General features: G+C 46.0%; 43 protein-coding genes and 1 riboswitch (2 of these 44 running past the window's edge). Of the genes, 36 read left to right on the top strand and 7 right to left on the bottom strand.

The annotated features are described in order from the left end of the window. The 21 genes from BS614_RS29460 to BS614_RS29360 all read left to right on the top strand — a co-directional run. A protein-coding gene (locus tag BS614_RS29460) for a glycoside hydrolase family 2 protein (RefSeq protein ID WP_074096483.1) crosses the window boundary here: on the top strand, positions 1-689 show its end. Its footprint begins 2,221 nt before the window's first position; 689 of the gene's 2,910 nt are visible here — the last part of the coding sequence; its start codon lies beyond the left edge, outside the window; its stop codon occupies positions 687-689. A 278-nt stretch (positions 690-967) separates the two neighbouring features. Next, on the top strand, positions 968-1,951 hold the full coding sequence (locus tag BS614_RS29455) for an ABC transporter permease (protein ID WP_074096482.1): 984 nt from the start codon (positions 968-970) through the stop codon (positions 1,949-1,951). Between the two features lie 15 nt (positions 1,952-1,966). Further along, positions 1,967-2,869, top strand: coding sequence for a carbohydrate ABC transporter permease (locus BS614_RS29450; RefSeq protein WP_036606894.1), 903 nt, complete (start codon positions 1,967-1,969; stop codon positions 2,867-2,869). Between the two features lie 186 nt (positions 2,870-3,055). Next, positions 3,056-4,744: an ABC transporter substrate-binding protein gene (locus tag BS614_RS29445; protein WP_074096481.1), complete on the top strand. Its 1,689-nt coding sequence runs from the start codon at positions 3,056-3,058 to the stop codon at positions 4,742-4,744. A 374-nt stretch (positions 4,745-5,118) separates the two neighbouring features. Beyond that, entirely contained in the window at positions 5,119-6,816 is a 1,698-nt protein-coding gene (locus BS614_RS29440; RefSeq protein ID WP_074096480.1) for an ABC transporter substrate-binding protein, read from the top strand. Between the two features lie 321 nt (positions 6,817-7,137). After that, complete coding sequence (locus BS614_RS29435) at positions 7,138-8,835, top strand: ABC transporter substrate-binding protein (protein WP_017692217.1); 1,698 nt, start codon at positions 7,138-7,140, stop codon at positions 8,833-8,835. 189 nt (positions 8,836-9,024) lie between these two features. Beyond that, the gene (locus BS614_RS29430; RefSeq protein WP_074096479.1) at positions 9,025-11,406 is read left to right on the top strand and encodes a glycoside hydrolase family 95 protein; all 2,382 of its coding nucleotides are present in this window, start codon (positions 9,025-9,027) and stop codon (positions 11,404-11,406) included. Positions 11,407-11,422: 16 nt separating this feature from the next. Further along, on the top strand, positions 11,423-12,784 hold the full coding sequence (locus BS614_RS29425; RefSeq protein WP_074096478.1) for a GH1 family beta-glucosidase: 1,362 nt from the start codon (positions 11,423-11,425) through the stop codon (positions 12,782-12,784). Positions 12,785-13,145: 361 nt separating this feature from the next. Next, positions 13,146-13,409: a hypothetical protein gene (locus tag BS614_RS29420; RefSeq protein ID WP_036606904.1), complete on the top strand. Its 264-nt coding sequence runs from the start codon at positions 13,146-13,148 to the stop codon at positions 13,407-13,409. A gap of 318 nt (positions 13,410-13,727) precedes the next feature. Continuing rightward, on the top strand, positions 13,728-14,702 hold the full coding sequence (gene cyoA, locus BS614_RS29415) for a ubiquinol oxidase subunit II (protein WP_074096477.1): 975 nt from the start codon (positions 13,728-13,730) through the stop codon (positions 14,700-14,702). Positions 14,703-14,723: 21 nt separating this feature from the next. Beyond that, complete coding sequence (locus BS614_RS29410) at positions 14,724-16,694, top strand: cbb3-type cytochrome c oxidase subunit I (RefSeq protein ID WP_036668060.1); 1,971 nt, start codon at positions 14,724-14,726, stop codon at positions 16,692-16,694. Beyond that, a complete protein-coding gene (gene cyoC, locus BS614_RS29405) occupies positions 16,695-17,315 on the top strand; it encodes a cytochrome o ubiquinol oxidase subunit III (protein ID WP_017692223.1) in 621 nt (206 codons plus the stop codon). Then, positions 17,316-17,645: a cytochrome o ubiquinol oxidase subunit IV gene (cyoD, locus tag BS614_RS29400; protein WP_074096476.1), complete on the top strand. Its 330-nt coding sequence runs from the start codon at positions 17,316-17,318 to the stop codon at positions 17,643-17,645. 226 nt (positions 17,646-17,871) lie between these two features. Next, positions 17,872-18,855 carry a zinc-dependent alcohol dehydrogenase family protein gene (locus BS614_RS29395; RefSeq protein ID WP_074096475.1) on the top strand — a complete coding sequence of 328 codons (984 nt, stop codon included), beginning with the start codon at positions 17,872-17,874 and terminating at the stop codon, positions 18,853-18,855. Positions 18,856-19,015: 160 nt separating this feature from the next. After that, complete coding sequence (gene kduI / locus BS614_RS29390; protein ID WP_036606918.1) at positions 19,016-19,855, top strand: 5-dehydro-4-deoxy-D-glucuronate isomerase; 840 nt, start codon at positions 19,016-19,018, stop codon at positions 19,853-19,855. Positions 19,856-19,942: 87 nt separating this feature from the next. Further along, positions 19,943-20,701, top strand: coding sequence for a DeoR/GlpR family DNA-binding transcription regulator (locus tag BS614_RS29385; protein ID WP_074097048.1), 759 nt, complete (start codon positions 19,943-19,945; stop codon positions 20,699-20,701). 77 nt (positions 20,702-20,778) lie between these two features. Then, a complete protein-coding gene (gene kduD, locus BS614_RS29380; protein ID WP_074096474.1) occupies positions 20,779-21,531 on the top strand; it encodes a 2-dehydro-3-deoxy-D-gluconate 5-dehydrogenase KduD in 753 nt (250 codons plus the stop codon). 37 nt (positions 21,532-21,568) lie between these two features. After that, entirely contained in the window at positions 21,569-22,414 is an 846-nt protein-coding gene (locus BS614_RS29375) for a sugar phosphate isomerase/epimerase family protein (protein WP_074096473.1), read from the top strand. Between the two features lie 238 nt (positions 22,415-22,652). Next, positions 22,653-23,960 carry a homocysteine synthase gene (locus tag BS614_RS29370; RefSeq protein WP_036606925.1) on the top strand — a complete coding sequence of 436 codons (1,308 nt, stop codon included), beginning with the start codon at positions 22,653-22,655 and terminating at the stop codon, positions 23,958-23,960. 421 nt (positions 23,961-24,381) lie between these two features. Continuing rightward, a complete protein-coding gene (locus tag BS614_RS29365; RefSeq protein ID WP_074096472.1) occupies positions 24,382-26,397 on the top strand; it encodes a heavy metal translocating P-type ATPase in 2,016 nt (671 codons plus the stop codon). Between the two features lie 131 nt (positions 26,398-26,528). Next, positions 26,529-27,338 (top strand): alpha/beta fold hydrolase, encoded by an 810-nt coding sequence (locus BS614_RS29360; protein WP_074096471.1) that lies wholly within the window; start codon positions 26,529-26,531, stop codon positions 27,336-27,338. A gap of 123 nt (positions 27,339-27,461) precedes the next feature. On the opposite strand, the gene BS614_RS29355 is transcribed toward BS614_RS29360, so the two are convergent. Beyond that, entirely contained in the window at positions 27,462-28,193 is a 732-nt protein-coding gene (locus BS614_RS29355) for a ZIP family metal transporter (protein WP_036606933.1), read from the bottom strand. A gap of 256 nt (positions 28,194-28,449) precedes the next feature. Here BS614_RS29355 and trxB point away from each other — a divergent pair, with 256 nt between their 5' ends. Further along, a complete protein-coding gene (trxB, locus tag BS614_RS29350) occupies positions 28,450-29,391 on the top strand; it encodes a thioredoxin-disulfide reductase (RefSeq protein ID WP_036606934.1) in 942 nt (313 codons plus the stop codon). A gap of 62 nt (positions 29,392-29,453) precedes the next feature. Then, the gene (locus BS614_RS29345) at positions 29,454-29,684 is read left to right on the top strand and encodes a glutaredoxin family protein (RefSeq protein ID WP_036668031.1); all 231 of its coding nucleotides are present in this window, start codon (positions 29,454-29,456) and stop codon (positions 29,682-29,684) included. 136 nt (positions 29,685-29,820) lie between these two features. On the opposite strand, the gene BS614_RS29340 is transcribed toward BS614_RS29345, so the two are convergent. Both BS614_RS29340 and BS614_RS29335 read right to left on the bottom strand, forming a co-directional pair. Continuing rightward, positions 29,821-30,018 carry a hypothetical protein gene (locus BS614_RS29340; protein WP_017692236.1) on the bottom strand — a complete coding sequence of 66 codons (198 nt, stop codon included), beginning with the start codon at positions 30,016-30,018 and terminating at the stop codon, positions 29,821-29,823. A gap of 147 nt (positions 30,019-30,165) precedes the next feature. After that, positions 30,166-31,332, bottom strand: a complete 1,167-nt coding sequence (locus BS614_RS29335) for an ROK family transcriptional regulator (protein WP_074096470.1) — start codon at positions 31,330-31,332, stop codon at positions 30,166-30,168. A gap of 198 nt (positions 31,333-31,530) precedes the next feature. Between BS614_RS29335 and xylA the strand changes: the two genes are divergently transcribed. The 11 genes from xylA (at position 31,531) to BS614_RS29280 (ending at position 50,595) form a co-directional block, all read left to right on the top strand. Further along, complete coding sequence (xylA, locus tag BS614_RS29330; RefSeq protein WP_074096469.1) at positions 31,531-32,847, top strand: xylose isomerase; 1,317 nt, start codon at positions 31,531-31,533, stop codon at positions 32,845-32,847. Between the two features lie 724 nt (positions 32,848-33,571). Then, the gene (gene xylB, locus BS614_RS29325; RefSeq protein ID WP_074096468.1) at positions 33,572-35,065 is read left to right on the top strand and encodes a xylulokinase; all 1,494 of its coding nucleotides are present in this window, start codon (positions 33,572-33,574) and stop codon (positions 35,063-35,065) included. Between the two features lie 221 nt (positions 35,066-35,286). Continuing rightward, on the top strand, positions 35,287-36,003 hold the full coding sequence (locus BS614_RS29320) for a glycosyltransferase family 2 protein (protein ID WP_244898231.1): 717 nt from the start codon (positions 35,287-35,289) through the stop codon (positions 36,001-36,003). A 1,081-nt stretch (positions 36,004-37,084) separates the two neighbouring features. Next, entirely contained in the window at positions 37,085-38,155 is a 1,071-nt protein-coding gene (locus BS614_RS32685; RefSeq protein WP_210437009.1) for a glycosyltransferase, read from the top strand. Positions 38,156-38,338: 183 nt separating this feature from the next. Beyond that, positions 38,339-38,737 (top strand): RrF2 family transcriptional regulator, encoded by a 399-nt coding sequence (locus tag BS614_RS29310; protein WP_074096467.1) that lies wholly within the window; start codon positions 38,339-38,341, stop codon positions 38,735-38,737. 116 nt (positions 38,738-38,853) lie between these two features. Further along, a complete protein-coding gene (locus BS614_RS29305; protein WP_074096466.1) occupies positions 38,854-40,005 on the top strand; it encodes an MFS transporter in 1,152 nt (383 codons plus the stop codon). 151 nt (positions 40,006-40,156) lie between these two features. Next, positions 40,157-40,783, top strand: coding sequence for a bifunctional 4-hydroxy-2-oxoglutarate aldolase/2-dehydro-3-deoxy-phosphogluconate aldolase (locus tag BS614_RS29300; protein WP_074096465.1), 627 nt, complete (start codon positions 40,157-40,159; stop codon positions 40,781-40,783). Positions 40,784-40,952: 169 nt separating this feature from the next. Further along, the gene (locus BS614_RS29295) at positions 40,953-41,879 is read left to right on the top strand and encodes an alpha/beta hydrolase (RefSeq protein ID WP_244898230.1); all 927 of its coding nucleotides are present in this window, start codon (positions 40,953-40,955) and stop codon (positions 41,877-41,879) included. A gap of 227 nt (positions 41,880-42,106) precedes the next feature. Continuing rightward, on the top strand, positions 42,107-44,500 hold the full coding sequence (locus BS614_RS29290; RefSeq protein ID WP_074096463.1) for an S-layer homology domain-containing protein: 2,394 nt from the start codon (positions 42,107-42,109) through the stop codon (positions 44,498-44,500). 293 nt (positions 44,501-44,793) lie between these two features. Then, on the top strand, positions 44,794-45,921 hold the full coding sequence (locus BS614_RS29285; RefSeq protein WP_074096462.1) for a transglutaminase domain-containing protein: 1,128 nt from the start codon (positions 44,794-44,796) through the stop codon (positions 45,919-45,921). Between the two features lie 162 nt (positions 45,922-46,083). Further along, positions 46,084-50,595, top strand: coding sequence for a collagen binding domain-containing protein (locus BS614_RS29280; protein WP_074096461.1), 4,512 nt, complete (start codon positions 46,084-46,086; stop codon positions 50,593-50,595). Positions 50,596-50,721: 126 nt separating this feature from the next. On the opposite strand, the gene BS614_RS29275 is transcribed toward BS614_RS29280, so the two are convergent. From BS614_RS29275 to BS614_RS29265, 3 genes are all read right to left on the bottom strand, one after another. Beyond that, positions 50,722-51,363, bottom strand: a complete 642-nt coding sequence (locus BS614_RS29275; protein ID WP_074096460.1) for a class D sortase — start codon at positions 51,361-51,363, stop codon at positions 50,722-50,724. Between the two features lie 195 nt (positions 51,364-51,558). Further along, entirely contained in the window at positions 51,559-53,037 is a 1,479-nt protein-coding gene (locus BS614_RS29270) for an amino acid permease (protein WP_074096459.1), read from the bottom strand. A gap of 117 nt (positions 53,038-53,154) precedes the next feature. Next, positions 53,155-53,372: riboswitch (Lysine riboswitch) on the bottom strand. A 147-nt stretch (positions 53,373-53,519) separates the two neighbouring features. Beyond that, complete coding sequence (locus tag BS614_RS29265; protein WP_074096458.1) at positions 53,520-54,662, bottom strand: virulence factor; 1,143 nt, start codon at positions 54,660-54,662, stop codon at positions 53,520-53,522. 242 nt (positions 54,663-54,904) lie between these two features. On the opposite strand from BS614_RS29265, the gene BS614_RS29260 reads away from it, so the two are divergent. After that, the gene (locus BS614_RS29260) at positions 54,905-55,324 is read left to right on the top strand and encodes a hypothetical protein (RefSeq protein WP_074096457.1); all 420 of its coding nucleotides are present in this window, start codon (positions 54,905-54,907) and stop codon (positions 55,322-55,324) included. Positions 55,325-55,372: 48 nt separating this feature from the next. Here BS614_RS29260 and BS614_RS29255 read toward each other — a convergent pair whose 3' ends face one another. Further along, a complete protein-coding gene (locus BS614_RS29255; RefSeq protein WP_017692253.1) occupies positions 55,373-56,071 on the bottom strand; it encodes a response regulator transcription factor in 699 nt (232 codons plus the stop codon). A 344-nt stretch (positions 56,072-56,415) separates the two neighbouring features. Here BS614_RS29255 and BS614_RS29250 point away from each other — a divergent pair, with 344 nt between their 5' ends. Beyond that, positions 56,416-57,671: the 5' end (the start) of a PAS domain-containing sensor histidine kinase gene (locus BS614_RS29250; protein WP_074096456.1), read on the top strand. It continues 1,591 nt past the right edge of the window; the window shows 1,256 of its 2,847 coding nt (coding positions 1-1,256); its start codon is at positions 56,416-56,418; the stop codon falls past the right edge of the window.

The following is a 57,671-nucleotide window of genomic DNA, read 5'->3' as shown; positions in this document are numbered from 1 at the left end:
ATCAGTCTCATCCGGGTTCGAATCGGTTCTGGAATACCGTGGCAGAGTTGAAGCCATTATTGGGTGAAGCGCATGATGATTGCGTAGATCGCATCGATGGATTCCAGTTGTTGAAAAATCGGGAGATTGACTTGGTTATCGTTCAGTCGTTAACACCCAATGTCGTTGATTATGTGGTCAACGGGGGGAGTGTTTGGCTACAGCCAACCGCAGAAGGGTTATATGATTCAGTGGAGACCAAGTATCTGCCTGTATTCTGGAATTACCTGATGTTTGCTACACAGCCTGGTGCAACGATGGGCATATATTTGAGAGATCGGCCAGCACTACTAGGCTCCTTCCCGCATGATGGGGCTTCGGACTGGCATTGGTATCACTTGGTGAACGGTACACCAGCGATATGTTTGGATACGTTGCCCGGGGTGGAGCCGCTGATCGAAGTGGTGGACCATTTCCATCGGGCCAAACGACTCGCTTATGCCTTTGAGGCAAAAGTAGGGAAGGGCAAGATTTTGATATCCTCACTTCCGTTTGCCAATCTGGCTGTAATGAAGCGTCCGGAAGCCGCCTACTTATTTCAGGAGATACTTGCGTATCTGAATGGAGATCAATTCCGTCCAGCAACCTCCATATCCGTAGCACAATTACTCGGCATCGTTAAACTGCAAACCATTCAATTTACATTGTAATCTGAGGGACCCGAAAGGGTCCTTTTTGTATGCCATGTAATTGAAGTAAACGATTACTATAAAACGTTTTCTATATCTACCACTTTAGATAGTATTTTACCTTAATATTACTTTTATATCATTTAAAAGTTGAATTTATCACTGATTTTAACGAATTAATGTCTGATTATATATGTCTATATCTAATTTTTATATGATTTTCTCTAAAATCCAGATGGTATTTTGAAAACGCTCTATCGAGTATGATTATTTTATAAAACAGAGGAGGGGGAACGGAGATGGAAACGCTAACAAAAAATTCCGCTTCCGCGAACAGAAGCAGTGACCCCAAACCGCCTTTAAAGAATCGGCGGAACGGAATTTGGGACAGAATGAAACAGCAGAAATATCTCTATCTCATGTCATTGCCATTCGTAGCTTGGGTTTTCGTATTTAACTATCTGCCACTATGGGGATGGACGATGGCTTTCCAAAATTATAAACCTGCCAGATCATTTGGTGATCAAGAGTGGGTTGGTTTTAAACACTTTGTAGAGCTGTTCAGTGATGATCGTTTCTATCTGGTACTTCGTAATACGCTTGCAATGAGCTTGATGGGACTAGTTGTCGGTTTTATCGTACCGATATTCTTCGCTATTCTCCTGAATGAAATGAGAGGCATGTTCTTCAAACGTGCCGTGCAAACGGTATCATATCTGCCTCACTTTGTATCCTGGGTTGTTGTAGCCGGGATCATTACGAAGATGCTCTCCACCGATGGAGGGATTATCAATGATCTATTGGTAGGACTGAACATTATCGATCAGCCGATCCAATTCATGGCCAAGGGGAACTTGTTCTGGTACATTGTAACCGCTTCAGATATGTGGAAAGAAACCGGTTGGAATGCCATCATCTATCTGGCGGCGATTACAGGTATCGACAATGAGCTGTATGAAGCTTCCCGTGTAGATGGAGCCAACCGCTGGAGACAGATGTGGCATATTACGCTGCCTGGCATACGGACCACGATTTCTGTACTTTTCATCATGTCGATTGGGCATCTGATCAGTATCGGTTTCGAGAAGCAGTTCTTGCTTGGCAACAGTCTGGTCACAGACTACTCGGAAGTACTTGATCTATACGCGCTCAATTATGGTTTGAATATGGGACGATTCTCGTATGGTACAGCCATAGGTATATTCAACTCCGTTGTCAGTATCATCCTTCTGTTTACTGCAAACGGCTTGTTCAAAAAATTCACAAAAGAAAGCATCATGTAGGGAGGGGACGACATTATGGCGAACAAAGCATTCAATGCTACTCGGGGCGATAAACTGTTCGATATATTCAACATCCTCGCGATGACCATGGTGCTGGTTGTAACACTTTATCCATTCCTTAACGTACTAGCTATCTCACTCAATAACTCGACAGATACAGTACGTGGCGGAATTTACTTGTGGCCTCGCGAATTCACATTACAGAACTACAAAACGATTTTCCAATATGATGGATTGTTACAAGGTTTGCAGATCTCCATTCTGCGTACACTTGTAGGTACCGTGCTCGGATTGATCAGTTCATCCATGATCGCCTTTACACTGAGCAGACCTGATTTTGGACTTAGAAAATTTGTTTCCACAACACTCGCGCTCACGATGTATTTCTCCGGTGGTCTGATTCCGGTGTACATTCTGATGCGTGACTTGAACCTGATCGGTACATTCTGGGTATATGTATTGCCTGGCATGATCAGTGCATTTAACGTGTTCATCATCCGTTCATTCATTGATGGCCTGCCATACTCATTGCAGGAATCCGCGAAGCTGGACGGAGCGAATGACTTTACAATCTATTACAGAATCATCTTGCCACTGTGTAAACCAGTGCTTGCTACCATCGCATTGTTCCTGGCTGTAGGTCAATGGAATGCGTGGTTTGATACGTACCTGTATAATGGTTCAAAGGCACATTTGACCACGCTCCAATATGAGCTGATGAAAGTATTGCAAAGTACACAGCAGGGCTCAGGTGCTGGACGAAATGCCAATGATATGGCACAGCAAATGACACAGATTTCACCGGAATCGATCAAAATGGCGATTACGATCGTTGTAACGGTTCCAATCCTCATTGTATATCCATTCCTTCAGAAGTACTTTGTTGGCGGTATGACACTGGGCGCAGTAAAAGGTTAAACAATTGGGTACAGGCTGCCACATAGAGCGGCCGTACATCTACAAATGAAGCATCAGGATACCCGAAGCGCAGCCATTTGGTCTGCGCTTCACCGTATAGGGCTGCGGTGCGGTATTCATGAAGCTATAGACAGGGACAAAAAAGTCCCGGACAAACAGACATATGAAACAGGGAGGATTACCATTATGGCAAGTTCCAAAATGAAGATTGCACTGGCACCAGTGCTTGCAATGTCTTTACTCGCAGGTTGCGGTGGAGGAAGCGGCAGTGATACGTCGTTCAAGGATACAAGCGCAGAGACAACTCCACTTACTTTTGATTTCTTCAGCGTTGACCCCAGTCCGAACTGGAATGGCATGAAGGATGAAGTAGGTAAAGTCCTTACGGAAAAAACAGGGATAACCCTTAACGGTGAATTTGCCGTTAGTGGTGGTCAAGATAAAATATCCTTAATGGCGGCGAGCGGAGACTATCCGGATATTGTCTCCCCCAAAGGAGAACTCAGCAAACTGGTGGATGCCGGAGCAATGCTCGATCTGACAGATCTGATCGACCAATATGCTCCCAATCTGAAGAAGCTGTATGGTAATTACATGGACCGGTTGAAATACAGTAATGAAGATCAGGCTATTTATGTGCTGCCAACGTATTATGCGGTAGACCAGAAGTACTTTGATGCAGGTGGTGGATTTGGCATTCAGCACCGTGTACTGAAAGAACTCGGATACCCGGAAGTGCGTACACTTGAGGATTACGAGAATGTATTAAAGGCGTACAAAGAGAAACACCCAACAATTGATGGTCAGCCAACCATCCCGTTAACACTGGACGCGGATGATTGGAGAATCATGATTACCGTAACGAACCCGGCCTTCCAGGCAACAGGTGCTCCGGATGATGGTGAATACTACATCGATCCAGAGACGTATGAAGCAAGTCTGCATTACAAACGTCCAGAGGAAAAAGAGTACTTCCGCTGGTTGAACCATATGTACAACACTGGATTGCTGGATCAGGACAGCTTTATCCAGAAAACAGACCAATACAAATCCAAAATTGCAAGTGGACGTGTTCTGGGTGTCATTGACCAGGATTGGGGTTACTCCGATGCAGAAAATGCATTGAAATCCGCTGGTAAGACTGAAGCAACGTATTCACACTTTCCAGTAACCCTGTCCGAGGATATCAAGGATCATGCCTACCAAGACCCTGGTTTTGTATCCGGTTGGGGTGTAGGGATTACAACATCGAATCCTGACCCGGTTCGTACGATCAAATTCTTCGATTACCTGGCTTCTGAAGAAGGGCAAGTGCTGATGAACTGGGGAATTGAGGGCAAACAGTATGAAGTGAAGGACGGCAAACGTGTCATTCCTGCCGACATTCTGGATCAGAAAACCAATAATGCAGCCGTATTCCAGAAAGAAACCGGTATTGGACTGTACACCAATATGTCCGGTCACTATGGAGACGGTGTGAAGGATTCAACGGATAACTACTACACTACGAATTTCCCTGAACAGATCGTGGCAGCATATTCTGATGCAGAGAAAGAAACACTCAAAGCTTACGGTGCTACGACGTGGAAAGATCTGTTCCCGAGTGAAGACGAGTTCCCAATCAAACCATGGGGAGCAGCATACAATCTGCCAACACCAGGTGACTCCAACTACAACGTCATCTTCAAGAAAACACAGGATATCATTCGGAAACGTATCCCGGAAGCCATTCTGAGTACTCCTGAACAGTTCGATGCGATCTATGACGGCATGATTGCAGAAGTGAACCAAGCAGGAGCAGAGGATATGGAGAAACAGTATACAGAACTCGTTCAAAACCGTGTTCAATTGTGGAGCGGTGAAGAGGCTAAATAAACGATTAGCAATTCAGATCTAAAACGAAAAAGAATCCAGAATATCTGGGTTCTTTTTTATCTAAAACGTTTTCTAAAAAACGTTTTCAATTTTATAAATTCACTATTGACAAGGGATATAGGAGCGATTATTATTCAAGTATGAAAGCACTTACATTTACTTGTGCAACAGGTGGCATACACCTGAATCTCAAAGTAAACATTTGCAGAATGAAGAGAAAATAAGGCAAGAAGAACATTTTTTTATTTTTAAGAAAACACTTCTAATATTATAAAAACAAGAAAATTACATTTGTTTCATCTGGTCACGGTATGTGCAGGTCAGCCTGTTATACAAATATACAGCTTCATTAATATCCATAAGGGGGATTACACATGAAGGGCAAAACACCAAAAACATTCGCAATGCTTCTGTTAGCCAGTGCTCTTGCAATTACAGCAGGATGCAGCGGAGGAGGAACTAACGCTTCAGAGAAACCGGTTGATTCCGGAGATACAACCAGTCCAGTGACCTTTACATTCTTTGGTGCAGACGCGAGTCCGAACTGGAATAACATGAAGGATGCTGTCGGTCAAGAGATTACTAAGGCAACGGGAGTTACAATTGAAGCTGAGTATGATGTGAATAATGGTGGTGACCAAAAGATTCCTTTGATGGCTGCCAGTGGTGATTACCCTGATATTATCTATCCTAAAGGCAACTTGTCTAAGCTTGTGGATGCAGGCGCGATGCTGGACCTGACCGATCTAATTGAGGAGCATGCTCCCAACTTGAAAAAAATCTATGGTGATCAGATGAACCGTCTGAAATACAGTTTGGAAGATCAAGCCATTTACACGATCCCGACGAATATGGGTGTAGATAACGTTGAGTTTGACGCTAGGGGCGGATTCGAAATTCAACAAAGAGTATTGAAAGAGCTTGGCTACCCTGAAGTAAAAACGCTTGAGGACTACGAGAACGTACTGAGAACGTATTATGAAAAACATCCAACGATTGATGGTCAACCGACTATTCCGTTAACATTGAATGCGGATGACTGGAAAATTATGATTACGGTAACGAACCCTGCATTCCAAGCTACTGGTGGACCGGATGATGGTGAGTATTATATTAATCCTGAGACCTATGAAGCCGTTCTACACTACAAACGCCCTGAAGAAAAGGAATATTTCCGTTGGTTGAACAAAATGTACAATGAGGGTCTGCTTGACAAAGATACATTTGTTCAAAAGGATGACCAATACAAATCCAAAATTGCCAGTGGCCGTGTACTCGGTCTAATCGACCAGGAGTGGAACTATGGTGAGGCAGAGAATGCTTTGAAATCATCTAACGGTGGCGATAAAACATATGCCCACTTCTCCGTGTCCTTGAACAAGGATATTGTGGATCATACGTTCCAACCGACAGGATTTGACGGTTATGGTATCGGAATCACAACTTCGGCCAAAGATCCGGTACGTATTATCAAATTCATGGATTGGCTTGCTTCCGATGAAGGTCAGGTCCTGAGAAACTGGGGCGTTGAAGGCCAACATTACCAAGTCGAGAATGGGAAACGCATCATTCCGGCTGACGTACAAGATCGCAAAACCAATGATAACTCTGCTTTTACCAAAGAATCAGGCGTAGGCATGTATAACATATTTAGCGCCAGATACGGTGATGGTGTGAAAGATGCCACGGATAACTACTATACAACGAACTTCCCTGAACAGATTCAAGCTGGTTACACTGCCGCTGAGAAGGAAACGTTGAAAGCCTATGGTATTACAACATGGAAAGATTTCTATCCTTCCGACGATGATCTGAAGCTGAAAGATTGGGGCGCAGCATACAACATGCCTGTACCATCTGACACGGATTACAACGTAACGTTCCAGAAAACACAGGATATCGTACGTAAACGTATTCCAGAGGCGATCCTTGCCAAACCTGAGAACTTCGACAGCGTATATGATAGTCTTCTGGCTGAACTCGATAAAGCGGGTGCAGTGGAGATGGAGAAACAATACACGGTTTGGATCAAGGAACGTGTAGCTCTCTGGACTGGAAAAGATGTGAAATAAGCTTGAAAACCAAGCATGAAAGTTAAGGATTTTCATAGCAAAAAAAGCCCTTGAGAAAGGGCTTTTTTTATTGTTGACGTGAGGTGATGGATAGCCTATAATCTATCATGTAAGCACTTTCAGTAAGCGGTTTATTCCATTTCCGAAAACGTTTTACGTTTGTTAGAAGAAGAATCTTTCTTTTTGCAGAATCGAAACGTAAGCTTCAGTAAACACGTCGGAATGAACGATACCGAAAGCGCATTCAAAAAAAGTGGTATCCTCAGGCATAAAGCCTGTTATACAGATAAAACCTTCATAAATAATAGGGGGAACTAGACAATGAGAGGCAAAATGAAAGGCAATACACCCAAGACGTTTGCAATGTTGATGCTCGCAAGTGCAATGTTGGTTACAGCTGGTTGTGGGAATTCGGGAACCAAAGAGACTTCGGAGTCCAGCGGAACCGAACCGATCACAGTTACATTCTTCGGGGCGGATGCTAGTCCAACCTGGAACAAGATGCAAGATGCTGTTGGTAAAAAGATTACGGAGCAAACAGGCGTTACCATTGAAGCAGAGTATGATGTAAACGATGGTGGTAACCAGAAGATTGCGCTAATGGCTGCCAGTGGTGACTTTCCTGATATGATCTACCCTAAAGGTAACTTATCTAAGCTTGTGGATGCAGGCGCGATGCTGGATCTCACGGACCTGATTGAGGAGCATGCTCCCAACCTGAAAAAAATCTATGGGGAACAGATGAACCGTTTGAAATACAGTCTGGAAGATCAAGCGATCTATACCATTCCAACCAATATGGGTGTTGATAATGTTACGTTTGACGCTACAGGTGGATTTGAAATTCAGCAAAGAGTATTGAAAGAGCTTGGATACCCTGAAGTGAAGACACTTGAGGATTACGAGAATGTACTCAGAGCCTATTATGAAAAACATCCAACCATTGATGGTCAACCAACCATTCCATTAACATTGAATGCAGATGATTGGAAAATCATGATCACGGTAACGAACCCGGCTTTCCAGGCAACAGGTGCACCGGATGATGGTGAATATTACATTGACCCTGAAACGTATGAAGCAAAATTGCACTACAAACGTCCAGAGGAAAGAGAATATTTCCGCTGGTTGAATAAAATGTACAATGAAGGCCTACTGGACAAAGATGCCTTTGTTCAAAAGGATGACCAATACAAGTCCAAAATTGCCAGTGGCCGTGTCCTCGGTCTGATTGACCAAGAGTGGAACTATCAAGAAGCGGAGAACGCGCTTAAATCATCGGGCAAGGATGATGCCACATACGCTCACTTCTCTGTATCACTTAACGATGAAATTGTGGATCACACGTTCCAACCAGCGGGCTTTGACGGTTATGGCATTGGGATCACAACTTCGGCCAAAGATCCAGTTCGTATCATTAAATTCATGGATTGGCTTGCTTCCGATGAAGGACAAGTTCTGAGAAACTGGGGTATCGAAGGCGAACATTACAACGTAGAAGATGGTAAACGCGTGATTCCAGATGACGTACAGGACCGCAAAACGAATGACAACTCCAATTTCAGCAAGGAAACAGGAATTGGGATGTATAACGTATTTAGCGCAAGATACGGTGATGGTGTAAAAGATTCTACAGATAACTACTACACAACCAACTTCCCTGAGCAGATTGTAGCTGGTTATACGGCTGCAGAGAAAGAAACGCTGAAAGCTTATGGTATCACGACTTGGAAAGAGTTCTATCCGGCTGAAGAAGATCTGCCAGTTAAGGATTGGGGCGCAGCTTATAACATGTCCGTACCTTCCGGTACAGACTATGAGGTAACGTTCCAGAAAACGCAGGATATCATCCGTAAACGGATTCCGGAAGCTGTTCTGACTACACCAGCCAACTTTGATGCAACCTATGATGCTTTACTGGCTGATTTGGACAAAGCGGGTGCAGTTGAAATGGAGAAACAATTTACGGTTTGGGTTAAGGAACGTGTCTCACTGTGGACAGGAAAAGACGTAAAATAATATGGATTGTCTGTGATCCATGGTTACACAAGGAAAGGGCCCTATAGGGGCCTTTTTTTTGTGTAATGATGTGATGATTTGCATTGACGCAAATTTTGAAATCACATATAATTTTATTATTGTAAGCACTTACCGAAAACGTTTTACGTCATAAGAAATATACAGCTGATTTAGGAACAGGAGCTAATCATGTCCCAACACAATAAACAAACTAAAATCAATCGTCTATGGTATCGACAACCGGCAAAACGCTGGGAAGAAGCATTGCCCATCGGAAACGGCCGTCTTGGAGGCATGGTGTACGGTGGCGCAGCAGATGAACGAATTCAGCTCAATGAAGATACATTATGGTCAGGGTTTCCACGGGATACGATTCAATACAGCAGTCAGCGGTATTTGAAGCAGACGCGAGAGTTGATCATTTCTGGGCAGTATGGTGAAGCTGAAGATTTGTTGAACCGTGAAATGCTTGGCCGTGATGTGGAGGCTTACCAGCCGATGGGTCATTTTCTATTGCACCATAAGGGTCTGGAGAGTCTTTCATATGATGCATTTGAACGGGAGCTTGATCTGGAATCGGGTATTGCAACCACAACCTACTCATTGGAAGGAACTCGTTACGTACGTGAAGTGTATTCCAGTGCTTCGGATGATCTAATGGTCTGCACATTGACTGCTGATCAGAAGGGCGCTGTGAATGTAAGTGTTACGCTAGACAGTCCCCATCCTTATCGCGTTGAGACTTCGGGAGATGCTCTAACCATGTTCAGTCGGTGCCCAAGTCATGTGGAGTCCAATTACTTCAGAGATCACCCGGAATCCGTCCTCTACGAAGAGGATCGGGGAACGGCTTATGCTGTCCGTGTAGCATTTACGGCATCTGGCGATCAGGTGAAGGTCTCCAATCTGGAAGGCAAGTTACATATTCACGGTGCTGACCAGGTTGTGTTTTATCTGGAAGCGGCTACCTCCTTTGAGAGTTACGATGTGTTACCTGTGAAGGATCATCTTGTATTGGAAGAGGAATGCAAGGAGATGATCTCCAAAGCGACCACACATGGCGTGGAAGCGCTTCGTGACCGACATATTCAGGATCATAGCGCGTTGTTTAACAGAGTCTCTATTGATTTAGGGGTATCGGCTAACGCCGAATTACCTACAGATGAGCGGCTGCAGGCTTATCAGGCAGGGCAACAAGACCCTGGACTGGAGGCGCTTTATTTTCAATATGGAAGATATCTGTTAATGGCTAGTTCGCGTCCGGGCAGCCAGCCTGCCAATCTGCAGGGAATCTGGAATCATCAGGTAGAGCCTCCATGGCACAGTGACTACACGATCAACATCAACACGGAGATGAATTACTGGCCAGCGGAAGTCTGTAATCTCAGTGAATGCCATGAGCCGCTGTTTGATATGCTGACCGATCTCAGTGATACAGGACGAAGAACGGCGCGGATTCTGTATGGAGCCCGTGGATGGACTGCCCATCATAACGTGGATATCTGGAGAACCACCACGCCTACAGGTGGAGCCGCGAGCTGGGCATTTTGGCCGATGGGCGGTGTGTGGCTGACCTCGCATCTATGGGAACATTACCAGTTTACCGGTGATCAGCGTTTTCTTGAGGAACGTGCGTATCCCATCATGAAAGAGGCGGCGCTGTTCTGTCTCGATTGGCTGGTGGAAGGGCCTGATGGTTATCTGGTTACGATTCCATCCACTTCACCAGAGAACAAGTTTCTCACAGATGCTGGGGAGGCACGCAGTATATCCATGGCTTCAACGATGGATATGAGTTTAATTCGTGAACTGTTCACCCGCTGTATAGAGGCCACGAAGCAATTGAATCTAGATGAGTCATTGGCAAGCGAGTGGGGTGAGGCTCTGAACAAACTCTATCCATTCCGAATTGGAAGCGAAGGACAATTGCTGGAGTGGTTTAAGGATTTTGCCGAATCCGAGCCAGGGCATCGTCACGTCTCCCATCTGTATGGGCTGTATCCGGGGGAGCAGATCAATCGAGTGAACACACCGGAATTGGTAGAAGCAGCACGGGTATCGCTTGAACGTCGTATCTCACAAGGTGGCGGGCATACAGGATGGAGCTGTGCATGGTTGATCAATCTGTATGCACGACTGCTGGATAGCAGCCAGGCACATCAGTTTGTGCACACGTTGCTGGCCCGATCCACACATCCGAATCTGTTTGATGACCATCCACCATTCCAGATCGATGGTAATTTTGGTGGCACGGCCGGAATCGCGGAGATGTTATTGCAGAGCCACTTGAACGAGTTACATTTACTCCCGGCACTACCTGAACTCTGGACTCAAGGTTGTATTGAAGGGCTTCGAGCACGGGGTGGTTATACGGTAGCTATAACGTGGACGGACAACAAGCTTGCGTCAGCGGTTATTAAGGCAGATCGAAATGAGTCGCTGACCCTTCGCAGTGCTTATCCGCTGCGTGTGGAAGGAAACGAACAAGCCAAGGCAGAGCTTACGCCTCAGGGCGATTATGTAATTATTTTAACGATGACCGCAGGACAGACGATCCGCGTGTCATCATGAGACGGAGGAGCCAACCATGACGATTTTTAAATTTCCGCAAGATTTTCGCTGGGGAACAGCAACAGCTTCCTATCAAATAGAAGGAGCTGCACAGGAAGGTGGACGCGGGGTATCCATCTGGGATACGTTTGCGCGCACACCTGGCAAGGTATATAACGGAGACAATGGGGATGTCGCATGTGACAGTTACCACCGTTACGAGGAAGACATCGAACTAATGAAGAAACTCGGGATTAATACGTACCGGTTCTCCATTGCCTGGCCGCGTATTATTCCTGACGGAGATGGTGAGATCAATCGGGAAGGTCTGGACTTCTACCATCGCTTCGTGGATGCATTGCTAGAAGCTGGCATCGAACCGTTCCTTACCCTGTATCACTGGGATCTTCCACAAACGCTGGAGGATGACGGAGGCTGGGGCAACCGCAGAACTGTGGATGCCTTTGTGAAATATGCCGAAGTGATCTTCAAAGAATTCTCTGGCAAAATCAACTTCTGGCTGACATTCAACGAACCATGGTGCATCGCGTTCCTGTCGAACCTTCTCGGGATTCATGCGCCAGGAAACAAAGACCTGCAGACGTCAATTAATGTTGCTCATGGATTGCTGGTCGCTCACGGTAAAGCTGTTCAATCCTTCCGTCGTTTGGGTACAACCGGTCAGATTGGTATTGCTCCGAACGTATGCTGGGCTGAGCCGTACAGCAAATCTCCTGAGGATCAAGCTGCGTGTGATAGATCAATCGCGCTCAATACCGACTGGTTCCTTGACCCGATCTACAAAGGCTCGTACCCGCAGTTTATGGTGGATTGGTTTGCAGAAGCGGGTGCTACCGTACCAATTCAGGAAGGCGATATGGAGATTATCTCGCAACCGATCGATCTGCTCGGCATTAACTATTACACGATGGGGATCAATCGCTTCAATCCGGAGGCAGGTGCTCTGCAATCGGAAGAAGTTGATATGGGCCTCACCAAAACTGATATTGGCTGGCCTGTGGAATCACGTGGTTTGTATGAATTTATGCATTACTTGCAAAAGTACGGCAATGTGGATGTATATATCACAGAGAATGGTGCCTGCATCAATGATGACCTGGAGAACGGAAAAATTAACGATGATCGCCGGATTTCATATTATGAGCAGCATTTGGCTCAAATTCACCGCATCATTAATGACGGGATTAACCTGAAAGGGTACATGGCATGGTCACTGATGGATAATTTCGAGTGGGCAGAAGGCTACCGTATGCGTTTTGGTCTTGTTCATGTGGACTATCGTTCACTCGTGAGAACACCGAAGGAGAGTTATTACTGGTATCAGAACGTCATCAAGAATAATTGGTTAGAGACACGGAACGAACATAATCCCCAATAGTTTGGGTGGCAGGATTTAAGGGTAGAGCAGGTCCTCATTATATATGGTTCCCTTATTAAAGCTGAGAACGACGGTAACATTGGAGTATTCCAATGTGTCGTCTTTTTTTTGTATTTTTACCGTTGGAAATGAGTAGTTCATAAAGGTTTCATAAGGTCAAGTGCAGTTCCTGTTATGAAGAGACGTTTTTTGGGTTATAAGAAGTATGAATGAATCGAAAAATGTTTTGTCAACGGTAGAAATGAAAATAAAGTGTCCAAATTGCGAATAAAATTTGAACATTTGTTGACTAAAAATCATACTGATGTGGTATATTGGTATAAGGAAAGCACTTACAAAAAGGGAAAAGGAAGTGTTTACTATGGCATCGAAGACAGCAATGGTCAGCCAATTGGAGCGCAAAGACAAAAATATGCGGCGCGCCGTCTTGACGATGACAGTTCTGGCATGGGTCGCACTCATTACGGGAGTGATCATGTGTCTGATCAATCTGAACGAATTTAATGATCGTAATCTTGGCTTGATGGTTGGTATTGGATTCCTTGTAGGTAGTGTGTTTATTTACGTTATTGCCAAAGCGATTGGCCTTGTTCATACACGCCGGGAAGACGAAGGCGCCGATTGATTATAATCCTGCGTTAATTCGTTCATAATAAGACTGGATAAGTTCCCGGAATCCAGTCAATAAAGCCCTTTGCGGATTCGTTGACACTGTTCAACGGGACTGCAAAGGGTTTTATTTTGTGACTTGATGTGTAAAGATTACGAAGTACAAATATCAAGCATGCAAGCGATTTGTGAGAAAAAATTCACACATTTAAGGTGTAAAATCGACAAATTTGTTAACAAGAACAAAAAAGTTGTTCATTTCTGATATCTTTAGTAGGAAGAGAGTAGTATACTGATTTTTCAGTATGAGCGAATTTAAGGAGAGGGGATCAAAATGAACAAGAAACCTAGGTCGCTAATCCGGATTATCATTCCGGTTGTCCTGACGTTGGTTACAATTGCATTGATTGTCTGGCCAATGCTGGCAGGCGGACAGTACGTTGTTCTGGATCCGAAGGGGCCAATTGGCGCTTCGCAGAGAGATTTGATTGTCATTTCGACAATTTTGTGTGCTGTCATTATTGTGCCAGTACTCATTTTGTCTGCCGTAATCGTATGGCGTTACCGCGATAAGCCGGATAACAAAGCAGCTTATGAGCCTAACTGGTCTCATAGTACGAAGGCAGAGGCAATCTGGTGGACGGTTCCAATTATTATTATTGGAATACTTGCAATTGTAACGATTCGTTACACTTATGTTCTGGAACCTTCGAAGCCGTTGGCTCACGAGAAAGCACCAATTACCATCCAAGTGTCTTCACTGGACTGGAAATGGCTGTTTATGTATCCAGAACAAGGAATTGCAACGGTTAATACGTTGAATATTCCGGCAGATCGGCCTGTGAAATTTGAGCTCACCGCGGATTCACCGATGAACTCATTCTGGATTCCGCAGCTTGGTGGACAGATTTACACGATGTCGGGTATGGCGATGACCTTGTACTTGCAGGCAGATCACGAAGGCAAATATTGGGGTTCAGGCGCTAACTTCACAGGTGAGCATTTTGGAGAAATGCGTTTTGATGTGAATGCTACATCGGACGAAGATTTTGACAAATGGGTAGCTGAAGTGAAACAAAGTTCCCAGGAATTGACCACAGAAGGTTACAATGCACTGGCTGAGCCAGGAACAAGCAATGTTGCTTATTATTCTGCCTTCCCAGAAGGATTGTTCCAAAATATTGTGACCAAGTATGTAGTAGATGGTCAAAGTGCTCACAGTAAGCATGGAACTTCAAAAGAAGCTTCTGGAGCCATTCAAAATGCAACTGATACGTCCAATCAAGACGAGGACAAGAGTGCTAACTAAAGATTCGAAAGGAGGCCCCCAATGTTAGAGGGACTTAAAGAGTTTGCATCGGAGTTTTTCGTAACCGGTGATCCGCTCATCTATGGTGCGATGGTAGCTATCGGAATTACCATGATTACTATTGTAGCGGTACTAACTTATTTCAAAAAATGGGGCTGGCTCTGGCGTAACTGGTTAACTACCGTCGATCACAAAAAGATCGGTATCATGTATATCATCGCTTCCATTATCATGTTATTCCGTGGTGGTGTGGATGCGCTAATGATGCGCCTTCAGCTGGCTATGCCTAACAATGAATTTCTAAATCCTGAACACTATAATCAGGTCTTCACAACTCACGGTACCATCATGATCTTGTTCATGGCGATGCCATTTATGTTTGGTCTATTTAACGTTATCGTACCACTACAGATCGGAGCAAGAGACGTTGCGTTCCCGTTCTTGAATGCACTCAGCTTCTGGCTGTTCTTCTTGGGCGCAATGCTGTTTAACCTGTCCTTCGTTATCGGTGGTTCACCGGATGCAGGATGGCTGAGTTATCCGCCTCTATCGGAGCTGTCACACAGTCCGGGGGTAGGACAGAACTTCTATATATGGGGTATACAGATATCGGGTATCGGTTCCCTGGCTACCGGTATCAACTTCCTGGTTACCATCATTAAAATGCGTGCGCCAGGCATGAGATGGATGAAAATGCCGATGTTCACATGGTCGGTATTCTCCACTTGTATCATTATCTTGTTTGCTTTCCCGATCTTGACCGTGACACTTGCATTGTTATTCCTCGACAGGTTTGCCGGGGCGCATTTCTTCACACTTGATCTGGGCGGTAACCCAATGATGTATATCAACTTGATCTGGATGTGGGGTCACCCTGAGGTATACATTGTCGTCTTGCCGGCATTCGGTGTGTTCTCCGAGATTGTAAGTACCTTCTCTCGGAAAAAACTGTTTGGCTACAAGTCGATGGTATTCGCGATGTTGATCATCAGCTTCCTGTCCTTCTTCACATGGGCGCATCACTTCTTCACGATGGGTTCCGGAGCAGACGTGAATGCATTCTTCGCCGTAACTACGATGTTGATTGCTATTCCAACAGGAGTTAAGATATTCAACTGGCTGTTTACCATGTATCGAGGAAGGATTCGCATGGCGACTCCGATGATGTGGACACTTGCCTTCATCCCGTGCTTTATTGTCGGGGGTATGACAGGCGTTCTGTTATCCGTTGCTCCTGCTGACTTCCAGTTCCATAACAGTTACTTCCTGATTGCCCACTTCCACCAAGTATTGATCGGTGGCGTTGTCTTCGGATACTTCGCAGGTCTGTACTACTGGTGGCCTAAAATGTTCGGTTTCCAACTTGAAGAGAAACTGGGCAAATGGGCATTCTGGACTTGGAATATTGGTTTCTATGTCTGCTTCATGCCGCAGTACGCTGTCGGTCTGATGGGTATGACACGTCGTCTGAGCACGTACGGCTGGGATACTGGTTGGTGGGAACTGAACTTCGTATCCACAATCGGGGCATTCCTGATGGGTGTCGGATTCCTGTTCCAAGTTGCACAAATCGCAGATGGTATTCGCAAATACAAATCACTCAAAGCTTCCGCCGATCCATGGGATGGCCGTACGCTGGAGTGGTCAATTCCTTCACCAGCTCCTGAATACAACTTCGCCATTACACCGCGCGGAGATGATATTGATGAGTGGTGGGAAGAGAAAGAACGTCGTGCCAAAGGCATCTATCCGCCAGAGCAACCGCTTGAGCCGATTCATATGCCGAAGAACTCTGGAATTCCGTTCATCATGTCTGTCTTCTGGTTCATCGCCGGGTTCGGCTTTGTCTTCGGATGGCTGTGGATGGCAATTCTTGGACTCGCTGGCGTAGGGATCTGCATGATCGCCCGTTCATTCTCATACGATACGGATTATTACATTCCGGTCGACGAAATTAAACGTACCGAAGCGTCGTTAAGGGGGTCGGTATAGATGGCTCAAGCAGCCGCTAAGCACGGTGAGAATCATGCACATGGTCACGACCATGGACATCATGATCCACAGGAAATGAAAATTCTCGGATTCTGGTTCTTCCTGATTTCCGACGTTATCCTGTTCTCCGTATTGTTCGCAACCTTCATTGTGTTGCGTGACAATACGGCGGGCGGACCGATTTTGTCTGAATTGATCAAAATGCCTGGCGTTATCGCCGAGACATTTATCTTGCTCACAAGTTCATTTACAAGCGGCCTTGCCGTTCTGGCGATGAATCAGGGCAAAGTAAAACAATTAATCAGTTGGCTGGCTGTTACAGCCGTTCTGGGTGCAAGCTTTATTGCACTGGAAGTATATGAGTTTATTGAGTTGATTCACGAAGGGTTTAGCTTTACAACGAGTGCTGCTTCTGGCGCATTCTTCACCCTCGTGGGTACTCACGGACTTCACGTATCGCTTGGTCTGATCTGGATGATTGGACTCATGTTACAACTGAAAAAACGTGGAATTACTGATGTTACTCGCGGTAAAATCAACGTTATCAGCTTGTACTGGCACTTCTTGGACGTCGTATGGATCTTCCTCCTGTCGATCGTCTATCTCTTGGGGGTGATGTAGATGGCAGAACACAACTCACATGATTCCCACGGCCATGAACAACATGGCTCACTGAAGTCTTATGTCATCGGCTTCATTCTGTCCGTCGTACTGACAATCATTCCACTTGTTGTGGTTTTGAACGACATGATGGGCAAAACAGGAACACTCATTGTGATTCTTGGTACAGCAGCACTTCAGTTTGTGGTTCAACTCTTCTTCTTCATGCATATCCGTGAAACAGGGAAACCACGCTGGAATGTGATGGCACTTATTTTCGGATTGCTGATTATGATGACCATCGTGATTGGTTCGATCTGGATTATGCTTAACAATGCTGTTGCACATTAATTCATATGACGAAAGAGCTTCACGACCTTGGAATTCAAGGTTGTGGGGCTCTTTTTTTGTTCCAAGCAGAAGTTATTGCATATTTTAATGAAAAAAAAGTTGTATTATATCATAATAAGTCGTTGATGAAATAATTTACCATTGATACTATTGTTATACACTCTGGAAATATATTCAATATTTTAGTTAGAGCAATTTTAGCAAAATTATTTTAGGAGATGTACCAATGAAAGCAAGGGTAATCCGTTATTATCGTTTTGGCGAACCAAGTGAAGTGTTATGTATGGAAGAAAAAGATGTGATACCCCCTGGCCCCGGTGAATTAGCAGTGAGGATGTATGCTCGGCCTATTAATCCCTCCGATATTATTCCTGTTCGAGGAGCTTACCCGCATCGTACCCAATTACCAGCTGTTCCCGGTTTTGAGGGTGTGGGGGTAGTAGAAGCAGTAGGGCCGGGAGTTTCCAATCAAATGTTGGGGAGCCGTGTCTTGCCGCTAAAAGGTGAGAATACTTGGCAGGACGTGGTGAAGACATTGGAACGACATACGATTATTGTGCCGAATGATATCGATGATCAATCAGCCAGTCAGCTCTATATTAATCCGGTTACGGCTTGGTTGATCTGTACAGAGGTGCTTAAGCTTACGTATGGTGATATCCTGATTGTGAATGCAGGGGGATCTGCAATCGGGCGAATCTTTGCACAGATCTCAAAAATCTATGGATTTAAATTGATTGCGCTTACGAGAGATGATCGTCATACTGCTGAACTGTATCGTCTTGGAGCAGCTTCTGTTATCAATACAATGAAAGAGTTGCTACAGGCTAGAATCACGGAATTAACAGAAGGGTGCGGTGCTGATGCTGCCGTGGATTGTATTGGAGGGACAGACGGGGAACAGTTGGTGAGTTGCCTTAAACCAAATGGAACGGTCATCAGTGTAGGACTGCTTTCGGGGATCACACCGTTATGGCATGAAGTAACCCGGGGAACACAAGTTCATGTGAAACTTTTCTGGTTAAAACATTGGGTGGAACGCTGTTCGCAAGAACGCTGGGAACAGGTATTTCATGAGGTGATGGAGCTGGTCAGAGCAGGGAGACTTGTCATGGCAAACATTGGGGCGACGTATGAACTAACGAATGTACAACAGGCTATTACAGCGGCTGAATCGGGTATCGAGGGAAAGGTTTTCTTAATACAGTAGTACATAAGACTTGGAAAAAAGTCTTAATCTCATTATCACATAAATTACTTTTTCGAAAATAAAGGTACACAAAAGATACATAATGAACTAAAATGAACTTATATGAACATTATCAAACTCAATCCCAACTAATTTAAATGACGAAAGGAATGGATTAATAATGGAAAATCGTTATGCTGCACATCCCAATGAAGTGAAAACGTATGATACATCTCGCCTGCGTGAGGAATTTTTGATGGAGCAACTGTTTGCAACCGATGAATTGGTAACGGTGTATTCTCATGTGGATCGTTATATTGTGGGAACGGCCGTACCTGAGAGCAAGGACATTACCCTTGAAGTGAACCTGAAAGATATCGGAACGAACTTTTTCCTGGAGCGCCGTGAAATCGGTATCATTAATGTCGGTGGTCACGGAACAGTGACAGCGGACGGACAAGGTTATGAGATTGGAGCGAAGGAATGTCTCTACATCGGTAGAGGTGTGAAGGAAGTTGTGTTCACGAGCAGTGACAAGGCTCAGCCTGCCCAATTCTATTTTGTATCCACACCGGCTCATCACACCTATCCAACAGTAAAAGCAACGCAAGAACAAGCTCAGCCGAATCATCTGGGCAGCATCGAAACATCCAATGAGCGTACGATCTATCGTTACATTCACCAAGGAGAAGGTGGAATTCAGAGTTGTCAGTTGGTGATGGGCATTACCGAACTCGACAAGGGTAACATGTGGAACACGATGCCTGCACATACCCATAACCGCCGTTCCGAAGTATACTTGTACTGGAACTTGCCTGAAGACGGTGTTGTATTCCATATGATGGGTGAGCCAAACGAAACACGCCATCTGGTTGTACGTGATCGCCAGGCGATCATTTCCCCAAGCTGGTCCATTCACAGTGGTGTGGGTACAAGCAATTACACCTTCTGTTGGGCGATGGCTGGTGAGAACCAGACGTTCGAAGATATGGACGGCGTAGCAATGAAAGACCTGAAATAATAAATTACAGATGTCTGAGTTAAATTGACAGGATGGACGCTAGAACACTCATTCATTTGACTCAGGTAGTATAGGAAGTTGATTATGATGAATCCATTGAAAAGACATGAAAAAATTATGGAGGCTCTGCTGGAGCGCCAGGAAGTAACCGTCAGTGATCTGAGTGAGTTGTTGCAGGTGACGGGGAAAACAGTGCGAGAGGATCTCGACAAGTTGGAGAGTATGGGACTGCTCGTACGTGTCCATGGTGGTGCTATGCTGGCTCAGAATGATCAGTATGGGATCTTGAATAGCCGCGGAGTTACCGAGAAGCATCATCCGGAGAAGACGGAGATTGCTGAACGTGCCCTTGCTTACATTCGACCTGGAGATATCGTTGCTCTCGATGGTGGCAGCACCACGCTTGAGATGGCCAAACGTCTCGATAATCAACCGCTGACGGTGGTGACCAATGACCTGTTTATTATTGCGGAGTTGACCAAAAAGGAGCAAGTGCGACTGGTTGTGCCTGGCGGGGCTCGTGTACGGAATATGCTGGTTGGGGATGATACGGCTGCGTTTATATCCAGTCTTAACATTCATAAAGCCTTTATATCCACGACGGCCCTTCATCCGGAATTTGGATTATCCATATACACGGGAGATCTGGTTCCTTTGAAAAAAGCAATGATATCTGCCTCGCAGCAAGTATACGGCGTTGTGGATCATTATAAATTCGGACAATTTGCACTGCGAACTTTCGCCCAGTGTTCACAACTGGACTACATTATCAGCGATAGTCGTTTGGATGAAGAGACGGTTGCCTTATACGAGCAGAGCGGTGTCACAGTGGATTATCAAAGTTAACCTCATTCATTATTCATGGGATTAAAGAACGGACGGATCTAAGGATTGCATATCAAAACCATGCGGAGGAATCATTCATGAACCCATTTGATTTAAGCGGACAAGTTGCACTGGTGACAGGTACCTCGGGAGGACTTGGACAAGGGATGGCCATTGGTTTGGCAGAAGCAGGTGCTGATGTGGTGCTGGTCTCTTATTCCAAACCTGCGGCAACGGCAAGTGCCATTGAAGCACTCGGACGCAAAGCTTATGTGATTGAAGCGGATTTAAGTCGTGAAGATGAGTTGTCGGCTGTGTTCGAACAGGCGCTTGCGTTCCAGGGCAGAATTGACATTCTCGTCAACAATGCCGGAATCATTCGTCGCACACCTGCGGCTGATCATGCAGGGCAGGACTGGCATGATGTAATTGGTCTGAACCTGAACACTGTATTTTTCCTAAGCCAATTGGCAGGCAGACATATGATTGAACGCGGAAGTGGCAAAATCATTAATATTGCATCCATGTTGTCCTATCAAGGTGGGATCAATGTGCCAGGGTATACAGCCAGTAAACATGGCGTTGCCGGTTTAACCAAAGCACTCGCCAATGAATGGGCAGGTAAAGGAATCCAAATTAACGGTATCGCACCTGGTTATATGGAAACCGATAATACTACCCAGATCCGTGCGGATGAGAATCGTTACCGGGATATTACATCCCGTATTCCTGCTGGGCGTTGGGGAACACCTGAAGATCTGAAAGGCCCGGTTGTCTTTCTGGCATCTGCCGCTTCGGATTATCTGAATGGTCATGTGCTGAATGTCGATGGCGGCTGGATGGCACGTTAATCGTTTGATAATCGGATTAGCATAGGGAGGCAGTGAGATGAAACTTGGTATTCTGGCACATACATTTGGCAAACAGCCTACAGCACAGCTTGCGCAGACGATTGCGGATAACGGATTTAATTCCGTACAGCTGGCGCTGGCCAAAGCATTATCCGATGTGGACTCATCGAATGGCAAGCTGAGCCCAGGGCTAGCGAATGAGATAGGAGATCAATTTGCACAGCGCGGGGTGAAGATTGCGGTACTGGGCTGTTATATTAATCCGATTGACCCTGATCCGGTAAGACGACGTGCGGACATTGATCGATTCAAGGAGCATCTGCGTTATGCCCGGGATTTTGGTTGCAGCATGGTAGCAACGGAGACCGGGGGCTTGGACACCTATCAGGATACACATCCGGATGGATATGAAGAGAAGGCGTGGAGTGTGCTGAAAGAAACGGTTGAGGAGTTGGCTGAGGAAGCGGAGAAATGGGGGGTGCATGCGGCGATTGAGCCTGTGTCCACACATACTCTTCATACCCATGAACATATGACACGTTTGTTTGAAGAGATTCCTTCATCGAATCTGGGGATGCTGTTCGATCCGTGTAATCTGATCAAGCAACCACATGCAGCAGATCAAGGGGCTTTCTTGCGCGAGGTGATGGAATCGCTGTATCAGCGCATGATTGTGATCCATGCCAAAGATGTAGCCTTTGATGCACAGGGAGAGAAGTTTAATCCGGTACCTGGGGCAGGCATACTGGATTATCCGTTATTTTTTGAATTGCTAAAAACGTATAAGCCACATATCGATATTTCACTTGAAGGCGTAACTGCGGAGGAAGCTGTACCTGCGGCCAAACATTTGCGTGAAGTATGGAGTGCAGTTCGGGTCTAACCAAACCCAGGATGAGGTATTGCATACCGAAGCCAAAGTAGCTGAAAAACCTTTGCGAGTGCAAAGGTTTTTTTGGTACAGAAATCGATAATGTACATATTTAATTTTTCTTATCGGAACAATCGGAAATAATTCTTTTCAAATACGACATCTTGTGAGAGAATATGGAAAACATACGCCACCATGCGAAGACACCATGAACTTAAAGAACGTATATATCGAGGGAGGATTCAGATTTATGTCAAACGAACGTGAGCTTTCATTTGAAACATTGGCAATTCATGCAGGCCAGGAGATTGATCCAACCACCAACGCACGAGCTGTACCCTTGTATCAGACAACATCCTATGGATTCAAGGACACCGAGCATGCAGCTAACTTGTTTGGTTTGAAAGAGTTTGGCAACATCTATACCCGGCTGATGAATCCAACAACCGACGTATTTGAGCAACGGATTGCGGCGTTGGAAGGCGGAGCTGGGGCGCTGGCTACAGCTTCTGGTCAGGCAGCCATTACGTTTTCACTTCTGAATATTGCTGGTGCAGGTGATGAGATCGTATCTTCGGCGAGTTTGTATGGAGGTACATACAATCTGTTCTCGACGACTTTGCCGAAACTGGGTCTGGACGTAAAATTTGTGGATTCCAGTGATCCTGAGAATTTCCGGGCAGCGATTACGGAGAAAACGAAAGCATTGTATGCCGAAACGATCGGTAATCCAAAGGGGAATGTACTGGATATTGAAGCGGTGGCAGCCATCGCTCATGAACATGGAATTCCTTTGATCGTGGATAACACATTCCCAAGTCCGTACCTGCTTCGTCCAATCGAACATGGCGCAGATATTGTCGTGCACTCTGCAACGAAATTTATTGGAGGTCATGGTACATCCATTGGTGGCGTTATCGTGGATAGCGGAAAATTTGACTGGAAAGCAAGTGGCAAGTTCCCTGGATTGACGGAGCCGGACTCCAGTTATAACGGTGTGGTATATACGGAAGCGGTTGGACCGATTGCTTATATTATCAAAGCTCGTGTACAACTTCTGCGTGACCTGGGTGCAACGATCTCTCCATTCAACTCCTGGTTGTTGCTGCAAGGACTCGAGACATTACATCTGCGCGTAGAGCGTCATAGTAGCAACGCCCTTGCGGTTGCAGAATTCCTTGAGAAACATGAGGATGTGTCTTGGGTAAGTTATGCAGGTCTACCGAGCCACGGTTCTTATGAGCTTGCACAGAAGTATCTGCCAAGAGGGCAGGGTGCGATTCTGACCTTTGGCATCAAAGGTGGTGCGGACGCGGGTCGCAAGTTGATTGAGAGTGTCAAACTGTTCTCTCACCTTGCAAACGTGGGCGATTCCAAGTCACTGATTATTCACCCGGCAAGTACAACTCACGCGCAGTTGACCGAAGATGAACAAACCGCAGCAGGGGTTAATCCGGAATTGATTCGTTTGTCTGTTGGTACCGAGAACATTCAAGACATTATCTATGATCTGGAGCAAGCCATCAAGGCAAGTCAGGGAGCAAGTGTAGGCGCGTAAATGGCATTTGGGTGGATGTGTAAACAATCACTTAAGTGATATGCCATAAACAGGTCATATGAATATCAATAGATGGTTAAAGCCGTTGTCCCCCGGGACAGCGGCTTTTTTTCTTTTTGAACACGCATGTATGACTATCCATCGAAAAAAGGCCATTTACAAATGTGGATCACAGGCATATACTGATTAAAAGTTGTATTGAGTAAACACAATTGCATAAGCGCAAAAATGATTATCATTCTCATTCGAGATTATTTAAAATCATTCACAAAACCATGCTGCTGCGGGATTCCCGCAGCAGCATGTGTCATTTTTAGGGCATTAACAATGGCTCTCATTCTCAATACAACTTCATTTTTGGGAGCGGAATTTAGCAGACTCGTCATCTGCAAACCTACCATTCGAAAGGAACGTGATTCATATGCAAGCGATACATCAACCACTACACAGACAGAAACAAGCGGAACAGCGCTCATCCCAAACACCCGGCTCCAATGGGAGCAAGAAGCCTGATTTCCGAGCCATGTTGCAGAATAAAGAGATGCAATCTGCATTGGGCAGCGGGCTGTTGATGCTGATTGCCTGGGGAACTGCACCGTATTTGGGTACCTTATCCATCATGCTCTACATTGTGGCGTATGCCGTAGGCGGTTGGACCAAAGCGAAGGAAGGTATCGAGACACTGGTCAAGGAACGTGATCTGGATGTAAACCTTCTGATGATTGCCGCATCCCTTGGGGCAGCAGCCATCGGTTACTGGAATGAAGGTGCGATGCTAATCTTTATTTTTGCACTCAGTGGTGCGTTGGAAAGTTATGCGACAGAGCGAAGTCATAAGGATATCTCATCTTTACTGGCGCTCAAGCCAGAGACTGCACTGCGTATTGAGGACGGACAGATGAACCTCGTGGCTATTGATGATCTGGAGCCGGGTGATCTGCTGTTGGTCAAACCTGGAGAACTCATCCCAGCAGATGGTGTCTTGTACCGTGGGAGTTCTTTTATCAATCAGTCGTCCATCACCGGAGAATCCCTGCCTGTGGACAAAGTTGCGGGGGATGAAGTCTATGCAGGTACGGTAAACGGGGAGGGTGCTTTATACGTAGAGGTCACAAAATCGGCTGAAGGGTCACTGTTTGGCAAAATCATTAAAATGGTGGAAGAAGCGCAGGCGGAAGTGCCGGATTCCCAGCGTTTTATGGAGCGGTTTGAAGGAATTTACGCACGCATTGTTGTAGGGGTGACTTTACTTGTGATTGCAGGAACTCCACTACTGCTTGGCTGGACATGGAATGAGGCATTTTATAAAGCGATGGTATTTCTGGTTGTTGCTTCGCCTTGTGCATTGGTGTCTTCCATCATGCCTGTCATGCTGTCCGCGATGTCCAGCAGCGCCCGTCGTGGCATTCTTTTCAAGGGAGGTGCCCATATGGAGAATATGGCTCGCACGCGGGTTGTGGCTTTTGACAAAACAGGTACATTGACCATGGGCACCCCACAAGTCACCGATATTATTACATCTGAAAATGTAGATCGCGCCCAGCTCTTAGCTGCGGTAGCGGCGATTGAGAACCTCTCCATGCATCCTTTGGCTCGTGCCATCGTAGATCAGGCGAACAAGGAAAACATTACACTTCAGGAAGCGGAGCACGTACAGGCTCTAACAGGCTGGGGCATCGAAGGAACGATAAACGATGTGGTCTGGAGCATTGGCAAAACAGATGTACTTAGATCAATGCAGTCAGAGGAGATGAAAGACAGCAACGTTGATGATACAGATGAACATGGTGCTAACCATGTGAAGGTATCTTCTGAGTGGGGCGATATATGCTCCCGTCTTGAGGGGGAGGGGAAAACCGTATCCGTTGTTATGGCTGATGGTGAATTAGTCGGGCTGATCGCGATGCGGGACACGGTACGGCCACAGGCAGCAGCTGCAGTGAAAAAGCTTGAAGCGATGGGTGTAAAAGTTGCCATGTTAACAGGAGATCGAGCCAGATCAGCTTCTGTAATTGCGCGTGAAACTGGAGTAAGCATGGTCTATGCAGACTTGCTACCTGGAGATAAGGTGAAGCAGGTACAAGCACTCCGCAAACAGTATGGTCCTGTGCTGATGGTAGGGGATGGTGTCAATGATGCACCGGCACTTGCAGCAGCTACTGTGGGTATGGGGATGGGATTGTCCGGCAGCGGAACTGCACTGGAGGTCGCTGATGCGGTACTCATGAACGATAACATTGAAGAGATCGCTTGGGTGATTGGGCAGGCTCGTCGAGCACAGCGCACGGTGAAGCAGAATATGTTTTTTGCCATCTCCGTTATTCTGGCTTTAATTGTTGGTAACTTCCTCCAAGACGTTGCATTGCCTCTGGGTGTGGTAGGTCATGAAGGAAGTACAATTCTGGTTATTCTGAATGGGCTCAGGCTGCTACGGTAATCAGATTTGGAGAGAAGATGGTTAATTGGTTTCGCTAGTAGTATGCGGCTGATTGAACGGCTCACGTTTGAACCTTGGGTCAGCGGGTAATGATTCGAAGAGACGATTCGATAATAAGGGAGCTGTGAAATATGGGACGTTATGTACAAGTGGAACCAAATGTAAAAGTATATGTTGAAGATATTGGCGAAGGAACCCCGGTTGTCTTTTTGCACGGCTGGCCTGTTAATTATAAAATGTTTGAATACCAATTGAACGTACTGCCGAACCATGGCATTCGTGCCATCGCGATAGATTTTAGAGGATATGGCTTATCGGATAAGCCATCCACAGGATATGATTATGATCGCATGGCAGACGATGTTCGTGCCGTTATTGATGATCTGGAGCTGAAAGACGCGGTACTCGCAGGATTCTCTATGGGTGGAGCAATCGCAGTACATTACATGGCTCGCCATAAGGGACATGGCGTCTCCAAGCTGGCCTTATTATCTGCGGCAGCGCCTGTGTTCACACAGCGTGAAGGTTATCCGTATGGATTGACTCCAGAGCAGCTGAACGAGCAGATCATTGAGCCGATCTTTGCAGATCGTCCGAAGTTGCTGGAGACGTTTGGCGGCATGTTCTTCGCGAAGAAACACAGTCAGCCATTCATGGATTGGTTCCACGCCCTCGGCATGGAAGCTTCATCTTATGGTACCATTCGCAGTGCAATGGCGTTGCGGGATGAGGACTTGCGAGGTGACCTGAGTTCCATTCAAGTGCCAACAGCCATTTTGCACGGGAAAAAAGATGAGATCTGTCCGTTTGAGTTCGCGGAGCAGATGCACAAGGGCATCGCTTCGTCTCAACTGATTGCTTTTGAAGAGAGCGGTCATGGTGCATTCTATGATGAATTGGAAAAATTCAATTCGGAACTGATTCGTTTCATCCAATCCTGATCAGGAGAGGGCGAAATACCTCTGACAGACGGTCCCAGTAATTTCATGGAATCTTCATTTGTGGCTAAACAAAGAACCCGGTCGACAGTCTTGGACTGTTCGCTCGGGTTCTTTAGTCTTCAATTAAAACAGTTCGGTCAGACCAATCATCGTGATGAGCCCGAGCAAAAAGGACATCGTCGCTACACGTGCATTGCCATCGCCGTGACTTTCGGGAATAAGTTCCTTATAAACAATGAACATCATCGCACCGGCTGCAAAGGCCAGACCATAAGGCACAAGACCAGCTACGAGACTGCTCAAGGTGTAACCAATCATAGCTGTTATAATCTCTACCGCTCCGGTCAGGGTAGCAATACCCAGCGCTTTGAAGCGGCCAATGTTCTGGTTCACAAGAAAGAGGGCCACCAGGAATCCTTCCGGTGCATTCTGCAATCCAATGGAAAAGGCAATGAGATTGCCCAGGTTCTCATCCGAGCTTGCATAGCTGACGCCAACGGATAATCCTTCCGGCAGGTTATGCATGGTGATGGCTGCAATAATCATGAAGGCTTTGGTTTCAATTTTAAAAGGCATTTTCTCGGGATTCTCCAGATCGACGTGTGGAATCTTCATCTCCAGCACTAGTAGAACCAGGCTACCAAGCATAATACCAAATGCGAGTACAAAGAGATTCGATTGGCCAAGCGCTTCCGGAATGAGATTATACACCGAGGCCGAGGTCATAATACCTGCGGCGTATGCCAGCAAGATATCACGCAGACGGTGCGATATTTTGCGCATAAATAGAATCGGTACGGCCCCTAGGCCGGTAGACATGGCTGATATAAAACTGCCAATGAGTGCATCGTTCATGCTTCCATTTTCCCTCCTGATGAAGACTTCTTCATAATCGCTGCCGAGCATTGACACCGTACATAAAAGAGATCATAATGAACAACAGATTAGAATGATTATAAATTAGAATTCCGTTTCTGCATAGGGTAATTGTCATTACACGGGCAGGTCTTGTGGACATGATGTAGGCTTTTCGTTCTAGTGTATGCAAAAGCCTAAGCTTTTGATGCCGGAGGGCCCGACCTTTTTGCAGAACCCGGGGGAGGAACTATACATGTATAAATCAATTATTATCGGAACAGGCCCTGCAGGGCTGACAGCAGCAATCTATCTGGCACGTGCCAACATGAACCCACTCGTTATTGAAGGACCACAACCTGGTGGCCAACTGACAACAACGACTGAAGTGGAGAACTTCCCAGGTTTCCCTGATGGTATTATGGGTCCTGAACTGATGGACAACATGCGTAAACAAGCTGAGCGCTTCGGTGCTGAATTCCGCACAGGCTGGGTGAACAACATCGACATGAGCGAGCGTCCATTCAAGATTCAAGTTGAAGGTATGGGTGAACTCGTATCGGAAACATTGATCCTGTCCACAGGCGCAACTGCTAAATACCTGGGTATCCCTGGCGAAGAAACGAATATAGGCCGGGGTGTCAGCACATGTGCAACATGTGATGGATTCTTCTTCCGTAACAAAGAAATCATCGTCATCGGTGGTGGTGACTCTGCTCTTGAGGAAGCAAGCTTCCTGTCCCGTTTTGGTTCCAAAGTAACGCTGGTACACCGTCGTGAAGAACTGCGTGGCTCCAAAATCATGCAGGATCGTGCACGCAGCAACGAAAAAGTTGAAATGGCTTTGAACCGTACACCACTCGAAGTACTTGCTGGCGACAACGGCGTAACCGGATTGAAAGTGTTGAACAACGAAACAGGTGAAGAAGAAGTGATTCCAGCAAGCGGCGTATTCGTAGCGATCGGTCACACACCAAACACTGGTTTCCTTGGCGGACAGATCACTACGGACGAACATGGATATATCCTGACTACACCAGGTACATCCGAGACAAACATCCCAGGTGTATTCGCATGTGGTGACGTTCAGGATACACGTTACAAACAAGCGATTACAGCTGCAGGTAGCGGATGTATGGCTGCCATGGACACAGAGAAATACATTGAGAGCTTGGAGCACAGCGCAGTTGTTCTGTAATAGAATGAGCTGATTCCAACCAAACTATAGATTAATATAAAACCATATGAGGTGAATTAAACATGGAAAACGTAATTGTATATACATCAACGAACTGCCCGAACTGCAAATCCGTAAAAACGTTCCTGGCTGACAAAGGTATCTCTTATGAAGAGCGCAACATCGAAACTAGCGATGAATTTGCACAACAAGTATGGGACATGGGTGTACGTGCCGTGCCATTGACTGTCATTGGTGAACACCGCATTCTGGGTATGAACAAAACTCAATTTGCCAAAGCATTGGACGCTTAAATCAGGCTGATTATCTGAATCATATGTTGAAAGAAATTTTCGATTCATATGCAATTCCGGTTTTCGCGAGCCGTTAGGATATAGAAAGAACCGTACCCGGAAGGGTACGGTTTTTTGTGCAAACGCAGAATATGATCTAGAAAAAAATACTCATGAAAGTCTGAAATACAACATACACCAGCAATCCTGACAGCATGTACATGAAACCAGCCTTCTTTTTGCTCTGGAACAATCGGAGTATGCCAAGGCTGAACAGGGGCGCAAGCACAATCAGGAACAGGAGGACGGTGACAAACATTTGCGCCGAGATATCTGAAGTATCCACGTAGGTCACGCTTTTTTTCACTCCGTTTCGTTATCGGAATTAACACAGCTTGATTCACACAGCCATGACAAAAATCACATAACCCCATTATACATCTGGATTTCTTTAACAAAAAGGGAGGAAATGGGGCGAAATGATGTCAATTTTCATCTGTTATTAGACAGACACCCTAATTTTACCTAAAAACTGGGATATCGCAGAGTAAGCGGCACCAACGCGGGTGGAACGGCTGCCCAGAGCTGCCCATTCAATCTGCAAACTGCGGCGGTGATAAGGTAATGTACGTTCCTCGACAACTTGTTTTAACGCTGTTTCAATCCATGGACCTGCTTCAGAGAGCGGACCGCCAATGATAATACGTTCCGGGTTGAAACTGTTAACGATATTGGTAATGCCAATCCCCAGTTTTCGCCCAATCGTGTTGTATAATTCTTGAACAGCCTCGTGGCCTTGCTCCGCATAATGAATAAGTTCGCGTGTGGTATGAGCAGGTAATTTTAGCTGATGGTCCGGGTGCTCGTAGGCTTTTTCCGATGCGTATAACTCCCAGCAACCACGATTTCCGCAGGAACAGGGAAGACCTTCCGCTTCAATGGACATATGGCCTGTTTCTCCTGCGTAGCCCCACGCGCCTTTGTATAATTCACCATCTACCATGATGCCTGAACCAATCCCCATGCCTGCACTGATGTAGATCATGTGACGGACACCGATACCTGCCCCAAAATTCAACTCTCCATGAGCACCAGCATTGGCTTCATTATCGATCGTTACAGGCAGTTGAAATTCTTCTTCAAGCATGGAGCGCAGAGTTACCTTCTCCCACCCCAGGTTGGGTGCAAACAGGACCGTTCCTGCCTCATCCACCATGCCGGGCACGCCGATACCAATACCAATGACACCGTGAGGGGAAGGAGGAGCTGCTTCAATGAGCTGCTTTGCTGCCAATTTCAATTGCTCCAGTACAGAGGGCACGTCATGATGTTCCAAGGTCACTGCGTACTCTGTAATGATGTGTCCTTCCAGATCTGTAAGCACGCCTTTCAAATGGGTCACACTGAGTTCCAGACCGACTGCATAGCCTGATGTCCCTCGAAACAGCAGCATGAGTGGTTTACGTCCGCCGCTGGATTCCCCAGGGCCAATCTCCTGCACCAGGTCATCACTGATCAGATCAGCAACCAGGTTGGATACCGTTGCTTTGTTCAGCCCCGTAACCTCGGACACTCGTGCGCGAGAAAGAGGGGCATGGCGCCGGATCGTATCCAGAACGATCGACTTGTTTATTTTTTTGACCAGCATCTGGTCTCCGGTAATTTTCATATGGTTAAGGCACTCCTATTCTTCTGATAAAAGGGTTCTGACCCACATCCGAAACAAGTTATTCGACTATTATAGCGTAAACAACCATGTAAAAAACAATTTTATTTTACTTTGTTTAACCAATAGACAAAGTATATTCGATGTGATAGGATAACGGTGTAAACGATTTCTTAAAACTATTGAGGAGGCATTTTACACATGGCCTATTTTGAATCCGTTAATAAAATTGCATTCGAAGGTAAAGATTCCAAGAATCCTTTTGCTTTTAAACATTATAATCCGGAAGAAGTGGTAGCTGGCAAATCGATGGAAGAACATTTCCGTTTTGGCATGGCTTACTGGCATACATTAACTGCAGGCGGCAGTGATCCGTTTGGTGCGGAGACAGCTGTTCGTTCGTGGGATAAATACTCGGGTCTGGACCTCGCGAAAGTACGCGTGGAAGCGGCATTTGAATTTTTGGAAAAAATGAATCTCCCGTTCTTCTGTTTCCACGATGTGGACATTGCACCAGAAGGCAACAACCTGCGTGAGTTCTACAGCAACATTGATACCATTGTTGATCTGATTGAAGATCACATGAAATCCAGCGGCAAAAAACTGCTCTGGAACACGGCGAACATGTTCTCGAACCCACGCTTCATGTTTGGTGCAGCATCCACTTGCAACGCAGACGTGTATGCTCACGCTGCAGCACAGATCAAAAAAGGTCTGGAAGTGGGTAAACGCCTGGGCGCTGAAAACTATGTATTCTGGGGCGGTCGTGAAGGTTACGACACATTGCTGAACACAGACATGCAACTGGAGCAAGACAACATTGCTCGCATGTTCCACATGGCTGTAGACTACGCGAAGGAAATTGGCTTTGACGCACAATTCCTGATCGAGCCTAAACCAAAAGAGCCAACGAAACACCAATATGATTATGATGCAGCAACTTCCATTGCTTTCTTGCAAAAATACGGTTTGGACAAACACTTCAAACTCAACCTGGAAGCAAACCATGCTACACTGGCTGGTCACACATTTGATCACGAAATCCGCGTTGCTCGTACAAACGGCATGCTCGGTTCCCTCGATGCAAACCAAGGCGACATGTTGATCGGTTGGGATACGGACGAGTTCCCGGTTGATATGTACGATGCTACGTTGACAATGTATGAAGTATTGAAAAACGGCGGTATCGGACGTGGTGGTGTGAACTTTGACGCGAAAGTACGTCGTGGTTCCTTCGAAGCTGACGATCTGTTCCTGGCACACATCGCAGGTATGGACACGTATGCAAAAGGTCTGAAAGTGGCAGCGAAATTGATCGATGATCGCGTATTCGATGACTTCATCGAAAAACGTTACAGCAGCTTCAGCGAAGGTATTGGTGCAGATGTGGTTGCAGGTAAAGCAACACTGGCTTCCCTTGCTGAGTACGCGCTCAACAATGAAAGCCCACGCAAAAACCAATCCGGACGTCAGGAATTGCTGAGAGCACAACTTAACCAGTACATTCTGGCTGACTAATAGCGGATTAGGCAGGGTTGGTGCACGTCGACCACCGATGGTTACTCAAATGTGGTTGGACATTAGTATCCAAACTAGCCTATGCACAAGATTAGCTTGTACCATGGAACGCCTGAACAAGCATGACATTCGGACCGTCCCCGACTTTCCCTTGGGAAGACGGGGGCGGTTTTTTGATTAAACAAATAACGCGGTTTTTAAATTTTTGATATAAATGTTTGTCTAAGATGGTACATGCAGAACGAAGTGAGCAGAAAGGACCCGAGGAAGTGAAGCGTTCGCTAAGAGCTTTCTGAAAGAAAGCTGGCTTCGGAAGCATAGGCTTATCCCCGGATTTCTCCCTTGCTAAAGGGTATAAAGGAAATCTGGGGGTAACGGCGAACTGAGGGTTTTCTGATCACGAAGTGACCACATGAGCATCAGGTTTCATTTATAACCAATGACGAATCAAGGTCATTGGATCAATCTTTTCGCTACAAAAACGAGTATGTTTTTACTGTTTTGATATAAATGTTTGTCTAAGATGGTACATGCAGAACGAAGTGAGCAGAAAGGACCCGAGGAAGCAAAGCGGTCGCATTTATCCCCGGATTTCACCCTTGCTAAGGGGTATAAAGGAAATCTGGGGGTAACGGCGATCTGAGGGTTTTCTGATCACGGAGTGACCACATGAGCATTAGGGTTTCATTTATACAATCCTGTTACAAACGAGAGGAGTTAACCTATGAGTTACGTAATTGGTGTCGATCTGGGAACCAGTGCGGTCAAAACCGTGTTGGTCAATCGTGAAGGAAAAGTGGCATTTGAAGCATCCGAGGCATATCCGTTGTACCAGCCCAAGGCTGGATACAGTGAACAAAATCCCGAAGATTGGGTAGAGCAAACAATTGTTTCCTTGCGTAAATTGCTCGAAGTGTCTGGCGTGCAGCCTTCGGAAATCGAAGGATTGAGCTTCTCCGGTCAGATGCACGGACTGGTGTTGGTGGATGCTGAAGGCAAACCGCTGCGGAATGCAATCCTGTGGAACGATACACGCACAACGGCTCAGTGCCGCCGGATCGAAAAAGTACTGGAAGGCAAGCTGTTAAGCATTGCCCGGAACCGTGCACTGGAAGGCTTTACCTTGCCAAAAATTTTGTGGGTTCAGGAGAACGAGCCTGAATTGTTAGAGCAAGCATCCTTGTTCCTATTGCCGAAAGACTACGTGCGTTATCGCCTGACAGGGGATTACGCTATGGATTATTCGGATGCAGCGGGAACTTTGCTGCTAGACGTTGCAGGCAAGCAATGGAGCAAAGAGATTGCAGAAGCATTCGAGCTACCAATCTCCCTTTGTCCACGTCTTGTGGAATCGTTTGAGGAAGTGGGCACGTTGCTACCTGAGATTGCGGATCAAACGGGGCTGGCGACTGCGACGAAAGTATACGCAGGTGGCGCGGACAATGCATGCGGTGCCATTGGCGCAGGCATTCTGAGTGAAGGACAGACGATGTGCAGCATCGGAACGTCCGGGGTTGTGCTTTCCTATGAAGAGCGTAAAGATCTCGACTTCGAAGGCAAAGTACACTTTTTCAATCACGGGGAGAAAGATGCCTTCTATATTATGGGTGTAACGCTTGCCGCAGGATATAGCCTGTCCTGGTTCAAGGATACGTTTGCAGCGGACAAATCATTTGATGTGCTCTTGCAGGGCATTGATCAGATCCCGGCGGGCAGCAACGGATTGTTGTTCACGCCATATATCGTTGGGGAGCGTACCCCTCATCCCGATGCGAATATCCGTGGCAGTTTCATCGGTATGGATGCAGGACACAAGCTGGAGCACTTTGGACGTGCGGTGATGGAGGGCATTACCTTCTCACTACGCGAGTCTATTGATATTCTGCGTGGTGCAGGCAAAACCGTCAATGAAGTCATCTCCATTGGTGGTGGTGCCAAGAACGAAGCCTGGTTGCAAATGCAGGCGGATGTCTTTAACGCCACGATTGTGAAGTTGGAGAGCGAACAGGGTCCTGCGATGGGTGCAGCGATGCTGGCTGCCTATGGCTGTGGCTGGTTCCCATCCTTGCAAGAATGTGCAACAGCGTTTATTCGTCCATCGAAGTCCTATGAGCCGAACCCGGAAACGGTTGCCGTCTATGATGGACTGTTCGCGCTGTACCAGGAAGTCTATGGACAGACACGTAGTCTCAATGATCGTTTGTCTGAATACCGTTAATTCATTTATTTCACTACATTAATCTTGTGATTACATTTAAAAGCATCCGCGAAGGCGGGTGCTTTTTTGTCGTTCATCAAGATTAACCCCATGAAAGGTTTACTCGGCCTGCATATCCGCATTCAGGCTCTGCATAGATTGGAAATAGAGGATTGTGATTCGTCCAGGCATCATGTGCCCGACATTTTAATAGGTAGAAGTTTGAGCAAGGGGGTGAAGCTTTGGATGGACATGAGGAACATGGAAGACCACATATTACCTTGTCGATGATCGTTCGTAATGAAGAGAATCGTTATCTCAGGCAGGCACTGGAGAGACATCGTCCCTGGATTGATCGCGCAGTAATCATTGATGACGGAAGCACGGATGGAACGGTCGCACTGTGCAGGGAACTTCTGGACGGTATTCCACTCGTATTAGTGGAGAATGCAGCTTCACGTTTTGCAGACGAGGTAAGCCTGAGAAAACAACAATGGGAAGAGACGGTGGCAACCGATCCGGAGTGGATTTTGAATCTGGATGCGGATGAGATTCTAACCAGTGACTTTGGGGTGGTACGGGATCTGCTGCTCAGTGGCAATGAAGATGCGATCTATTTCAGATTGTTTGATATGTGGAGTGAGACGCATTACCGAGAAGATGAGTTCTGGCAGGCGCATGCGTATTATCGGCCATTTCTGATTCGTTATCACCCGGGGATGAGCTATGAATGGAAGGAGACACCCCAGCATTGTGGTCGTTTTCCGTTAACGATCCAGCATTGGTCCTATGGATGTCATGCTCCCCGGGTGAAGCACTATGGTTGGGCGCGGGAAGAAGACCGTATCCGCAAATATGAGCGCTATCAAGCACTGGACCCTGAAGCAAGATACGGTTGGAAGGAACAGTACGAATCGATATTGGATCAAGAGCCACGACTGTTGGCATGGTTCGAATAAGGAGAGGGGAGTGAGCACGTTGAAGAAAGACCCGTTACGTAAATCGCAAGAAGAATACAAACCTCAAGTAGAGCAGAATTCCCAAGAGAAAGAGAATCAGAATGAGAAGCAACATGAGAGCGCAAATGAGAATCAGAAAGAGAGCCAGAGTAATCATCGACCGCCCAGACATTCTGATAAATTGCTGGAAACCCGCCAATCGGAAACGCTTGAAGCGCCTGGCCAGGAAAGAATACTGATCGCCAGCCCGATTCGCCAGACAACGCCGGTGCTCCGTGAATTTCTGGATTCTCTGCATGCACTGGAACGAACAACAGTGGAGACGGATTATTTGTTTGTTGACGATAACGTGGAAGAAGCCGCATCAAATATATTGCGTGAATTTGTGCTTCAGCATGAGGGGACGGTTATTCAACCAGATGAACATGGTAGTGGTAGTTCTGACAACAAAGGGGTGTACACCAAGGATGAGGGAGGACACTATTGGCAGGATGAGCAGATTTGGCGTGTAGCCGGTTTGAAAAATCGCATATTGCAATATGCACGCGACAATCACTACGATGCAGTTTTCCTGATTGATTCTGACTTGGTGCTGCATCCGCGGACGCTGGAGCAACTTGTATCGAGTGGCAAAGACATTGTATCCAATATCTTTTGGACCCGCTGGCAGCCGGATGCCAGGGAAATGCCGCAGGTATGGCTGCAAGATGAGTATGCTTTGTTTCGCCGCGGTGGAAAAACATTAGACGGAACCGAGACGGAGGACGAGGGCACGCAAGCGACTGCTTTTCTAACTCAACTGCGGATCCCGGGTTGTTATGAAGTTGGAGGGCTAGGGGCATGTACTCTTATTCGCAAAAATGTTCTGGCAGCAGGAGCTTCATATGACCAGATTCCCAATGTATCCTTCTGGGGCGAAGATCGTCATTTCTGCATCCGTGCTCAGGCACTGGGTTTTCGTTTATTCGTTGATACTCATTTCCCCGCATACCACATCTATCGTTTGTCCGAACTGCCGGGGGTATCTGCATTTAATCGCAGGGCCAGACGAGGGGAGGAGACGATCAGTATTACCTTGTGTATGATTGTGAAAAATGAAGAAGCTTCCCTCGCCAGATGTCTGGACTCGGTCAACGGCATTGCCGATGAGATTGTAATCGTGGATACCGGTTCGACGGATCGTACTCGTCAGATCGCTTCCAGATATACGGATCGTATCGTTGATTTTGAATGGGTGGATGACTTTGCAGCAGCACGCAACTATGCTTTCGATCAGGCAAAGAGTGAATATATTCTGTGGCTGGATGCCGACGATGTGTTCGAACCGGAAGATCGAGCGAAACTGATCGCCTTGAAACGTTCGCTGGACCCGGATGTTGATAGTGTGACGATGGATTACAATCTGTCATTCACAGCAGATGGCAAGGTAGCCTACAGCCTGCGCCGGAATCGTCTGGTGCGTCGGGATCGGCAATTTCGCTGGATTGGGGCAGTGCATGAATATCTGGCTGTAGCGGGCAATCTGCTGCATAGTGATATAGCGGTTACCCACAAGAAAGATAAGGAGTATACCGATCGGAATCTGCGGATCTATCGCAAAAGGGAACAGGCCGGAGAAGAATTCGGGCCGCGTGACTTGTACTACTTCGGTAATGAACTGAAGGACCATGGACAGCATGGGGATGCGGTGAAGTACTATGAGAAGTTTCTGGATACCGGGCTGGGATGGGTGGAAGATCAGATCGCTGCTTGCCAGAAAATTGCGGATTGTGAAGCTGCACTTGAACATCCGGAACAGGAAGTCACGGCGTTGTTCCGATCATTTGCCTATGATTTGCCAAGAGCCGAGATTTGCTGTCGATTGGGTGGTTATTTTGCCGACCGTGAAGATTATCGCAAGGCCCTGTTCTGGTACGAACAGGCGACTCGTGCTGTACGTCCTGATGACCCTATGGTAGTGCTGAATGAAGCAGCCTGGACCTGGATGCCGCATCTGCAACTATGTGTGTGTTATGACCGGATGGGTAACCGTGCCAAGGCCCGGGAACATAATGATATCGCACTCGCCTATCATCCAACACATCCAAGCATGTTATATAACGATCGATACTTTAAAGATTTGGAGAAGGATAACGTATTGGAAAATGCCTAAAGCATGCATTTAGATTGGAACTGTAGGTATAGATATTGCTGGAACAGTTGTTTGTAACAAGAGCCTCCTCTGATGAAGGAGTGGACGCAATGTGCCACTTTTATGAGAGGGGGTTATTGACGTAATTGCATTAAAGGAGTTATTGTAGATCTATTAAGTCTTTTATTAGAGGGGAATGAGATGATGAAGTATTCCAAAGCTACCAATTACGCCCTGCACACGATGCTTTTTCTTGCGGCATCCAATTCAGATAAACCTGTGGGTGTGCAGCAGCTTTCAAAGTGGCAGAATGTTTCACCCACCTATCTGTCCAAGATTTTAACCAAATTGACGAAAGAGGGGATGATTCATTCGTCATCTGGTGCCCAAGGCGGGTATACACTTCAGGAGAAGTGGGAGGATCTTACGTTTTTGGACATCATACAGGCGATTGAGGGTACAACCTCTCTGTTTGATTGCTGTCATCATAAACAGGGATGCTTAATTCAAGAAACCATGATCACTGCCGAAGGACAGATGGAAGAAGTGTTTAAAAATCGAAAATTATCTTCGATTGCCGGTAAAATATCAATGATGCATTAAGTATTTTTTTGTATTTATAATAGATATAATTTGTCTTTTATATCTATTATAAATTTTAACAAACGAATATATCCAGAAGATTTCACACACTATTCTTTTGAATAAAGGAGACTGAAATGAATTCATTTATTATCTATTTATTGGCTTTAGGAGCCTTTGTTGTGGGAACAGCCGAATTTGTCGTATCTGGCGTTTTAGATATCATCGCCCGCGATTTACAGGTTTCGATCTCAATAGCGGGACAATTGGTCACCGTATATGCACTATCTCATGCATTGGGTGCCTGGGCTCTGGTCATGCTGACTTCCAAGTTACAACGTAAAAAAGTACTTCTGTATTCCATGCTTATTTTTATCTTGGGAAATATCATTGCATTCTTCAGTTTGAACTTCGGCATGCTTATGTTCTCACGCATCGTATTGGCCATGAGTGGTGGTCTGTATTTTGTCCTAGCCACGAACTATGCTGCAAGGCTAGCTCCTGCTGGCAAACAGGGTAGTGCCATTGCAACTGTCATCACAGGATTCACCGTTTCATTGGTATTAGGAGTGCCGATTGGTACCTTCATTGCTGCCTACATGGATTGGCACTATGTTTATATCATGATTGCAATTATCGCATTTATTAATTTCATGCTGTTGTACAGATTTATTCCTCGAATGGAGGGTAACCCGTCTCTCTCCCTGAAGAAACAATTATTGATTATCAAAGATAAAAAGGTTATCACCGGATTATTGACGACTGTTTTCTGGATTCTGGGTTACACCATGGTATTTGCTTATATCGCTCCACTTTTAAGTTCAGTAGCCGATTTTTCAATAGAAATGATTAGTACGGCGTTACTTGTATTGGGTGTATTTGCATTCATAGGTTCCCGTCTTGGCGGCTATGCGGTAGATCGATGGGGACCTGTTCGCACGATTCCAATCAGTTTGATTATTCATGCTGGTGCCCTGTTTATTTTGCCAATCACAGCAGGTTCCACAATAGGTATTCTTCTGACCATCATGATTTGGGGCACAGCTGCCTGGATAACAACGCCCGCGAATCAGTTCTATTTGATAACATTGAGACCACAGTCTTCTGAAACAGTCCTGAGTTACAATACGGCAGTAATGAACATAGGTATGACTTTCGGTGCCGGATTTGGAGGTGTAGTTGTGAAATACAATTCCGTTCAAAATTTGGGGTGGATTGGTGGTATGGTCCTGCTGTTGGCGTTGGCGATTGCCCTTGTTTCCTTCAGGTTGACTACAAAACCAAGTTGAATTCAATGTCTTTTTAATAGGAAGAAGTGAATATTGGATCAAATGATTTCATCCAGGAGAGGATATGCTTTACAATAATGAATAACGGAAAAGCGGTGACCATGATTGCCTGTCTTCGGCTGCCGAATTGATAAAGCAAGGGGAACTGGATATGAATCTGACGGAAGTACTATTGGAGTCAAGGCTGGTCGCGATTGTACGTGGTATAAGCCGCGAAGCGGCAGTAACAGCTGGACAAGGTATGACAGGTGGTGGAATCCGACTTATGGAAGTCACACTGAATACACCTGGAGCACATGATATTATTGCAGACTGGCGTGAGCGGCATGAAGGAAAGGCTTTTGTTGGAGCGGGTACGGTGCTGAATGTGCAGATGGCGAAGGAAGCGGTCGCTGCAGGAGCACAATTTCTGGTGTCTCCCAATGTCGATCTGTCTGTCATTGAATATGCTGTAGAACATGGTGTCGAGATCTGGCCTGGAGCCATGACACCTACTGAGATTGTCGCTGCCCATGAAGCGGGAGCACGAGTTGTGAAGTTGTTTCCGATGGCGAGTCTGGGCATACCGTATCTGCGGGAGATCAAAGCTCCACTGAATCATATTCCACTGCTGGCAACAGGTGGTGCCACACTGGAGAATATTGCTGATTATTACGCAGCAGGCGCTGCTGCAGTGGGTCTGGGAAGTGCACTTTTACCACGAGAAGCTCTTGTAGCAGGAGATCATGAGCAGATTGCAGCATGTGCACGGAGATTTGTGGAAGCAGCTGGAGCCTAGGATTCTAGCGTCAGATGAGGGATATGTACATTTGGGTATATATATGAAGGTGCCTTTAGATTAATTGTTAGATTAATCTTTATCATAAAAACCCATGTCGCTTAACGTGCCGTTCATTCTATTGTTTTATGATGGATGTATGCCAGAATTCGGAGAGGAGAGATGCCCTGTGAAAGCTAAAACAATGATAGGCGGCATGCTCGCCGTGGCCGCAGTAACGGCAGGTGGTTTATGGAAGGCAGCGGTAAAGAGCCAGACACCCAAGAAGATTCCAATCACACTGACACCCCCAATGCCATTTGAGGATGTGACCTTTGACAGTGGGGGAGGTCGGGTGCATGGCTGGTTCATCCCGGCCAGAGTCGACATTCCGAAACCATGGCCGCTCATTATTATTGCACATGGCTGGGGCTCTAATCGCTCCCGTGTTCTTCGTTACGCACGTCCGATCTGGGAAGCAGGATATGCCTTATTTATGTATGATGTGCGTAGTCACGGGGCCAGTGATCCGGTTCGTGCTGCATCTGCCTACCTGTTCCGGGATGATCTGCTTGCGGCGTTGCAGTATACGACTGCACGACCAGAGATTGATGCAGATGCAATCGGAGTACTTGGACATTCTTTGGGTGGACTGGGTACGATTCTTGCAGTGACGGAGGGAATTCCTGTATCAGCAGTGATTACGGACTCGATGCCATCGCAATTTGAGGTAATCGTCAGTTCAGAGCTGAGACGCCGGCGTCTGCCCTTGTTTCCACTGGCCCAGTTAATCCCGAGAATCTGGTTCTGGCGACTGGGTGAATCTCTGAAATCCTATCGTCAGCGTGATCCGGTGATGATGCTGAATGAACGGCGCAGGGGGATGCAACTGCCGATGCTTATGGTGCACTCCAAGGGAGATAATTTCATTCCCCCGAGTGAGCTTGAATATTTTATGTCCAAAGCCGATCCGCCTGTTGAACATCTATGGGTCAACAGCGGAGGACACAGTTGTTCAGAGGAAGATCCCGCCTTCTGGGATACCGTTATTCCCTTTTTGAAAACCCATGTCCAAGGTCAGGCGAAGTTGAACGATTCGTCTAAAGCGAGTAGTTGACAAGGTAGATTCAGCCTACATAAGAGTGCAGGCTAACAGAGAAAACGCCGACGTGGTTGGCGTTTTTTTTGCTGTTATTAGCAATATGCAGAAATTCACATTTGTAAAATTGCCCCGAAAACGACGATTAAAAAGGAAGCTTATGGTATCATAGAATAGACTGGCAATATTCATGCGAGGTTATTTGTTATGCTTCTTTGTATGAAATTGAAGGGAGAGGTCCAGATTTGAGTTTGAATTGGAAGTTTAATTTACGTTTGAAAATGTTCGCAACCAAAGCAACAACCGCAGCGATGGCAACACTGCTGCTTGCTTCGCAAACACCAGGTTTTGCAGGCAGTGCATCAGCCGCGCAAGCAGAGCAGTTGACCGAAGCGACAACGGGGGAAAATGAACAACTAGACGCAACGAGCAATGACGTGCCTGAGGGAGCGAAAATCTCATCCAGGCAAGCCAGTGAAAATATACTGAAATTATTTCCATTGTTAAAAAAAGCAACGATCTCATCTGCACGATTCGATTCACCTAATTCCTATCCACCGCCAGACTACAAGGCATGGGAGATCGGGTTCCAGATTACACAAGGCAATCATACGTCGGGATTCAGTGGAACTGTACATGCAGGCACAGGGGAAGTGTTAAGTGTACATTTGCCGTCGGATATCCTGGATAAACATGTCTCGGAATCGGATGTGAAGTTAACCAAAGCTCAAGCTGAAGAAAAGGCCGTGGCACTGTTGTACCAAGCGATTCCAGGTCTTAAGGAAAGTGAATATGCTCCGCTTGGAGATCTGTATTCTTCCATCGAACAAGAGTCATTGTTTGGCAGAACAGAGTATCGATACGGGTACCAGTTAAAACATGATGGATTGTTATCTGACGCAGAGACAGTCTACATTAATGTGGATGAAAGTGGTTTGGTGACAGGTTACTCACGAGGTACTATCGAAGCCAAGTATCCCTCATCTAAACCGGCAGCTTCAGAAGAGAAGGCCAGACAGCAGTTTGAAGAACAGTTCGATGTGGAGCTAGCTTATATCTCCAAAGATCGTTTGTCTTCCAAGCAGGGTCAGCAGTATTACCTTGGCTACACACCGAAGAATATCAGTATCGTTCCGATTGAGGCCAATACGTTGGAACGGATTAATACTTTAACAGGTAAAGCTGTAGATGAAGATTCTTTGCAGCAGGATACGAAGTTGAAAGGAGATGTAACTCCTTTTGTCCCGGCCAATGGTACGAGATTAAATGTTCAGCAGGCCGCCAATCGGGTTGCAACGAACTTTGATATTCCCAAGGGTTATAAGCTGGAACATAGCCAGCTGGGCAAGGGATATTACTCAAGTCCGAACAATCAGGTGTGGAGTCTGAGCTGGAGTGATCGAAGTGCCAATATGTCCTATATGTTCATGCGGGATATCTCAGCACAGGTAGATGCAGTTACCGGGCAGATCTACAGCTATACGATGATGCAACGAATCGGACCGGAGATGGAACAGCAGAAGCCGGCTGAGGAGAAGGCAGGCAAATTGGTAACCCGGAAGCAGGCTGAGAAACTGGCGATGGACACGGTGATTGCGCTAGTTCCAGACGCAACGGAGCAGTTCCGACTGGCTAACGTGATTGAGGTGGATGATGCTCGCACATTTTTGTTCCAGCGTTATCTGAACGGAATTCCGGTTAAGGAAGATACGGCACAAGTACAGGTGTTGAACAACGGGACGATTAACGAGTTCTATACACGTATTGCAGCAACGCCTGAACAACTGCCAGCAGATGTTAAGCCAGCCATCAGTTATGAAGAGGCCAAGGCACTCTATCTGGAGGAGTTCAAGCTGATCCTCGCATATTCCCGTTATGGCGGATATGGTATGAACGGTGGTCAAGTCATCCCGGCTGGTGTGAACCTTGCTTATATGCCTACACGTGATGAGAATTCGATCTATGGCAACTATGAAGCGCTGGATGCGAACACAGGAGAGTGGAAGCTTTTATACGGGGACACAAGCTCTGCAACCAAGGCTGAACCTACGGATATCTTGGGTCATGTGGCCGAAGCAGCTCTACGCAATATGACACAGCATGGCGTATTGCTTGCTGATGAGCAGGGACGCGTATTCCCGGATCGTGTGATCACCCGAGGAGATTGGTTTAACTATCTGGCAAGAGCGATTAATCCAAATATGGATCTGTACTACAGTGGGGACGGAGATGACAAGTTATACGCTGATGTGACGCCTGACAGCCCGTATTATAAGGCAGTTCGGGCATTAATCGATCAGCGCTGGCTTGCCGGAGCGGACCCTGAACAGAATTTGAATCCGCAGGAAGAGATGACACGTGAAGAGTTGGCAGTGTTGCTTGTACGTATTTTACGCTATGAGAAGCTGGCCGGATTCTATACGTTGCCATCGGATCTTCCCAACATTGCGGATGCCAGTGCTATTACAAGTAAGGGAGCGGTTTCCCTGAGTTTGAAGCTGGGATTGCTTCCTTCGATTGAAGGACGATTCATGCCTGCACGCAAAGTGACGGTAGCTGAAGCGTCACAGGTATTGGAACGGCTGGCGAAGCTTCAAGGTAAAACAGATACGTTTATGAGTGGTAATCGTCTGTATTAGACGAGGAATCACTCATATCATGCCCAAGCGAATCATAGGATGAAGATAACGGGTAATCGTGATTCAATGAACTAAAGATCAAAGGGACCTTCCATAGAAGGTCTCTTTTGATTTAATTTTTACAAAAATTAAATCATTTCAACTAAACATTTACTCAGCGATCAGAAAGTTGTTCTGACATCGGAGTGTTCTTGTAAATATTCTTTAGTTGAAATGATATAGAAGAATGACGACAGAGCCTTTTGTGATACAATAGGGCGTGAGAACTTTGCAAAGAAGGGTGGGTTCCTTTCATGGGTAAGAACGGGAAACGAATTATCACCATACTGCTGGCAGGCTGTCTGATTGCTGTAGCATTACCACGTACGGTTGATCTGGATCAGCTGTATGCTGCATCAGGGACATCAGATATATCCACGGCAACAGATTTGCGCCAGACCTTGCTTACCGCAATGTCACAGCGAACGGAGGAACTTGTTTTTACATACAAAGGCAATGTGAAAGGCCTCAAAAAACAATTACAAACCTCCATCGATGAGGCAATGAAGAGTGACCCCTATATTCAGTATACTGTTAAAAGTTATGCATTTAATTATAAAGGCTCCAATGTGTCGGCCGAGGTGCATGTGACTCTCTCCTACCGGGAGACCAAGGAGCAGACCGATTATGTGAATCGTAAAGTCACAAACGTGTTGAAAGAAATCATCAAACCAGGCATGACGGATCATGAGAAGGTCAAGGTCATCCATGACTGGATTGTGCTTAACCTTTCCTACGATACTTCGTTGAAGAAATATACGGCCTACGACGGGCTTGTTACAGGCAGTACCGTCTGTCAGGGATATTCACTGTTGGCATATCGGATGCTGGAGCGAGTAGGTATCGATAACCGGATTGTGGAAGGTACAGCGGGCGGGCAGCTTCATGCCTGGAATATCGTGAACCTGGACGGCAAGTGGTATCACATGGACACCACCTGGGATGATCCTACCCCTGACCGCAAAGGTAAGGTTAGCCACAGCTACTATTTGCTGAGTGATGATGAGATGGCACGTGACCATATCTGGACAGGCAAAAGCAAGTACCCCGCTGCGCCAGCCTCATATCGAGAAGCTTTATTAAAGCTGGTGAAGGCTGGAGATAGCAAAAAAGCCGCTTATCAGAAGCTGTACCATGCTCTGGACTATTCCCTGTATGATGAACAGGATGCCGTCAAAGGCCATGCTGCGCTGAAGACCAAGGTTCAAAGTACACTGAAGGAAGGCGGAACCTCGCTCACGTTCAGGTACAAGGGTACGGAGGCTGGACTGATTGAAGATTTGCAGGATTTGTACCAACTTGGCATGAAATCGATATCTTATTATGTATCCAAAATGGAAGGTACTACGGATCTGCGCGTCAAAATTAACTGGACACTGTAACAACCGTTGAACAGGATGCTCCGATTGAGGAGTATCCTTTTTTGTGTTCAATTTTGTGTTCAAAAACGAGGATTTTAGTGTTGTCTATTTTTTGTATATGTCGCTTTGCTATTCTAATCTTCGGCGTATGCCAACACTACGTACGAGGAGGATATGCAAAAAATGAGGAAAAAAGTGAGCATAGTGATCATTGCTCTGTTACTGGTCACGCAAATGATGCAGGGTTGGATATTTACACCAACCATGCACGCTCAGGATGAATTAACTAATTTGCCAGCCAGTGCAATCAGCGATACAGCGTCAGAAGAAGGTTTGGCAGGTCCGGAAGAGGTGGACAACGTTGACGTTGCTGCCACTCCGGAAGAAGAGGGGGAGGGAAACCTCAACCAGAGCAGTTTAGCAATCGCAGCTGCAGGCCCGGTAATTACAGATCAATTGATTACCAGTGTGCAGATGTACAATCAGGCACCAGAAGACAACGGGAATGGCACGATTGAAGTCAAAGGAGATAAAATCGAGGATATTCGACCACGCATTCAGGATGAGGTGGCTGTAGTCTTTACATGGGGACTTGCAGATGACAACCACAACTACAGCGATGGCTCTACATTCACCTTTAACTTGCCCGATAAATTCATCATCGGATCGCAGCTTAAGGGTAATCTGGATGGCGGTGTTGGGGAGTATGTGGTAAATCCAGATGGCACAATCATTTTTACCTTTAATGAACTGATCGAGCATGCGCAGCTGGAAGGTAACTTCTACGTGTGGATCAAGTTCGATGAGAGCAAGATGGAAGATGGATTGAAACAACAGATAGACTTTAGTTCCGTAGGGCAGGGCATCATTGATGTGCATTTTGCCAACACAGCCGTAGATAAGTTGAAGAAATCGGGAAGCGCGAACAAAAATAACTTCAACTCGGATGAAATTATATGGACCGTAGATTTTAACCAAGGCGAGAAGGCTATGAAAAATGCTGTTCTTGCAGACACGTTCCCAGCAGAGCTAGAGCTCAAGGGCGATATCGAAATTCGCGAATTGGAAGTGCAATTGAATGGATCTGTAAAAGAAGGCCCAGTAATTAAAACGGAACCACAGTTTCCAATTCAATTGGGAGATACAGATAAGGCCTATCGTGTGACTTACACGACGAGTGTTAAAGCACCAACCACTGCTCCGTTCACCAACGTGGAGTATCAAAATCAGGTTGCGCTTACAACGGATCAGAGCGAGCACAACGAAACAGATATTGGCCGAGTTCGTGTGAGTTTTAATGAGCCTTTGAACAAGTCAGGGCAAGATAGTGCGTATGATCCGGTGACACAGACGATCACATGGAAAGTGCAATATAACTACAATCAGCAAGAAATCATGCAAACGAATGCATGGATTGAAGACCGCTTTGATACGGCAAAACAGCAACTGATCAACAATTCCGTCAAAGTGTATCAAGTGGACATTAATGCAAGTGGAGCGGCTTCCAACAGAACACTGATCAATCCAAATGAATACACACTCGAAGCGATGGGTACAGGGTTCGATGATGGCTTCAGATTACATTTTAAGAACGATATTACAAAGGCCTATGAGATTGAATATGATACACAATCCATTCATCGTGTTTATACAAACGACACCATTACGAACACAGTGAACATGTATGATGGTACTTCCAAAACAGGTCGAAGAGACATTCAGGAAGTCATTTTTGCAAAGAGTGTAAAAAGTGAAAATTTCAACACAAAAGAAATCGAATGGCAGATTGTTTTGAACCGTGATTTGCAGGACATGACGGATATCGTCATCACCGACAATTACGAAGGCAGACATATGAAACTGATTCCGGGTAGTCTTCAAGTGAGTGGTGTTAACAAAGAGGACTTTGAACTGACTCCAGACCCGGCTGATCCAACGTATGAAAAAGGATTCTCACTTCGCTTGAAGGACGGCGTAACGCTCAGTACGGAGCATGTTATTACTTATAAGACAAGCTTCGATCCCACAGCGGGTATGCCAACGAATGATGAATATCGCAACTCAGCCAAGATCGATTGGGAAGAGTCTGATGTAAAACAGACTGCGATTACCAAATCTGCTGCGGTCAAACCGCAAGACTACACGATTCAAAATGGTAACAAAAAGGGTGAATATAGCGCCAAAGATAAAAAGATCACCTGGACAATCGATGTAAACTACAATTTGTTTGATATTAAGGATGCAATCCTTAAGGATGCTTACACTGGAGACCAATCTTTCGTAGACGGCTCATTGAAAGTTCATGAGTTAGAGTTGCAGGGAGCCAATAATGTTACTGCTGTAGGTAGCGAGGTTCCGCTCACATCTGGTCAATTCCAGTTGAACCCGGACGGTAAAGGTTTTGCGTTGGATCTGGGTAACATTGGCAAAATGGCTTATCGCATTCAGTACCAAACAAGTCTGGATGGACCATATTCTGTCGCAGGCGCATATGCCAACCAGGCTGTTCTGACGGATGGTGAGGGTGGTGCAATACGATTTAATAGATCAGCCAGTGTTACACCTGCCAACGGTGGTGTATACGTGCGCAAAACAGGGAAGCAAGAAGGTACAACGGATAAAGCATCATGGACGGTAAATATCAATCCAAGTCAATCTTTCAATCCCGCGGGTAATCAATTAACAGATACCTTGTCAGAGAACCAGATTTTATTGGCTGATTCATTGAAATTATATGCAACCAATTTACCTGCCAACAATTCAGGCAATGTATCCACCAAAGCTGGATTGGTTGATCCGGCTGATTATGAATTGAATGTAGAGGGCAATACATTTACCTTTACCTTCAAGAAAGATATCCATACCGCATTCATTTTGGAATATCAGTCTTATATTAATGCCGATCATGGCGCCCGAATTGAGAATAAGGTTGAATTTGCAGGCCAATCTTCCTCGGTAATCGGGGAAGGTAATCAGTCGGGAATCAAAGTTTCCTTGGCTGGAGCAGGTGGAGGAGCCTCTACAGGTCTGGGCAAAATCAGAATTCACAAAGTCAGTGATACAGGAGTTCCGCTGGAGGGGGCAATATTTGCAATCTATAATGCGTCTGGAACTACGCTTCTGGAAACATTGAAACCAACGGACGAGAATGGTGTGGTTGAAAGCTCCAGAAACTATCGATTAAACAATCTAACCAACGGTGTACCTTATAAGTTAAAAGAATTATCTGCACCGGCAGGATACTTGGTTGATCCTGAATATGGCTCTGCATCAGGTAAAACGATTGAATTCAAGGATGCGGATATCGCTTTTGAAATTGAAAATAAAAAGATTCGTCAAGGCTTCGAATTAACCAAGGTAGATGCGGTGGACTCCTCCAAGACACTTAAGGGTGCAACTTTCGAATTGTACTCCAAGGACGGAGCAACGCGAGAGAAAATCGATGAGTTAACGACAGGGGAAGATGGAAAGATCGCCAAAGGTGGACTGTTGCCAGGGGATTATGAGCTGGTAGAAGTCGCGGCACCTGAGTTTTATCAATTGGATGCTACATCAATTCCGTTCACGATTGTAGAGAATCAGACGGAGAGTATTACATTGACGAAGTCTAATGCAATGGGTGCAGGTGGTAAACTTGTCGTTACCAAAGTAAATGCCAAGGATAAGTCCGTATTAAGCGGAATTGAATTCGAATTGCGTGATCGTTCCAACATTGTCATCGATACAAAAGTAACCGACCTAAATGGGGTCATTGAATTCGATGGTTTGGATTATGGTTCATATACATTGGTAGAGACCAAGGCAGAAGGCTTTGTTATTGAACAGCCGGAGACGCTTGTATCTATTATCAAACCGGAAACTCAATTAACCATTGAAAATAAAAAAAATGATCGTTCTGTGAAATTGATTAAAACCAATGCGGGTCGAACTCAGCACCTTCAAGGAGCTGTATTTGAATTACGAGCTCAGACTGCATTGATGGATGCAAATGGGAATTGGGAGTTCCACAAGGTAACAGGTCTAGATGAAGCTACATTGACAACCAATCAACAAGGTGAAATTGTACTTGAAGGCTTGGATATCAATAAATATCAGTTGGTTGAAATAAAAGCGCCTAACGGATACATGTTGGAAACAACACCAGTACCATTTGAAATTACGAACATACAAACCGAAGCTGTAGTTGTGGAAAAAACAAATCAGGCTATCCCGGTATCGGGTGGTGGGTCTAGTGGACCTTATAATCCGGGAACACCTACTACGGGTGTAACACCAGATCCAGAGAAACCAGTAACTCCGGAACCAGGAAAGCCAAATCCGTCGGTTCCAGGCACGGTTGTAACTGAACCTACAGAGTCTGGGGGAGGAACCGAAAGTCCGACAGATGAAGATTCCGGGGTAGTGACACCGACACCAGGCGATTCCAACGGTGACGATACTGCACCTCCAGTTGGGGATACAGATGCACCTGATGGGGATGGTGCACTTGCACCTCCTGCTGGAACGGATACAGATGGATCACAGGGCAATGGAAATTCCGCATCACAGCCAAACGGAAATTCTGGATCTCAGGGAATGCTGCCACAAACAGGTGAAGAGAGCACAATGGCTTACACTGCTGTGGGCATGATGCTGATGGCGCTAGGTAGCGCGGGATTCATGTACTTCCGCCGCAGACAACAGCTTCAACGCTAGATCGAAACACGCAGTATCTAAAATTCATCGTGTGTAGATAGAAATACCCTCTAGCAATCACTACGAAGACTTAGCGTCGACGTGTGAATATGCTAGAGGGTATTTTTTGGTGATATTTAGGAAGGATCAGGTCCCCTTAACATTTGGTTTCACTGCAATAGCTCTTACAATTAGGCGATGTGTTGGATTGACGAGTGGATCACAGGTAATCAAGGTAAGGACCTGTCCAAGCCCGGGATCCTCCAGCACAGATAAGTCAGTTGGCTCCACAACGGATATCTGATCTACCTTATATTGGATAATCGTTCGATCTGCCAAGGTGACTTCCATAGAATCACCAATCTGTAGTTCTCCCAGACGATTGAACAGCCGTCCTTTTTTGTGGGCACGATGAGCGGCTATGGCAGCATTACCTTTGTTCCCGATACGGGTGGTTTCGACAAGATGGGTTGCAGCTACCTTCATATTGTCCTCCGTTGCACCCTCCAGAATCGGTAAGCGGACATTAATCTTGTCAATCGATAGTATCCCTAACGTATCCGAAGAGAGCTCTTGCACTGTAGCTGTATTGTCAGTAGTCGGCTCGGTGGAAGCTGCATCCTGTATGCCTTGTTCGAAGGAGTGATTAAGCTTAGACAAACCGTTTTGCAATTGCTCCAGATCGTTCATGACACGGGTTTGCTGCCAGTCATAATACGTTTCCCGCAGGAAAGGAAAGCTGATGACCAGGATGCCCAATAGAACGAGCAGAATAGAGAATTTTTTCATTATACATCAACTCCCGTTGTCCAAGAAAAATAGTATACCTTTCTCTATTCTACTTACGGATCTATACAAAATATGGACAGGGACGAAAGGACGTACAGGAATTGATCAGGGAAAGAGTAGACCCAAAACAAAACCTCCCCGTTTCACTACAGTAGGAAAACTGCAACGCCAAGGGGAGGTTTTATTAAATAGCCACTATTTATCACTTGATGAATCGGTAGGTGTGAAGTCACATTCCTGCAGCGGCACCACTTTGGTCTTTTTGATCCATTTGTAACCGAGCCACAACACCAGGAACAGGGGTACGCTCAGGTAGGCAACGATGGCTCCACTCCAGTCGATCTGATCACCCGTGAATGCCTGATAGTTCTGTCCGATGATCACGATAATACACAGGACAAAGGCAAAGATCGGCCCAAACGGGAACCAGCGTGCACGGTAAGGCAGATCGCTCAGATCCCTGCCTTGTGCAACGTATGCACGACGGAAGCGATAATGACTGATAGCGATACCCAGCCAAGTGATAAAACCACACATACCGGATGCATTCAACAACCAGGTGTACACAATCCCATCACCGAACAGGGAGGCAAGGAATGCCAACATACCAACGGCTGTTGTAAGCAAAAGTGCATTCATTGGAATTCCTTTTTTGTTCAGCTTGCCCAGGAAACGAGGGGCTTTACCATCACGGGCAAGGGCATAGAGAACCCGGCTCGAAGCATACATGCCTGAGTTACCGGCAGAGAGTACGGAAGTTAGGATAACGGCATTCATGACGGAAGCCGCAATGGCGAGGCCTGCTTTCTCAAACACCAGTGTGAACGGGCTGACACCGATATTTTCCAGGTCACCTTTGAGCAGATTCGGATGCGTATACGGGATGATCAGACTGATCACAGTAATCGCCAAAATGTAAAAAATCAAAATGCGCCAAAATACCTGACGAATTGCACGAGGTACATTTTCGCGCGGGTTTTCACTTTCACCGGCGGCTACGCCGATAAGCTCGGTACCTTGGAATGAGAATCCAGCAGCCATGAACACACCAAGTACAGCGAAGAATCCGCCATGGATGGGCGCATCACCGATGGTGAAGTTGCTGAACCCAACGGCTTCTCCGCCCATAATACCAAAGATCATGAGCACACCAACGGCCAGGAAGATGATAACAGTAGCGACTTTAATAATGGCGAACCAGTACTCGGACTCTCCATAGCCTTTAACAGACAACACGTTCAAGGAAAAGATCAGCACGAGGAACAATAAGCTCCATAACATGGATGAACTGTCGGGGAACCAGTATTTAATGAGTACAGTAGCGGCAGCAAGCTCTGCTGCAATGGTTACCGCCCAGTTGTACCAAAAGTTCCAGCCCATGGCGAACCCGAGAGCAGGATCGACAAAACGTGCGGCATACGTATTAAATGAACCGGAGTCCGGCATAAAGGTAGCAAGCTCACCAAGGCTGGTCATTAGGAAATAAACCATGATGCCAACGGCCACATAGGCAATTAATGCTCCACCAGGGCCTGCGGTTGAGATGGCGGTACCACTTGCGAGAAACAACCCGGTACCAATTGAGCCACCGAGGGCGATCATCGTCATATGGCGTGCGCGTAATCCTTTTTTCAGGGAAGGTCCAGTTGTTGTTGGGTTACTGCGGTCTTGCATGGAAACACTCCTTCATTCGATATACTGATGTTTGCGATACTTGAATTCATAAACAAAAAGACCACAGGCATCAGCCTGCGGTCTTTAATATTTCAATGTCCGCACCATGTCCCAGATGATTAAGATAGCTCAACACAGAAGAATTCATACCTTTATATATAAAGGAAATGTACTTCCGTGACAGTTCTGCGCCTTTCGACAGCAGCCCCAGCTCAACGGACCGTATAAGGAACGTCCAATGAGCTTCGGCGGGTACACCTTTCGGCTGATCTCATAAGCGGCTCCTTAGCGCCTCCATCAGCGTACTGATCGCACCCGCGACCTCTACCTCACCATCAATGGATGAGGTGTATCTATTGTCTATGAAATTATGAACAACACAACTTAACACCGTGTGTCCTGTTTAGTAAACAGACAATCAGTATAACGCGCATGGTTTTCCAGTGCAATAACAATTGTTGGATGTGAGGTCTGAGAGACGACTATTCCTCTTTTTTGTTACGGCCAGCCATCTGCTGCCATACCGTTCCAGCTGCCTGTTCGCCCGATTCGATCCGCTCCAGAGCCATCTTGGCCTGCAGGCTGACTTCAAATTCAGGATCATCGGCTGCAACTCGCAAGGCTTGCTCTGCTTCTTCAGTTCCCACCTCATAGAGAAAACGTGCTGCACGCCAGCGTACAAGTTTACTTTTATCGGATAATGTTGCTGTCATAGCTGGGGTTGCAGCAGGGTCACCGATATCCGACAAGGTATCCCCGGCAGTACGGCGTACCGCAGGAGAATTGTCCTGAAGCGCTTCATACAACAATTCCATCGCTTCCGGTGTACGAATGTCACCCAGGTATACGACAGCCAAGCGGCGAATCTGCATTTTGTTGTCATGCAGGGCATGAGCTACGAGAGGCAGTCTTTCTGCCGTAGGCTCCATACCGTCAAATGCCGCATAGCGAACATTCCAGTCCTCGCTCCGCAAAGCCTCTTCAAGTTCAGCCCCATCCAATTCACGACGGCGCTCGACGAACTCTTCGGAATTGGTACCATGTTCAATGGCCTGTTTGATAACCTGATCGAGTCGTTCTGGGGGATAAGCCGCTTCCAATTCCTGCTCGACTTCACGTGCGATATCAGGCAATTCACCATATCGAACACCGTAATCACTCAGTTTACGTTCTTTGATCATCGTTGCACTGGCGACTTCTGTTACGGCTTTGACAAAGCGGTCTGACAACGAGATTCGTTCTTCCTTGACCCCGGCCTTGACCCTAATTTGCATCGGTACACCTCGGAAGAATTGTACAAATACCTGTGCTTCTCCGAAGTGCTCGCCTGAACCATCTTCGGATTCAATCCAGTCCAGATCAATGCCTTGCTGTCCAAGGCGATTTTGGACTTCACCCAAGATAACGGACCAGTCGGCATTCCCTTTACGATCAAGTGCCACAAAGTCTGTCGTGTGGAACACACTCTTTACACCGGGAATATGAAGCATCTGGCGAATGAACGCCGGAGCAGATCGTTCGTTGTCCAGTGTATATGTTTTGCGAATTCCGTCCTCCAGACGTTCATCGAGATGTAGCATCATCGTATTTGGACTTGGTGTTGGTTCAATGGAAACAATATTCATCAATGTAACCTCCTATAGTACCAGATTCATCTTTAACTTCCCGTAAATTAAATCACACGGGTATTTCTCTATTTTACATCAATGTGTGGAATCTGCGAAATCATCTAGAAGTGAAGTGGACGTTTCTAACACTTAATGTGAAGAAGTACGAAATTTGTTAACACTTCTTTCATGTTCACGCACAAACATTTTTAAACGAAAATTGGCACAATAAAGATAAGAATCAACTGGAGGTTATACCTATGGAACCCATTACCGTGCTCTCGGATGGAAAACGTCATATTGCATATGAGAATATTATTCAATTGTTCAGGAACTGGATTGAGGACTCAACATCTGGTTCTGCAATAGAAACACATCGGGGAAGTTGGGAAAATGCCCGTTATTGTATTGTTGATTATCAGGTTGCCGAAGAAGCGGTGTCAGCAGCAAATGCCATTCGGGCTTTTATGCCACAACTTCCGTTACTGGTCATTACGGATTTCCAATCCCTTATTCGGAAGCGTCACCTGCAAGAAATTACAGGTACAGGTGAGATGAAGATGATTCTCTGGAACGAGCAAGACCCGAATCAACTAATCAAGGATATGGAAAATTGGTTGCATTCGTCGTCTGTCCATAAATCAGAAATAGCCATACCACCCATCTTATCCATGAGATAAAAAAGGGATATGGCCAAAGGTGTTTAACTTTCAAGCGTTACGATCATATTAGATCACATATTTATAGCCTGTTCCCCAAACCGTCTTAATATAACGTGGGTTCTTGGGGTCAGGCTCAATTTTTTTACGCAGACTTGAAATATGAACATCAATGGTACGATCCAGATAGGCGCGTTCGGAGCCTTTGATCCGATCCATCAGTTCATTGCGGGTGAACACTTTGCCCGGATTTCGGTACAATTCCTTCATAATCTCAAACTCAATATGAGTGACCTCGATTTCAACGCCATCCACAAACAGAGTTCTCCTGTATTCATTCACATTCACATGTCCAGTAACCTCTGCCTGCTTGTCTTCTTTTACCGGTTTATCCTGATAGGAAATGATTGATCTTCGTAGCAGTGCTTTAATCCGGGCATCCAACTCTTTCAAGCTAAATGGTTTGCACAGGAAGTCATCCGCACCATTATGCAATGCGCGAAGTCGATCATTCAGCATGGTGCTTGCCGAGATCATCAGAATGGGCACAGTGGAGTGCTGGCGAAAGGCTTCTACGAGATCATTTCCATCCATTTCAGGAAGCATGAGATCCGTTACAACAATATCCGGCTGGAATTGTGGAAACAGTTGAAGTGCCTCGCGGGCATGATGAACCCGTTCAGTGATGTATCCTTCCTCCTCAAGAAAGAAAGCAATCATGTCGGCCAGATTTTTCTCATCTTCTATAAGAAGTACTTTGATAGTCATAGGGTCACACTCCTGGTGAAAATAATATGTTAAGAAAATGCTAAAAAAACAAGGTGAATTGCAAATAAATGCCGCAAATTTTTTAATGTTTCTATCCCAAAATATAGGATGTATATGTAGAGAAAGAATAAGCTTTTTGAATGAACTTCAATATTTTAGCATGAATGCAGTTTGGTTGCCGATCAATCAGAATTTCCCAAAGCTACACAAAGTATTAATTACAGTATAATGGATCAGAACGAGTTAAGGGGAAAAAAGTAATATTGTATCCGCTTAAGTTTATAGGGGGAACCAACGTTGTTGTTGAAAACAGAAGAAAAAATGATCCATGAGGGCAATTGCTTATGGATCGTATAAAGGCAAGACAAATGCTGGATTGGGTTGTGTTGAAGCTGAGAATACCCTGGATTGGGACCAGCATTCTGATCATTCTGGGCTCATTAAGCACTATTTTCCCGTTTACTTTATTCTATGGTGTACAGTTTATGATTGGTAGCGCGGCAGTACTCGTTGCTCTACGTTTGCATGGGGCCATCTATGGATTTGTCACCCTCATAGTCATCCATCTGCTGAATACCGTCTTTGTTGGCTTCCAGCCGCACAATTTATCTATAATGCTTGCTCATTTCATGGAATTAATCTGGATGCTCGTTTGGCAGAGCCGTTGGAAGAATGGCAGCTTAATCAAGGCTGATGCTGTCTTTTGGGTAGTGATGTTATTTCCTGTTATCTATGTCGGGCATTTTATGTTGGGTATGAATATAGACGATGTGAAGTATGAGTATATGTATATTGCTGTGATTGGTATGGTGAATGCGCTGCTTGCGGGAATTGTAGTTGATTTCTGGATTACCACGGGAGAACACAAATCAAAGCGGACGGGAACCATTCCACTAACAAGAATTGCGTTTAAATACGTAGTTGCCTTTGTGGTATTTGTTTCTCTCGTACTGTTATCTGCAGATAGCCGCAGACAATTGGGTCAAATGAATGATGCCATATTACGTGATATGAAATATGCAGCGACTGCGGTTGTTCAGGATCTTGATGAAGAGTATGTTACCTCCGAGAATATGGATCAGAATATGGCGCGTTATCATCATCTATTGGGTGTGAATGTGATTCTGCTGAATCGCAATGATACAGTCGTCGCTTCTGGTTTGAATACACTACAGGAGGGCGATTACCTGGACATGGACAGATTCCGTCTTCTGAAATCAAGGGATAACCTCTTTCTGTTAAGTTCCGCAAATATCCATTACAGCGATGTATTGAATCATTGGAAACAAGCCTCTTTTATCTATGAAGCAGCAATGACAAGGTTAACACCTTATCGGGTATTCATTGTGACTGACTCGTCCAAGTATTACCCCCGAATCGAATCGATTTATCTGACCACGCTGCAATCCCTGTTCGCCATCATCGTGGCTTCCATGATTGTAGCGGCTCCTCTCAGCAGTAAGGTTGTTAGCCCGCTGTTAAGACTGACCAGGATGACAGGCTCTCTGCCGAGACTGCTGTTTCGAAATGGGAAGCTGGAATGGCCAACCAGCCATGTAACCGAAGTACAGATCCTGATTGGTAATTTGCGCAAAATGTC

The sequence above is a fragment of the Paenibacillus xylanexedens genome (assembly GCF_001908275.1).
In the GTDB taxonomy this organism is placed as follows: Bacteria; Bacillota; Bacilli; order Paenibacillales; family Paenibacillaceae; genus Paenibacillus; species Paenibacillus xylanexedens_A.
The sequence above is the reverse complement of the archived record's forward strand: the minus strand, read 5'-3'. Positions and strand labels throughout refer to the sequence as shown.

Bases quoted from the DNA above. Each gene is read 5' to 3' on its own strand.
- BS614_RS29395 (WP_074096475.1), top strand. From the start codon at position 17,872: ATGAAAGCAAGGGTAATCCGTTATTATCGTTTTGGCGAACCAAGTGAA.
- BS614_RS29385 (WP_074097048.1), top strand. From the start codon at position 19,943: ATGAATCCATTGAAAAGACATGAAAAAATTATGGAGGCTCTGCTGGAG.
- BS614_RS29265 (WP_074096458.1), bottom strand. From the start codon at position 54,662: ATGAATATTGTTTCCATTGAACCAACACCAAGTCCAAATACGATGATG.
- BS614_RS29355 (WP_036606933.1), bottom strand. From the start codon at position 28,193: ATGAACGATGCACTCATTGGCAGTTTTATATCAGCCATGTCTACCGGC.
- BS614_RS29365 (WP_074096472.1), top strand. From the start codon at position 24,382: ATGCAAGCGATACATCAACCACTACACAGACAGAAACAAGCGGAACAG.
- kduD (WP_074096474.1), top strand. From the start codon at position 20,779: ATGAACCCATTTGATTTAAGCGGACAAGTTGCACTGGTGACAGGTACC.
- BS614_RS29410 (WP_036668060.1), top strand. From the start codon at position 14,724: ATGTTAGAGGGACTTAAAGAGTTTGCATCGGAGTTTTTCGTAACCGGT.
- BS614_RS29260 (WP_074096457.1), top strand. From the start codon at position 54,905: ATGGAACCCATTACCGTGCTCTCGGATGGAAAACGTCATATTGCATAT.
- BS614_RS29455 (WP_074096482.1), top strand. From the start codon at position 968: ATGGAAACGCTAACAAAAAATTCCGCTTCCGCGAACAGAAGCAGTGAC.
- BS614_RS29425 (WP_074096478.1), top strand. From the start codon at position 11,423: ATGACGATTTTTAAATTTCCGCAAGATTTTCGCTGGGGAACAGCAACA.
- BS614_RS29280 (WP_074096461.1), top strand. From the start codon at position 46,084: ATGAGGAAAAAAGTGAGCATAGTGATCATTGCTCTGTTACTGGTCACG.
- xylA (WP_074096469.1), top strand. From the start codon at position 31,531: ATGGCCTATTTTGAATCCGTTAATAAAATTGCATTCGAAGGTAAAGAT.
- cyoD (WP_074096476.1), top strand. From the start codon at position 17,316: ATGGCAGAACACAACTCACATGATTCCCACGGCCATGAACAACATGGC.
- BS614_RS29370 (WP_036606925.1), top strand. From the start codon at position 22,653: ATGTCAAACGAACGTGAGCTTTCATTTGAAACATTGGCAATTCATGCA.
- BS614_RS29335 (WP_074096470.1), bottom strand. From the start codon at position 31,332: ATGAAAATTACCGGAGACCAGATGCTGGTCAAAAAAATAAACAAGTCG.
- BS614_RS29445 (WP_074096481.1), top strand. From the start codon at position 3,056: ATGGCAAGTTCCAAAATGAAGATTGCACTGGCACCAGTGCTTGCAATG.
- BS614_RS29300 (WP_074096465.1), top strand. From the start codon at position 40,157: ATGAATCTGACGGAAGTACTATTGGAGTCAAGGCTGGTCGCGATTGTA.
- BS614_RS29305 (WP_074096466.1), top strand. From the start codon at position 38,854: ATGAATTCATTTATTATCTATTTATTGGCTTTAGGAGCCTTTGTTGTG.
- BS614_RS29375 (WP_074096473.1), top strand. From the start codon at position 21,569: ATGAAACTTGGTATTCTGGCACATACATTTGGCAAACAGCCTACAGCA.
- BS614_RS29430 (WP_074096479.1), top strand. From the start codon at position 9,025: ATGTCCCAACACAATAAACAAACTAAAATCAATCGTCTATGGTATCGA.
- trxB (WP_036606934.1), top strand. From the start codon at position 28,450: ATGTATAAATCAATTATTATCGGAACAGGCCCTGCAGGGCTGACAGCA.
- BS614_RS29275 (WP_074096460.1), bottom strand. From the start codon at position 51,363: ATGAAAAAATTCTCTATTCTGCTCGTTCTATTGGGCATCCTGGTCATC.
- BS614_RS29345 (WP_036668031.1), top strand. From the start codon at position 29,454: ATGGAAAACGTAATTGTATATACATCAACGAACTGCCCGAACTGCAAA.
- BS614_RS29440 (WP_074096480.1), top strand. From the start codon at position 5,119: ATGAAGGGCAAAACACCAAAAACATTCGCAATGCTTCTGTTAGCCAGT.
- BS614_RS29285 (WP_074096462.1), top strand. From the start codon at position 44,794: ATGGGTAAGAACGGGAAACGAATTATCACCATACTGCTGGCAGGCTGT.
- BS614_RS29420 (WP_036606904.1), top strand. From the start codon at position 13,146: ATGGCATCGAAGACAGCAATGGTCAGCCAATTGGAGCGCAAAGACAAA.
- kduI (WP_036606918.1), top strand. From the start codon at position 19,016: ATGGAAAATCGTTATGCTGCACATCCCAATGAAGTGAAAACGTATGAT.
- BS614_RS29450 (WP_036606894.1), top strand. From the start codon at position 1,967: ATGGCGAACAAAGCATTCAATGCTACTCGGGGCGATAAACTGTTCGAT.
- BS614_RS29435 (WP_017692217.1), top strand. From the start codon at position 7,138: ATGAGAGGCAAAATGAAAGGCAATACACCCAAGACGTTTGCAATGTTG.
- BS614_RS29270 (WP_074096459.1), bottom strand. From the start codon at position 53,037: ATGCAAGACCGCAGTAACCCAACAACAACTGGACCTTCCCTGAAAAAA.
- cyoA (WP_074096477.1), top strand. From the start codon at position 13,728: ATGAACAAGAAACCTAGGTCGCTAATCCGGATTATCATTCCGGTTGTC.
- BS614_RS32685 (WP_210437009.1), top strand. From the start codon at position 37,085: ATGATTGTGAAAAATGAAGAAGCTTCCCTCGCCAGATGTCTGGACTCG.
- xylB (WP_074096468.1), top strand. From the start codon at position 33,572: ATGAGTTACGTAATTGGTGTCGATCTGGGAACCAGTGCGGTCAAAACC.
- BS614_RS29255 (WP_017692253.1), bottom strand. From the start codon at position 56,071: ATGACTATCAAAGTACTTCTTATAGAAGATGAGAAAAATCTGGCCGAC.
- cyoC (WP_017692223.1), top strand. From the start codon at position 16,695: ATGGCTCAAGCAGCCGCTAAGCACGGTGAGAATCATGCACATGGTCAC.
- BS614_RS29310 (WP_074096467.1), top strand. From the start codon at position 38,339: ATGAAGTATTCCAAAGCTACCAATTACGCCCTGCACACGATGCTTTTT.
- BS614_RS29360 (WP_074096471.1), top strand. From the start codon at position 26,529: ATGGGACGTTATGTACAAGTGGAACCAAATGTAAAAGTATATGTTGAA.